This is a genomic window from Variovorax atrisoli (assembly GCF_014195185.1).
Lineage (GTDB): Bacteria > Pseudomonadota > Gammaproteobacteria > Burkholderiales > Burkholderiaceae_C > Variovorax > Variovorax atrisoli.
The window spans coordinates 166,658-222,889 of record NZ_JACIBG010000002.1 but is presented as its reverse complement, the minus strand read 5'-3'; the positions used below and the strand labels follow the sequence as shown (position 1 = coordinate 222,889).

Below are 56,232 nucleotides of genomic sequence, written 5' to 3'. Positions count from 1 at the left end.
TCCTTGGGCATGGCGCTGGCGCGCACCGGGCGCAGGTAGGCCTTGGCCCAGATCGCCTGGCCTTCGTCGGACAGGGTGAAGTCGAGCACCTTCTTCGCGTCGGCCGCGTGCGGGGCCTTGGCGACCAGGCTCATGACGTAGGGAACGGCCAGGGTGCCTTCGCTCGGGATCACGAAGGCGACGTTGGCCTTGTCCTTGTACTTGGCGCGGTAGGCGTTGAAATCGTAGTCGAGCAGGATCGCGATCTCGCCCGAGAGCACGCGCGCATAGGAGGTCTGCTTCGGCACGATGGGCTCGTTCTTCTGCAGCGCCTTGAAGTAGTCGATGGCCGGCTTGAAGTTGTCGAGCGTGCCGCCGCGCGCCTCGTTCACCGCGACCGCGCCGACGTAGCCGACGAAGGCCGAGGCCGGGTCGAGGTAGCCGATCAGGCCCTTGTACTCGGGCTTGAGCAGGTCGGCCCACGACTTCGGCACCGGCTTGCCCTTGAGCGCGTCGACGTTGACCATGAAGCCCAGCGTGCCCGAGTGGATGGTGAACCAGTTGCCGGCCGGGTCCTTCAGGCCGTCGGGGATGTCTTTCCAGGCGGCCGGCTTGTAGGGCTCGACCAGCCCGTCCTTGGCGGCCTGCACCGCGAAGGTCACGCCGAGGTAGGTGACGTCGGCGACGGGGCTGGCCTTCTCGGCGGCCAGCTGCGCGAGCGACTGGCCGGAGTTCTTGTTGTCCGGCGGCACGGTGATGCCCGTCTTGGCCTTGATGGCCTTGAGCTGGGTGCCCCAGTCGGCCCATTCGGTCGGGCAGTTGTAGCAGATGGCGGTCTGGGCCATGGCGCTGCCGGCTGCGAGCGTGGCGGCGAGCAGGCCGAGGCGGGCCAGGCGGTGGAAGCGAAGAGACATGATCGAAAGGCTCCTTGGATGGATGTAGGCAGGTAACGGGGGGTCTTGAGGGTCAGGGAATTGCGGCGTTGTTGTCCTGGCTGTCGTTTTCGTTCTCGTGCGCCGAGGCGCACGACTCGCCGTCTCGAAATGAATGCGCAAGCAGCAGGCTCGCGTCGGCCTGCAGCGCGGCGCCGCTGGCCATGGCCTGGATCAGCAGTTCCACGCTGTGGCGGCCGATGTCGCTGTTGGGCTGGGCGATGGTGGTGAGCGCGGGCGTGAGGTCTTCGCCGAGCGCGATGCCGTCGAAGCCGACCACGCTGAGGTCGCCCGGCACGGAAAGCCCGCTGAGGTGCGCGGCCCGGATGCTGCGGATGGCCAGCAGGTCGTTCGAGCAGATCAGTGCCGTGGGGCGGTTGCGCGCCTCCAGCTGCTTCGAGAGCGCATCCACCGCGGTTTCGACGAAAGGCACCTCGATCAGCGCAGGCGGCGGCAGGCCCGCTTCGGCCATGCCCTTGCGAAAGCCGCGATAGCGCTGCTGCGCGCGGTCGGAGGCGGCGAGCGTGCCGCTGACCATCGCGATGCGCCGGTGGCCCAGCAGCACCAGCCGCGCGACCGCATCGGCCACCGCGCTTTCGCTGTCGACCGACACGCAGGGGTGCGCGGGGTGCCGGTTGTAGGCCAGCACGTAGGGCACGCCGGCCGCCTGCAGGCGGGGCAGGGCGGCCGAGGTCGAGGGGTTCGACACCACGAGGATCAGGCCGTCGACGCTGCCCGCGAGCAGCAGATGCACTGCGCGCTCCTCTTCTTCGATCCGGTAGCCGGTGGTGACGGGGATGATCGCGTAGCCCCCGGCGATGGCCGCGCGCGCGATGCCCTGCAGGCATTCGGCGAAGGTCGGGTTCAGCAATGTGGGCAGCACCACGCCGAGCACGCGGCTGCGCTGGGTGCGCAGGGTGCGGGCGCTGGCGTTCGGCACGTAGTTGAGCTCGCGCGCCACGCGTTCCACCAGCTCGCGCGTGGCGGGCGTCACCTTGTCCGGAAAATTGAAGGCGCGCGAGACGGTGGCCACCGAGACCCCGGCTTTGGCTGCAACGGCTTGGATGCTCATCGTGCGGTGCTCATGTAATCGTTTACATTGAACCGCGGCAGTATGACTTTGTTATGACATGGCGAGAAAGCGGGAGAAACCCTCGGCTTTCGCAGGCAGTGCGGGCCAAAAGAAAAGGGGCCCCGCGGGCCCCTTGTTCTGGATTTCGGTGAGCGTTACTTGCCCCGGCGGACCCGCCGGATCTCGTCGACGATCAGGCAGATCGCCCCGAGCGTGATGGCGCTGTCGGCCGCGTTGAAGGCCGGGAAGTACCAGTTGCCCGCGTGGAAGCTCAGGAAGTCGACCACGTAGCCGTGCATCATCCGGTCGACCACGTTGCCGATGGCGCCGCCCAGGATGCAGGCCATGGAGAACGAAAACAGCTTCTGCCCCGCGTGCGACTTCAGCATCCACACGATGAACACCGCCGCGCCCACGCCGATGGCGGTGAACAGCCAGCGCTGCCAGCCCGAGTGGTCGGCGAGGAACGAGAAGGCGGCGCCCGTGTTGTGGGCGCGCACCACGTTGAAGAAGCTCGTGACGTAGGTCGCGTCGCCCAGCTTGTAGTAGCCCAGGATCAGCGTCTTGGTGAACTGGTCGATGATCACGATGATCACCGCCAGCCCGAGCCAGGGCCAGATGCTGCCGCCGCGCGAACGCGAGGCGGACGACATGGAACGGGCGGCGGCCATCAGGCAACGCTCCGCGATTCGCCTGCGCCGAACAGGTTGCTGGTGCAGCGCCCGCAGATCGTCGGATGGGCCGGGTCATGGCCCACGTCGTCGCGGTAGTGCCAGCAGCGCTCGCATTTCTGCGCGGCGCTCGGCGTGACTACCGTCGAGAGCGTCTCGCCCGCGGCCAGCGCGATGGCGGAGGTGATGAAGACGAACTTCAGGTCCTCGCCCAGCGAGCCCAGCAGTGCGAAGTCGTCGGCCGGGGCCGTCAGCTGCAGGTTGGCCTGCAGCGACGAGCCGACCTTGCCTTCGGCGCGCACGGCCTCGATTTCCTTGTTGACCACGTCGCGGATCTCGCGGATGCGGTTCCACTTGGCCAGCAGCGCCTCGTCGAGCGCGGCGAACTGGCTGTAGGTCTGCGTGAAGATCGAGTCGCCCGGCTTGCCGGTGCCCACGATCTTCCAGGCCTCCTCGGCGGTGAAGCTCAGGAAGGGCGCCATCCAGCGCAGCATCGCCTGCGCGATGTGCCACAGGGCCGTCTGCGCACTGCGGCGCGCCAGCGAACCCGGGGCCGTGGTGTAGAGGCGGTCCTTCAGGATGTCGAGGTAGAAGCCGCCCAGGTCTTCCGAGCAGTAGATCTGCAGCTTGGCCACCACCGGGTGGAACTCGTACACCTTGTAGTGCGCGAGGATCTCGGCCTGGAACTGCGCGGCGCGCGACAGCGCGTAGCGGTCGATCTCGAACAGCTGGTCGAGCGGCACGCCGTCCTTCTCGATGTCGAAGTCGCTGGTGTTCGCGAGCAGGAAGCGCAGCGTGTTTCGGATGCGGCGGTAGGCGTCGACCACGCGCGCCAGGATCTTGTCGTCGCCCGCGATGTCGCCCGAGTAGTCGCTCGCGGCCACCCACAGGCGGATGATCTCCGCGCCCAGCTTGCTGCTGATTTCCTGCGGGTCGATGCCGTTCTTGAGCGACTTGCTCATCTTGATGCCCTTGGCATCGACCGTGAAGCCGTGCGTCAGCAGGCCCTTGTACGGCGCGCGGTCTTCCAGCGCGCAGGCGATGAGCAGCGACGAATGGAACCATCCGCGGTGCTGGTCGTGGCCTTCGAGGTACAGGTCGGCCTCGGGCCCCGTCTCGTGGTGCACGGTGGGGTGCGTGCCGCGCAGCACGTGCGAGAAGGTCGAGCCCGAGTCGAACCACACCTCGAGGATGTCGGTGCTCTTGGTGTAGTGCGGCGCGTCCTCCGCCCCGAGGATTTCCTCGACGGTGACGCGGCTCCAGGCCTCGATGCCGCCCTTCTCGACGATGTCGGCGGCCTGGTCGAGGATCTCCATGGTGCGCGGATGCAGCTCGCCCGAGTCCTTGTGCAGGAAGAACGGGATCGGCACGCCCCAGCTGCGCTGGCGCGAGATGCACCAGTCGGGCCGTCCGGCGATCATGTCGTGCAGGCGCGCCTTGCCGTTCTCGGGGTAGAAGCTGGTCTGCTCGATGGCGTCGAGCGCGGTCTGGCGCAGCGTCTTGGGCGCCTTGTCCTTGGTGAACACGCCCTCGCCCTCGTCCATGCGGATGAACCACTGCGCGGCCGCGCGGTAGATCACCGGCGTCTTGTGGCGCCAGCAGTGCGGGTAGCTGTGGGTGATGGTCTCGGTGGTCAGCAGGCGGTTGGCATCGCGCAGCGCAGCGATGATCTCCGGCACGGCCTTCCAGATGTTCTGGCCGCCGAAGAGGGGGAAGTCGGGCGCGTAGCTGCCGTTGCCCTGCACCGGGTTCAGGATGTCGTCGTAGGCCACGCCGTGGGCGACGCAGGAGTTGAAGTCGTCCAGGCCGTACGCGGGCGAGGAGTGGACCAGGCCCGTGCCGTCGGTGGCGGTGGCGTAGTCGGCCAGGTACACCGGCGACAGGCGCCTGTAGCCGGCGTCCGCGTCGTACAGCGGATGCTCGAACTCGAGGCCGCCGAGCTTCTCGCCCTTGACCGTGGCCAGCACCTTGCCGTCGAGCGCGTAGCGCGTCATGCACATCTCGACCAGCGAGTTGGCCAGGATCAGCAGGCCGCGCTCGGTGTCGACCAGCGAGTACTCGAGCTCGGGGTTCAGGTTGATCGCCTGGTTGGCGGGGATGGTCCAGGCGGTGGTGGTCCAGATCACGGCGAAGATGTCGCCCAGGATCGTGTGGTCGGTGCCGAAGGCCTTGAGCACCTTCTCGCGGTCGTGCGCCTTGAAGGCGACGTCGACGGTCTGGCTCTTCTTGTCGGCGTACTCGATCTCGAACTCCGCCAGCGACGAGCCGCAGTCGAAGCACCAGTACACCGGCTTGAGGCCGCGGTAGACGAAGCCGCGCTCGATCACGCGCTTGAAGGCGCGCAGCTCGCCGGCCTCGTTGGCGAAGTCCATCGTCTTGTAGGGATGGTCCCATTCGCCCAGCACGCCCAGGCGCTGGAAGTCGGCCATCTGCTGGGCGATCTGCCCGGTGGCGAAGGCGCGGCTCTTGGCCTGCATCTCGTCGCGGCTGAGGTTGCGGCCGTACTGCTTTTCGATGGCGTTCTCGATCGGCAGGCCGTGGCAGTCCCAGCCGGGCACGTAGAGCGCGTCGTAGCCTTCGAGCTGGCGCGCCTTGGTGATCATGTCCTTCAGGATCTTGTTCACCGCGTGGCCCATGTGGATCTGGCCGTTGGCGTAGGGCGGGCCGTCGTGCAGGATGAACTTGGGCGCGCCGTGGCGGGCGTCGCGCAGGCGGTGGTAGACACCTTCGTCATTCCATTCCTTCACCCAGCCCGGCTCGCGCTTGGGCAGGTCGCCGCGCATCGGGAAGGGGGTGTCGGGCAGGTTCAGCGTGGAACGGTAGTCTTTGGGGGAAGCGGCGTCAGACATGTTGGGTGCGAAACAGAGGGGGCTTGGACAGGCTCAGCCCGAACTGCATGAAGCGTGTCGGTGCGGAAGGTGAAGCCGTTCGCCCTGAGCTTGTCGAAGGGCGGCAGCACGGTGCGTGCAGGGCTAAATTCGGTCCCGCGTGGTCTGGCGGTGGGTTTCGGCGTGGGTCGATGCGAAGAACGCGCGAGCGTCGCGGCCATCCTTCGCGATGCCCGCGGTGAGGGCCTCGAGGCTGGTGTAGCGCAATTCGTCGTGCAGTTTGTGCAGGAGTTCCACGCGGACGATTTTACCGTAGGCCCCTTCGGCTCCCAGATGGGAGGGCCACTCCAGGCAATGGGTTTCGAGCAGCACTCGCCCGCCGTTGACGTCGTTGGCGTCCAGCGAAGGGCGCACGCCCAGGTTGGCCACGCCCGGCAGCGGCCGCTCGGACAGGCCGTGCACCAGCACCGCGAAGATGCCGCTGGCGGCCGGCTTCCAATGCTTGAAGCGCAGGTTGAGGGTGCGAAAGCCATCGTCCTTGCCCGGCGCCGAGGCGCCCAGCGCGCGGCCCAGCTTGCGGCCGTGGACCACGTGGCCCGAGATGGCGTAGGGACGGCCCAGCAGGGTGTGGGCGTCGGCCATGCGGCCTTCGGCCAGCGCCTCGCGCACGGCGGAGCTGGACACCCGCAGGCCGTGCACCTCGTAGCTGTTCATGCGCGCCACGTCGAAGCCGTGGGTATCGCCGGCCGCGTCGAGCATGGCGTAGTCACCGGCCCGCCTGGCGCCGAAGCGGAAGTCGTCGCCCACCAGCACGTAGCGCGCGCCCAGGCCGTCGATCAGCACCTTCTGGATGAATTCCTCCGGCGACTGGGAGGCCAGCCGGGCGTCGAAGGGCAGCACGACGGTCTGCGTCACGCCGCAGGCGGCCAGTTCGCTGAGCTTGTCGCGCAGCGTGCCGATGCGCGCGGGCGCGAGGTCGGGCTTCTTGGTGACGGCGGCGAAATAGTCCCGCGGATGGGGCTCGAATGTGAGCACGCAGCTCGGCAGCCCGCGCTGGCGGGCCTCGGTCTGCAAGAGCGCGAGCATGGCCTGGTGGCCGCGGTGCACGCCGTCGAAATTGCCAATGGTGAGGGCGCAGGCGGGGGCAACGCCAGGGTGCCGGAAGCCACGAAAAACCTGCATCGGTGAGTATCTTTTTGATAGCGCCTTCCGCCCGTCGATTGGGCGGATCAGGCCGATTTGTCACAAAGCCGGTATATTGTGACGCAGTGCGTTGATCGGCGTGGGTCTCCAACGCGCTCCGTGTCCCTGGTCTTTCCGTGTTCTCTCCCTTTTCGAGGAGGCGTGTGTGAAGGTCTTGAAGCTGTCGGCCCAAGGGCTGCCCCAGTCATGGATTTCGCTGGAACAGGCGGTGATCCACTACGCCGCGGACGAAGTCCGCTGGGAAGTGGGTGCGCAGGTGGCGGTGTTCCGTGGCGGCCACAACGCGATCACCGGCGAGCAGTCGCAGATCGCGATCAACAGCATCATCGGCACCAAGGGCGTGCCCCGCATCAACCCCTTCGCGCTGCGCCCCGGCCTCACCAACAGCAAGCTCTTCGCGCGAGACCGCAACATCTGCGCCTACTGCGGCGGCCACTTCCACGAAGACGAACTCACGCGCGAGCACATCATCCCGTTCGCCCAGCGGGGCATCGACACCTGGATGAACGTGGTCACGGCCTGCAGGCCCTGCAACCACCGCAAGAGCAGCCGCACGCCAGAGCAGGCCGGCATGCCGCTGCTGTATGCGCCCTACGTGCCCAGCCTCTGGGAAGACTTCATCCTGCGAAACAGGCGCATCCTCGCGGACCAGATGGAGTTTTTGATGGCGCACCTGCCGCAGAGCTCGCGGCTGCACGATTCCTAGCAGGCCGGCCGCCTGATCAGCGCTTCCAGGCCGGCGGGCGCTTCTCGATGAAGGCCTGCACGCCTTCCAGCGCGCTCTCGTCCATCATGTTGCAGGCCATGGTCTGGCTGGCATCGGCCAGCGCTGCCTCGATGCCGGTTTCGAGCTGGCGGTAGAAGAGGGCCTTGCCCAGCGCGAGCGCAGTGCGGGGCTTGGCGACGATGCTGGCGACCAGCGATTCGACCGTCGCATCCAGTTCCCCGGGCGGAGCCACGCGGTTGACCAGGCCCTTCTCGCGCGCCTCCTGCGCGCTGATGAATTCGCCCGTCACCAGCATCTCGAAGGCTTGCTTGCGCCCGAGGTTGCGCGAAAGCGTGACGCTCGGCGTGGCGCAGAAGAGGCCGACGTTCACCCCGCTGACAGCGAAGCGCGCGTCGCTCGAAGCCACCGCCAGGTCGCAGACCGCGACCAGCTGGCAGCCCGCCGCCGTCGCGATGCCGTGCACGCGCGCGATCACCGGTACGGGCAGCTTCTGTATCGACAGCATCATCGCGCCGCAGCGCTCGAACAGCTGCTCGTAGTAGTCGAGCGAGGGCGCGGCGCGCATCTCCTTCAGGTCATGGCCGGCGCAGAAGGCCTTGCCGGCCCCGGCGATGACCACCGCGCGCACGCCGCCGTCGGCCGTGACTTCGCCCAGCGCCTGCTCGAGCGCGCCGAGCATGCCTTCGGAGAGCGCGTTGAACGCGGCCGGCCGGTTCAGCGTCAGTGTGACCACGCCGCGCGTGTCGCGCGACTGCAGGACGAAGGGAGCGTCGGTGCCGTCTGTCATGGCCTGCCTTGCCTTGTTCAGTAGGTCAGTTCGAGCACCGTCACGTGCTCCCTCGCTGCCGGCCAGGTCAGGCCGGTGATGCGCTCGCCGTTGAATTCGCCCGTCACCGCGCGCTGCAGCTCGGCGGCGGCGGTACGCAGCCGCGAGCTCGACACGCCCGAGCCCTTGGGCGGCACGCCCGCCGGCGGGCTCTGGCCGTCGAAGCGCATGGTGTCGCGCTGGGCGTCGAAGTAGCCGCGCGGCCGGGTGAAGACGACGACCGCACCAGCGCTGCCGTCGGCCGGCGTGACGCGCTCCGGCTTCAGGTTCACCACGCCGCTGCTGCGCGGGAAGGGGCTGCGGTAGATGTGGGTGGTGCCGTAGCTGGGCGTGGCCAGCACGAATTCGTAGGCCGCGTCTCCCCGCGCCTTGAAGGGCCCCCAGCGGCCGTCGGCGCCGATGGACTTGGTGAAGACCGCTTCGCCGAGCCGGGCGCCGGTGGCTGGATCGACCGCGTAGACGGTGACCGTGGCACCGTTGAGCGGGAGGTTCTCGGCACCGAGCGCGCGGCCGTTGAGCACGACGGTCGCCTCGGGCGCGACCTCGGTGGTGCGGGGCGCCTGCCCGGTCAGGAACTGCCAGGTCGCGGCGAAGGCGGCGGGCGAGAACGAGGTCTCGCGGTGGTCGACGCGCGGCAGCACGATGTTGGTCGCGCCCTTGAGCGCCGGCCCGTCGAAGCCGATGTTGGTCGGCTTGCCGGGGGAGCCGATCCACACGCCGTCGGGCTGCGCGTACTTGTCGTTGTTGTCGGAGCGCAGCGTCAGCCATTTCACGCCGGGCGTGACTTCCTCGCCGTTCGGTCCCTTCGGCGCGTTGAGCTGCTGCATGAAGCCCGAGAGCCCCGAGAACTCGTTGTTCTCGCGCAGGCCCTTCACCGCCCAGATTCCGTGAGCCGGGTTGCCGCCCAGCACCACGTGACTCACGACCGCCGCGCCGCCGCCGTTCTGCACGTAGTTGCGGATGGTGTTGCCGCCGCGCGAGTTGCCGATCAGCACGACCTTGCTCGCGCCGGTGGCCTTCAGCACCTTGTCGACTTCGGCCTTGAGGAACACGGCCGATTCGCCGGTCGAACTGCGCCCGGGTTGCGCCACGGCGTCATCGTCGCGAGCCACCGGGTTGGGCTGGTCCACCGCGAAAAGCCGTTCGCGCGGCCAGCCGTTCGATTCGAAGCGCCAGATCGTCGTCTGCCAGAGCGCGGCCGAGTCGCCGTTGCCGTGCATGAACACGATCGGCGGGCGCTCGGTGTAGGAAGGCGTGGGAGAGGTGGCGCAGGCGGTCAGCATGGCGGCAGTGGTTCCGGTGGCGGCCATGGCGACCAGAAGAGAGCGGCGAGTCTGCATGTTTCGTTCCTGGGGTCCGGGTGTGAGGGGCCAAGTGAAAACGCCCGCCAGCGCGAAGCGGGCGGGCGTTGGATGCTAGCGGAACACCGCGGAGCCGGCTTCGCCGGGCCGCAGCGACACGAAGTGCGCGCAGCCCGGGGGCGAGCCTTGTCCTAGGCGAAGACGCCGGCGGTGTCCTGCATGCGGGCGGAGACTTCGCCCAGGTGGTGCAGCGTGTCGCCGAAGGTCATTTCCATCTGCGTGAGCTTGCGGAAGTAGTGGCTGCCGATGTATTCGTCGGTCACGCCGATGCCGCCGTGCAGCTGCACCGAATTCGCGGCGATGTAGCGCATCGACACGCCGAGCTGGTACTTGGCGCGGGCCAGCGCCTGGCGGCGCTCGTCGGCCGGGGCGTTGAGCTTGAGCGTGGCGTAGTAGCTCATCGAGCGGGCGAGCTCCAGCTGCATCTTCATGTCGGCCACGCGGTGGCGCAGCGCCTGGAAGCTGGAGATGACCACGCCGAACTGCTTGCGCTGGTTCAGGTACTCGACGGTGAGGTCCACGGTCTTGTCCATCACGCCCACGCCTTCGGCGCAGAGGGCGGCGATGCCGACGTCCACCGCGTATTCGAGCGCGGCGAGGCCGTCGAGCGTCAGCAGCGTGGCGTCGGCCTGGTCGAACACGACCTCGGCGGCGCGGGAGCCGTCCTGCGTGCCGTAGCCGCGCGCTTCCACGCCGCTGGCGCTGCGCTCGACCAGGAAGAGGGCGATCTTGCCGTCGACCTTGGCCGGCACCAGGAAGGCATCGGCTTCATCGCCCACGGGCACCACGCTCTTGGCGCCGGTCAGCGACCAGCCGTCGCCAGCCTTGGCGGCGTGCGCCTCGCACACGTCGAGGCGCCACCGCGCCTTTCGCTCCTGGTAGGCCAGCACCACGATGGCCTGGCCGCCCGCGATGCGCGGCAGCCAGCTTTCCTTGGTGTCGGCGCCCGCGTAGCCGCTGAGCACCGCGCCGGCGATCAGCGTCTGCGAGAAGGGCTCCAGCACGATGCCGCGGCCCAGTTCTTCCATGACGACCATGCCCGCGACCGGACCCATGCCCAGGCCGCCGTCGTCCTCGCTGATGTAGAGGCCGCCCAGGCCGAGCTCGGCCAGTTCGTCCCACGCTTCGCGCGAGAAGCCGCCCTTGGCCTCGATGCCGCGGCGGCGCTCGAAGTCGTAGCCCTTGTCGACCCACTTGCGGACCGCGTCGCGCAGCTGTTCCTGGTCGTCGGTGAAATTGAAGTCCATGCTCGTTGTCTCCTCAGCCCAGAACCGTCTGCGCGACGATGTTGCGTTGCACTTCGTTCGAGCCACCGTAGATGGTGGTCTTGCGCATGTTGAAGAAGGTCGACGTCAGCGGCGCGAGCGCCGGGTTGCCGCCGGGGAAGTTGCCCTGCCAGCCGGCTTCCATCGCCTCGCGGATCAGCGGCAGCGAGTAGGCGCCGCCGGCCAGCATCATCAGTTCGCTGTAGCGCTGCTGGATCTCGCTGCCGCGGATCTTGAGCAGGCCCGCCACGTCCAGCGAGTTCTTGCCCGAGGTGGCGGCCGAGAGCACGCGCAGCACCATCATCTCGAGCGCGACGATGTCGACTTCGAGCTTGGCGATCTCGTCGCGGAAGCGCTGGTCGTCATAGGCGCCTTCGGCCTTGGCGATGCGCTTGAGCCGCTCGAGCTCGCGCTTGGCGCGGTTCACGTCGGCGATGTTGGTGCGCTCGTGCGAGAGCAGGTGCTTGGCGTAGGTCCAGCCCTTGTTCTCCTCGCCGATCAGGTTCTCGGCGGGCACCTCGACGTTGTCGAAGAACACCTCGTTGACCTCGTGGCTGCCGTCGAGCAGCTTGATCGGGCGCACGGTGACGCCGGGCGACTTCATGTCGAGCAGCAGGAAGCTGATGCCGGTCTGGGGCTTGCCTTCGCTGCTGGTGCGCACGAGGTTGAACATCCAGTCGCCGTACTGGCCGAGCGTGGTCCAGGTCTTCTGGCCGTTGACGATGTATTTGTCGCCCTTGCGCTCGGCCTTGGTCTTCAGCGAGGCCAGGTCGGAGCCCGAGCCCGGTTCGCTGTAGCCCTGGCTCCACCAGACTTCGCCGCTGGCGATGCCGGGCAGGAAGCGCTTCTGCTGCTCCGCGTTGCCGAAGGCCATGATCACCGGCGCGACCATCACGGGGCCGAAGGGCACGATGCGCGGCGCGCCGGCCAGGGCGGTTTCTTCCTCGAACAGGTGGCGCTGGATGGCGGTCCAGCCCGGGCCGCCGAATTCCTTCGGCCAGGCATAGCCGAGCCAGCCCTTCTTGCCGAGGATCTTGGCCCAGCCTTGCAGATCGTCGCGCGTCAGTTCGAGCGCGTTGTGTACCTTGTGAGAAATCTCCTTGGGAAGGTTGTCCTTGACCCAGGCGCGAACTTCTTCGCGGAACTTCTGTTCTTCGGGTGTGAAGCTCAAATCCATGCGTGCCTCGCTGTGTTGATCGGTCCACCGCAGACGCGGTCGGTGTGTCTCCGGAATCGCGAGTTTTAGCACGGTCGTGCTGTGATGCGGTGTCCGCGCCGCGACAAGCGCGGCTTGCCGGACGAGGTGGCGGATGCCGGGCACGGATAATCCCGCCTCCCATGAAGAACATCGTGATCCTGATCTCCGGTGGCGGCTCCAACATGGAGGCCATCGTGCGCGCCGCCGGGCGCGACCGCTGGGCCGAGCGCTTCGGCGCCCGCATCGCCGCCGTCGTGAGCAACAAGGCCGAGGCCGGCGGTTTGGCCATCGCCAGAGCCCAGGGCATCGACACCGCGGTGGTGCCGCACAAGGATTTCGCCACCCGCGAGGACTTCGACGAGGCGCTGGCGAAGGTGGTCGACGGCTACGCACCGGCGCTGGTGGTGCTGGCGGGGTTCATGCGCATCCTGACACCGGGCTTCGTCAACCGCTATGCCGGCCGGCTGGTCAACATCCATCCCTCGCTGCTGCCGGCATTTCCGGGGCTGAACACGCACCAGCGCGCCATCGAGGCGGGCTGCAAGGTGGCTGGCGTGACGGTGCACCAGGTAACAACTGAGCTCGACCACGGACCGATCCTCGCGCAGGCGGTGGTGCCCGTGCTGCCTGGTGACACGGCGGCTGCGCTGGCAGCCCGGGTGCTCTCGCAGGAGCATCTGTTGTATCCGCGAGCCATCGCCGGTTGGCTCGCGGATACATCGAGTCACAATGAGTAAAGTTGTTTATATTGGTGGGTTTTCGGGAGTCAGAAAAGTGAAGAACCAATCGTTGCTGCTGGCGCTTGCAGGCGCTGCCCTGATGGCGGGCTGCGCCGCTCCGGCGCCTGCGCCCGCACCCGCGGCACCTCCTCCGCCGCCGCCGGAGCCGGTGTATCAGTGCAATGCGGACGGCGCCCGCTTCGCCGTCGGCCAGCCGCTGTCGCCGCAGCTCGAAGCAGCCGCCCGTGTGCGGGCCGGGGCCGGCACGGTGCGCGTCCTCAAGCCGGGCGAAGCGACCACGATGGAACTCAATGGCGGGCGGCTCAACCTCGACGTCGACGCCCGCAACCGCGTGACGGACGTCCGCTGCGGCTGACCCTCTCCGGATTGCTGCGAAAAAGGTAGCAACCAGACCAGGCAGGATGAACTTTGGCAGCCTGTCTGGTCAGATCGGTGTGAATCTTCTGCGGGCGACGCCGTCTATCTCCACGGTTTCGCCGAACATGGCGGCCGGCCGGACCCAGAGGCCGTGCGCGCCGTACAGGGCGCGGTACAGCGTCATCGGCTCCAGCGTCTCGCTGTGGCGCACGGTGCCGAGCACTTCGTATTCGCCGCCCTTGTAGTGGCGATAGCGGCCGGGAGGCGTTTCGATCAGGGGAGGGAGGTCTTCGTCGTTCAACGGCGGCTTGCCTTTCTTCAAAAAACTGGCGGGCTTGATTTGACTGGAGTCGGATGGATCGCGCTGATTTTGTTCACCTGGTTCGACTGAGCGAGCATGCCAGTGCGGACGACGGCGCGCGCTATCGACGCAGCGTCGCGGCCTTTGCCGCGCTCGGCTACCTGTGGGTGCTGGGCTGCCTGGGGCTGTCGGTGGGCATCATCGCCTGGGTCCTTTCCACGATCGGCGAACAGCGCTTCAACTTCACGCGCGGCTGGCTGCTGCTGTTCGCCCTGGGACTGCTGTGGGCGACGCTTCGCGCGCTGTGGGTGCGCTTCGACGATCCCGAGGGCATCGAGCTGCGCCGGGAAGACGCGCCCGCTCTTTTCGAGGCGCTGGATCGCATCCGCGCCCGCATCAAGGGGCCGCCGGTCCACCACGTCTACCTCGATGACGACTTCAACGCCAGCATCCGGCAGGTGCCGCGCTTCGGCCTGTTTGGCGGCGCCGTCAATTCGCTGAGCATCGGCTTGCCGCTCCTGATGATGCTCGACCGCCGGCGGCTGCTGTCGGTGCTGGCCCATGAATACGGCCACCTGCGGGGCAATCACGGCCAGCTCAGCGCGTGGATCTACCGCACCCGGCTGTCCTGGCTCAAGCTCGATGCCAGCCTGCAGCGCAACGAAGGCGTGATGGCGCTGTTCTCGCAAGCCTTCTTCCGCTGGTACTTTCCGCGCTTCGCCGCCAAGACCTTCGCGCTGGCGCGGCAGGACGAATACGAGGCCGACCGCATCGCGGGCCGGCTGCTGGGAACGTCGGTGGCGTCGGCCGCGCTGACCGAGATCGCGATCAAGGCCAGCTGGTACGCCAACGAGTTCTGGCCCTGGCACTGGGCCCGCGCCGAGCACGAACCGCTGCCGCCGGGGCCGTTCGAGGCGCTGCGCAAGCGCGTGCGCACGCCCCCCGACGACAACTTCGCCCGCCAGGCGCTGCGCGAGGCAATGCGCCGTGTGAGCGACCTGGAAGACACCCACCCGGTGCTGCGCGACCGGCTGGAGGCGCTGGGCCAGACTGCGGCCATGCCCGAGTGGTCGATGCGCCCTGCGCTCGAGATGCTGGCCGACCGCAAGAAATGGATCGCGCATTTCGACAGCCAGTGGCGCCGCGCCCATGCCGCCGATTGGAAGCAGCACCATGCGCACCGCTCGCGCATCCGCGAGCGCATCGCCGTGCTGGCCGCCCGCGGCGACCGCAACACGCCCGACGAGATGGTCGAATGGGCCGATTCCGAGCGGCGGCTCGACCCGTCCGCCCCCGTGCGCGTGCGCTACGAGAGCGCGCTCCAGATCGCTCCCGAGCACCCCGGCGCGCTGCGCGGACTGGCCCAGATGCTGCCGGCGAGCGATCGCGAGGCGCGCCTCGCGGTGCTCGAGCGACTGCACGGTTCGGGCGCGGCCAGCCGGTGGTGGGCCGCCAAGAGCGCAGTGGCCTCGCTGGAGGACCCGGACTCGGGCCCGCACGACGAAGAGGCGCTGAAGCTGTGGCGCGGCCGCCTCAAGGAGGCGGAGGAGGCGGAGGCGCGCGCCTGGGAGGAGATCACCGGCACGCCCTTCTTCAGCCAGATTTCGCGGCACGACCTGAACGACTTCGAACTGGGCGAGCTGCGGGCTGACCTCGTGCGCTGCCTGCCGGCCTCCCGGGCCTGGCTGGTGCGCAAGAACCTGCGCGAATTCCCATGGCGCCGCGCCTACATCGTCTTCGTCGAACTGCCGGGGCTCGACGACGAGGACCGCTGGAACCTCTGCCGCCAGCTGGAACAGACGCTCACGCTGCCGGGTGCCGCGCTGGTGCTGTGGGCCGGGCATTCGCCGAAGCTCGAAGACGTCGAGCGCGAGGCTTTCGGGGCGGTCTGGGTTCGCGACGCCTAGGACTCCGGCCGGGTTTCCCGCGGCTGAGACAATCGGGGGATGCATCCCAAAGCCCTGTTGGAGGCCGCCGCCGATCTGGTTGGCCTCGTCCTGAAGTTCGATCACCCTGCCGACCAGGTCGTATCGCGGTTCTTCCGCGACCACCGCGAGTTCGGCCCGCGCGAGCGCGCGACGCTCGCCGAAACCGTCTACACCGTGCTTCGCAAGAAGCTGCTGTTCGATCACCTCTCGCCCTCGGGCAGCGGCTCCAAGGAGCGCCGGATGGCGATCCTGGGTTTCCATGGCCCGCGCGACTTCCTGAAGAGCGCGCTCAACGACACCGAGAAGCGCTGGCTCGACAACTGCGACGCGGTCAAGGCTGACGACCTGCTGGAGCGCCATCGCCACAACCTGCCCGAGTGGCTCGTGACGCCGCTGAAGGCGCAGCTCGGCGAGGGCTTCTGGCCGCTGGTGGCGGCCCTGCAGGAGCCCGCGCCGCTCGACCTGCGCGTTAATGCGCTGACCGACAAGCGTGCGGATGTGAAGGCTGAGCTTGCGCTGGCTGCTATCAAATCGGAAGCAACGCCGTTCTCGCCCTGGGGCCTGCGCATCGAAGGCAAGCCGGCGCTGACCAAGCTCGATGCCTTCGCCCGCGGAGCCATCGAGGTGCAGGACGAGGGCTCGCAACTGCTGGCGCTGCTTCTGGATGCCAAGCGCGGCGAGATGGTGGTCGATTTCTGCGCGGGCGCGGGCGGCAAGACGCTGGCCATCGGCGCCACGATGCGCAACACCGGCCGCCTCTACGCCTTCGACGTCTCGGCACACCGGCTGGACGCGCTCAAGCCGCGTCTGGCGCGCAGCAAGCTGTCGAACGTGCACCCGGCCGCCATCGCCCACGAGCGCGACGACCGGATCAAGCGCCTCGCGGGCAAGATCGACCGCGTGCTGGTCGACGCGCCCTGCTCGGGGCTGGGGACGCTCAGGCGCAATCCGGACCTGAAATGGCGGCAGTCGCCGAAGTCGGTGGAGGAACTGACCGCCAAGCAGACGGCCATCCTGCAGAGTGCCGCGCGGCTGGTGAAGTCGGGCGGGCGTCTCGTCTACGCCACGTGCAGCGTGCTGCCGGAGGAGAACGAGGCCATCGCGGAGGCCTTCAGCGCGGCCAATCCCGACTTCGTGCCGGTGGATGTGGCGGATTTGCTGCAGGGGCTCAAGGTCGAGGGTTTCGAGGCGCTGTGTGCCGGCGGGGAGGGCGGCAGGCGCTATCTGCGGCTCTGGCCGCACCTGCATTCGACCGACGGTTTCTTTGCCGCAGCCTGGAACCGCAAATAGAGGACGGACTCCAAACTAGGGTTAATCTGCGCTTTTCGTGAAGGTTTAAAGGGCTTGTTTTAGGCCCTCGCGCCTTAAAATCGCGGGTTATCTGAAGGCTGCACATTCGTGTGGCCATGATGGAGTACCTGACTCAATGTTGCTTCCTGACTCCGCCGTCCTCAATGCGGCCATCGATTGGCTCGGACACGGCCTTTGGGATCTCACCTGGTGGCAGATCGTGCTTTACACGCTCGCCACCACGCACATCACGATTGCCGCGGTCACGATCTTCCTGCACCGCACGCAGACGCACCGGGCCATGGATCTGGGCCCGATCCCGTCGCATTTCTTCCGCTTCTGGCTCTGGATCGGCACCGGCATGGTGACGAAGGAGTGGGTCGCGATCCACCGCAAGCACCACGCCAAGTGCGAAACGCAGGACGACCCGCACAGCCCGCAGGTCAAGGGCATCGAGGAGGTGCTCTGGCGCGGCGCCGAGCTGTACCGCGCCGAGTCGAAGAACAAGGAAACGATGGAGCGCTACGGTCACGGCACGCCCGACGACTGGATCGAGCGCAACCTGTATTCGCGCTACAGCTGGCAGGGCGTCGGCCTGATGCTGGTCCTGAACCTGGCGCTGTTCGGCACGCTCGGCATGGCCGTGTGGGCTGTGCAGATGCTCTGGATCCCGATCACCGCTGCCGGCGTGATCAACGGCATCGGCCACTACTGGGGTTATCGCAACTTCGAGGCGCCCGACGCAAGCCGCAACATCATGCCCTGGGGCCTGATCATCGGCGGCGAAGAGCTGCACAACAACCACCACACGTACCCCACCTCGGCCAAGTTCTCGGTCAAGAAGTACGAGTTCGACATCGGCTGGATCTACATCCAGGCGCTGCAGAAGCTGGGTTGGGCCAAGGTCAAGAAGGTGCCGCCGAAGATGCTGATGGGCGATATCCAGCCCGTGGCCAACGAGAAGACGCTCGAGGCCGTCATCGCCAACCGCTACGAAGTCATGGCCGGCTATGCGCGTGAAATGCGCCGCGCCACCAGCCAGGAGCTGGCTGCCCTGAAGAACAAGGGCGCCGACCTGTCGGTGCTCAAGGCTGCCAAGCGCTGGCTGCACCGCGACGACGACAAGGTGCCTGCATCGGCCCGCTCGCACGTTGTGCAGGCTCGTGCCGCGCATCCGGTGCTCGACAAGATGGTCACGATGCGCGAAGAGCTGCGCCAGCTGTGGCTGAACACCTCGCAGTCGCGCGAGCAGCTGGCGGCCGATCTGGCGGCCTGGTGCCATCGTGCGGAAGCCAGCGGCATCGCAGGCCTGCGCGACTTCTCGACCCGCCTGCGCGCCGCTCGCGCCTGACGCGAAGCGGGGCTCTCCCCCGAAAAAAAGCCGGCCCTCAGGCCGGCTTTTTTATGTCCGTCGAATTCTCGCGGGTGCCAGATCCCCAATGAAAGAGGGCAGAGCGAAAATGCGAAACGTGTAGAGACAGGCAATAAAAAACCCGCTGTGTTTGCAGCGGGTTTTTTATTTGGAGACCTGAGCCGAATTACTTCAGCTTGATTTCCTTGTATTCGACGTGCTTGCGCGCCTTGGGGTCGAACTTCATGATCGACATCTTTTCAGGCATCGTCTTCTTGTTCTTGCTGGTCGTGTAGAAGTGGCCGGTACCCGCGGTGGATTCCAGCTTGATCTTTTCGCGTCCGCCTTTGCTCGTTGCCATGATTCAGCTCCTTAGGCTTGGCCGCGTGCACGCAGGTCTGCGAGCACGGAGTCGATACCGTTCTTGTCGATCAGGCGCAGCGCGGCGCTCGAAACACGCAGGCGAACCCAACGGTTTTCACTTTCGACCCAGAAACGGCGGTATTGCAGGTTCGGCAGGAACCGGCGCTTGGTTTTGTTGTTGGCGTGGGAAACGTTGTTTCCGACCATCGGGCCCTTGCCCGTTACGTCGCATACGCGTGCCATGAGGACACTCTTTCTTGAACAGCTGGCACCGGGGCAATCAGGGCGATTGCAGGTGTTTTGCAGCTTGACCTCGCCAGAAAACGGGTGGCGGTACCCCGGCTTTGCCGTAGCCCGTGAGAGAGCCCTGTTTCGGCAAAGCCTCGGATTATAGCCCTTTTGTGGGCCCTGCAGGTTACAGGGTGCCGTCCTGCTCCAGGAATCGCTGGGCGTCGAGAGCGGCCATGCAGCCGGTGCCGGCGCTGGTGATGGCCTGGCGGTAGACGTTGTCCTGCACGTCGCCGGCGGCGAAAACGCCCGGAATGCTGGTCATCGTGGCGAAGCCCTGCAGGCCGGAGCGGGTCAGGATGTAGTTGTCCTTCATCTCCAGCTGGCCCTGGAAGATGTCGGTGTTCGGGTGGTGGCCGATCGCGATGAAGCAGCCCTTCAGGTCGATCTGCTCCGTGGCGCCGGTCTGTGTGTTCTTGATGCGGATGCCCGTCACGCCCGAATCGTCGCCCAGCACCTGGTCGAGCTCGTTGTGCAGCTTCAGCTCGATCTTGCCCTCGGCGACCTTCTCCATGACCTTGTCGATCAGGATCGGCTCGGCGCGGAACTTGTCGCGGCGGTGCACCAGGGTGACCTTGTTCGCGATGTTGGCGAGGTAGAGCGCTTCCTCGACGGCCGTATTGCCGCCGCCGATCACGCACACTTCCTGCTCACGGTAGAAGAAGCCGTCGCAGGTCGCGCAGGCGGAGACGCCGCGGCCCATGAACTTCTGTTCGGAGTCGAGGCCCAGGTACTTCGCCGAAGCGCCGGTGGCGATGATCAGCGCGTCGCAGGTATAGGTGCCGCTGTCGCCGGTGAGGGTGAAGGGGCGCTTGCTCAGGTCAACCTTGTTGATGTGGTCGAAGACGATCTGCGTCTTGAAGCGTTCCGCATGCTCCAGGAAGCGCTGCATTAGGTCGGGCCCTTGCACGCCATGCACATCGGCCGGCCAGTTGTCGACCTCGGTGGTGGTCATCAACTGCCCGCCCTGGGCGATGCCGGTGATGAGCAGGGGCTGCAGATTTGCGCGTGCTGCATAGACGGCGGCCGTATAGCCGGCAGGGCCGGAGCCCAGAATCAAAACCTTGGCGTGTTGGGGAGCGGACATGAGTAGAAAACCTAGGATGGACGCTGCGTCAGCGTGTACATTTTCAGGGTGGTAGCGATATATATGGAGTATCACTGCCCGGTTCAACACCGGGTAAACGGTGTTTTCAATGCGCGCGATTGTAGTAATCCATCGGCTTGCTGCTTTCTGGATTGCTCCGCCCGCTATCTCAGGGATTGATAAATGTCGATGCTGTCCAACCTCGAATTGCTTCGGCGCGTTCCATTGTTCGCGTCGTTGACAGCCACGCAGTCCGCTAGCATCGCGGACGCGATCATCAAGAAGCGCTTCAAGCGCGCGGAGGTCGTCGTGGAGCAGGGCAAGAAGTCCGATGCGCTCTACATCATCCTGACCGGCCGCGCTCGCGTCACCAGCGCCGACAGCCGCGGACGAGAGGTCATCCTGGCAACGCTGCATCCCGGCGACTACCTCGGCGAGATGAGCCTGATCGACGACGAGCCCCATTCGGCCACCGTGCGCACCGAGATCCAGTGCGACGTGCTCATGCTGGGCCGCGACGCCTTCGCGCGCTGCCTGCCCGAGAACTCCTCCATGGCCTACAACATCATGCGCGGCCTGGTGCAGCGCCTGCGCCATGCCGACCGCAAGATCGAGTCGCTGGCGCTGATGGACGTCTACGGGCGCGTGGCCCGTTCGCTGCTCGAGTTCGCCATCGAGGACGGCGCCGGCAATCTCAAGGTGCGCGAGAAGATCTCCCGCCAGGATCTGGCCAAGATGGTCGGCGCCTCGCGCGAGATGGTGAGCCGGGTGATGAAGGATCTCGAGGAGCGCGGTTTCGTCCAGACGCAGGAAGACGGTTCGATGATCGTCAAGGAACGGCTCCTTTCGCTCGCCTGAGCCTCCAGGGCCGGGGCCGCCTGTAACGGCGGCCCCGGCCTTTTGTTGTAGTGTTCGTGCATCCGGCCCCAGTTTCCCGAGGCCGGGCGCCGTGTTTTTCATGACCTATTCGCTGAATACGCTTCAATCTTCTTCTGCCGCCGAGGCGCAACCCGTGCGCGTGCGCGCCATGCGCTTCGCGCACGAGATCACGCTGATCGCAGGATTCGCAGCGCTGCTGTTCTGGCTGCTCTCGATGCTGAGCTTCACGCCCTCCGACGCCGCCTGGTCCACTTCGGGCACCGGGGGCGAAATCAAGAACTGGGGCGGCCGCATCGGCGCCTGGCTGGCCGACGGCAGCTACTACGCCGCCGGCTATTCCGTCTGGTGGTGCCTTTTCGCCGGGCTGCGCGCCTGGCTGTCTTCGCTGGCCAACTGGCTGCGCGGCGGCGAACCCTCGGCCGCCGAACAGGCTGCGCCACGCGGGCGCTTCAACCGCAGCCGCCTTGCCTTCTGGCTCGGCCTCGTCCTGCTGCTCTGCGCGAGCACGGTGCTCGAATGGTCGCGCCTTTACCGGCTCGAAGCCCACCTTCCGGGCTCCGGCGGCGGTGCGCTGGGCTATCTGGTCGGTCCCGCCAGCGTGCGCTGGATGGGCTTCACCGGCTCGGCGCTGGTGGCCATCGCCGGGGGCGTGATCGGCTCCGCGCTGGTGTTCCGCTTCTCCTGGAGTCTGATCGCCGAGCGCATCGGCGCACGCTTCTATTCGCTGTTCGAGTCGCGCCGTGAAAAGCGCGAGATGGCTGCAGACATCGCCATGGGCAAGCAGGCTGCCCGCGAGCGTGCGGAAGCCGACGAGTCCGCCTACGCGCGCGACGACATCGATTCCGGCCGCTCCGAGCCCTCGCTGTCGCCATCGTCCGGTGCCTTTGCCGGCGGTGGCGGAGGCGACGACGAGATCCTCATCGAGCCGCGTCCCAAGCGCCGCCCGCCATCGCCACCGGTGCAGATCGAACCCGCGATGACCGAGGTGCCTCGCAGCGACCGCGTCGTCAAGGAGCGCCAGAAGCCTCTCTTCAAGGAACTGCCCGACAGCAAGCTGCCGCAGGTCGACCTGCTCGACCCCGCCCAGGCGCGCCAGGAGACGGTCTCGGCCGACACGCTCGAGATGACCTCGCGCATGATCGAGAAGAAGCTCAAGGACTTCGGCGTCGAGGTGCGCGTGGTGCTCGCTTCGCCGGGCCCCGTCATCACGCGATACGAGATCGAGCCGGCCACCGGCGTCAAGGGCTCGCAGATCGTCAACCTCGCGAAGGACCTGGCGCGTTCGCTCTCGCTGGTGTCGATCCGCGTGGTCGAGACCATTCCGGGCAAGAACTACATGGCGCTGGAGCTGCCGAACGCCAAGCGCCAGTCGATCAAGCTCAGCGAGATCCTGGGCTCGCAGGTCTACAACGAAGGCAAGTCGATGCTCACCATGGGCCTCGGCAAGGACATCATCGGCAACCCGGTGGTGGCCGACCTCGCGAAGATGCCGCACGTGCTGGTGGCCGGTACCACCGGCTCGGGCAAGTCGGTGGGCATCAACGCGATGATCCTTTCGCTGCTCTACAAGGCCGAGGCGCGCGACGTGCGCCTGCTCATGATCGACCCGAAGATGCTCGAAATGTCGGTCTACGAAGGCATCCCGCACCTGCTGGCGCCCGTGGTCACCGACATGCGCCAGGCCGCGCACGGCCTGAACTGGTGCGTGGCCGAGATGGAGCGCCGCTACAAGCTCATGAGCAAGCTGGGCGTGCGCAACCTGGCCGGCTACAACACCAAGATCGACGAAGCCAAGGCGCGCGAGGAGTTCATCTACAACCCCTTCAGCCTCACGCCCGACGATCCCGAGCCGCTCAAGCGCGAGCCGCACATCGTCGTGGTGATCGACGAGCTGGCCGACCTGATGATGGTGGTCGGCAAGAAGATCGAAGAGCTGATCGCCCGCCTCGCGCAGAAGGCGCGCGCCGCCGGCATCCATCTCATCCTTGCCACCCAGCGCCCCAGCGTGGACGTGATCACCGGCCTGATCAAGGCCAACATCCCGACCCGCATCGCCTTCCAGGTGTCGAGCAAGATCGACAGCCGCACCATCCTCGACCAGATGGGCGCCGAGGCGCTGCTGGGCATGGGCGACATGCTCTACATGCCCAGCGGCACCGGCCTGCCGATCCGCGTGCACGGCGCCTTCGTCAGCGACGACGAAGTGCATCGCGTGGTGGCCTACCTCAAGAGCCAGGGCGAGCCCGACTACATCGAGGGCGTGCTCGAAGGCGGCACGGTCGATGGCGACGGTGACGGCGACCTGCTCGGCGGCGGTGGCGACGGCGAGAAGGACCCGATGTACGACCAGGCGGTCGAAGTGGTGCTCAAGAACCGCAAGGCCAGCATCTCGCTGGTGCAGCGCCACCTGAAGATCGGCTACAACCGCGCCGCGCGGCTCGTCGAGGACATGGAGAAGGCCGGCCTCGTGAGCGCCATGAGCGGCAGCGGCCAGCGCGAGATCCTGGTGCCCGCGCGTGCGGCCGAATGACGGGCCGCGAAACCCGGATCGCTCAGGTTACTTGCTGAAAGGCAATTTGCAAAAGCGCCTTTCGGCATTGCAAATCTTCATCAAGGCCTACACCTGCCGCAATTCGCGGCGGGTAGGGTCGAAAGCCTGGTGCCATAGCCATTCAGAGGAATCCAAATTGAAACTGCGTCACTGGCTGCTGATAGGCCTGCTGAGTTCCGTCAACGCCTGGGCAGGCGGGCTCGACAGCCTCGAAACCTTCGTGAAGACGGTGAAGTCCGGCCGCGCCGACTTCACCCAGACCGTCACCGCGCCCGCGCGTGAAGGCCAGCCGGGCCGTACCAAGACCTCGGCCGGCACCTTCGAATTCCAGCGCCCGGGCAAGTTCAAGTTCGACTACCAGAAGCCCTTCGCGCAAAGCATCGTGGCCGACGGCAGGACGCTGTGGCTCTACGACGCCGACCTGAACCAGGTCACGCAGCGTGCGCAGGCGCAGGCATTGGGCTCCACGCCCGCGGCGCTGATCGCGGCGGCGCCCGACCTCAAGGCCCTGCAGGCCGATTTCACGCTGGAGTCCGCGCCCGACCGCGACGGCCTGCAGTGGGTCAAGGCCACGCCGAAGAACAAGGATGGCCAGTTGCAGAGCGTGCAGGTCGGTTTCCAGGGCGATGCATTGGCGGCGCTCGAAATCCTCGACAGCTTCGGTCAGCGCTCGGTGCTCAAGTTCAGCAAGGTCGAGGTGAACCCGTCCCTGCCCGCCAGCGTGTTCGACTTCAAGCCGCCGGCCGGCGCGGACGTCGTCAAGCAGTAAGTAACCGCGCAAGCAAGCCCACCGGATTGGCCACCACCGCTCATCAACCCCTCGCTGAACGCCTGCGTCCCAAGACGCTGGGCGAGGTGATCGGCCAGCAGCACCTGCTCGGCCCCGGGATGCCGCTGCGCATCGCCTTCGAATCGGGCCAGCCGCATTCCTGCATCCTGTGGGGCCCGCCGGGCACGGGCAAGACCACCATCGCACGATTGATGGCCGACGCCTTCGACGCGCAGTTCCTGAGCATCAGCGCGGTGCTCGGCGGCGTGAAGGACATCCGCGAAGCGGTGGAGCGCGCCACCGCCGCGCGCGACGGGCTCACGCAGCAGCGCACCATCGTCTTCGTCGACGAGGTGCACCGCTTCAACAAGAGCCAGCAGGACGCCTTCCTGCCGCACGTGGAGTCGGGCCTGTTCACCTTCATCGGCGCGACCACCGAGAACCCCTCGTTCGAGGTCAATTCGGCGTTGCTGTCGCGTGCCGCTGTCTACGTGCTGCAGTCGCTCGACGAGAGCAATCTCAAGCAGATCGTGGCGCGGGCTCAGGCCATACAGGCCGTGCCCGCCATCGACGACGCCGCGGTCGATCGTCTCGTGGCCTATGCGGACGGCGATGCGCGCCGGCTGCTCAACACGCTCGAGACGCTCGCGGTCGCAGCGCGCGCCGAGAAGCTCGACCAGATCACCGACGAGTGGCTGCTGCGCGTGCTCGGCGAGCGCATGCGGCGCTACGACAAGGGCGGCGAGCAGTTCTACGACACCATCAGCGCGCTGCACAAGTCGGTACGTGGCAGCGACCCCGATGCCGCGCTCTACTGGTTCGTGCGCATGCTCGATGGCGGCGCCGATCCGCGCTACATGGCGCGCCGGCTGGTGCGCATGGCCAGCGAAGACATCGGCCTGGCCGACCCGCGCGCGCTGCGCCTCGCGCTCGACGCTGCCGAGGTGTATGAGCGGCTGGGTACCCCCGAGGGCGAACTCGCGCTGGCCGAGTGCGTGGTCTACCTCGCGATCGCGCCCAAGTCGAATGCGGTCTACAAGGCCTACAACGCGGTACGCGCCCTCGTGAAGACCGACACCACGCGCCCGGTGCCCATGCACCTGCGCAATGCGCCGACCAAGCTCATGAAGCAGCTCGACTACGGCAAGGGCTACCGCTATGCGCACGACGAGGAGGGCGGTTTCGCCGCCGGCGAGCGCTACCTTCCCGACGGCCTGGAGGGCCAGGTCTTCTACGAACCGGTGGAGCGTGGACTCGAGATCCGCATCGCGGAAAAGCTGCGCGACCTGCGCCGGCGCAACGACGAAGCCAAGGGCTGATACGGCCGTCGATACCCTCTTGCAGCACGCGCGCAAAGCGTGCATGACCCCACGCGCATACAGCATGACGTGAGCGGGTAAACCCCGGTCCGCGCGCACCGAATCGGCGCTGGCGCGTGACTACAATCCCGCCCACAAATCCGCCGGCGACACATGTTGGCTGGTTTTTTGCTTGTCAAGCCAGGGGCGCCAAACCGGTGTCCCGGTGGGTGAATGGCACCCCAACGGTGCAACACATAGGAAATCGCGTTATGGACATTTTGCTGCAGCAGATCATCAACGGTCTGGTTCTCGGCAGCATGTATGCCTTGATAGCCCTGGGCTATACCATGGTGTACGGCATCATCAATCTGATCAACTTTGCGCACGGCGAGGTGCTGATGGTGGGGGCTCTCACGAGCTGGACCATCATCGGGCTCATGAAGGACGGCATGCCCAACACCCCGGGCTGGCTGATCCTCTTCATCGCGCTGATCATCGCCTGCGTCGTCGCGGCAACCCTCAACTTCGTGATCGAGAAGGTGGCCTACCGGCCGCTGCGCAACAGCCCCAAGCTCGCGCCGCTCATCACCGCCATCGGCATGTCGATCCTGCTGCAGACGCTGGCGATGATCATCTGGAAGCCGACCAACAAGGCCTATCCCACCCTCCTGCCTTCCGACCCCATCCACCTCGGCGGTGCGGTCATCTCCCCGACCCAGGTCATGATCCTCAGCGTCACGGCGTTCTCGCTCGTGGTGCTCATGTGGCTGGTCAACTACACCAAGCTCGGCCGCGCGATGCGCGCCACCGCCGAGAACCCGCGCGTCGCGGCGCTCATGGGCATCCGACCCGACATGGTCATCTCGGCCACCTTCATCATCGGTGCCGTGCTCGCGGCCATCGCCGGCGTCATGTACGCCTCCAACTACGGCATCGCGCAGCACGCGATGGGCTTCCTGCCCGGCCTCAAGGCCTTCACCGCGGCCGTGTTCGGCGGCATCGGCAACCTGGCAGGCGCGGTCGTCGGCGGCATCCTGCTGGGCCTCATCGAAGCGATCGGCTCGGGCTACATCGGAACGCTGACCGGCGGCGTGCTCGGCAGCAACTACAGCGACATCTTCGCGTTCATCGTGCTGATCGCCATGCTCACGCTGCGTCCTTCGGGCCTGCTGGGCGAACGCGTGGCCGACCGCGCCTGAGGAGCTTGCCATCATGAAGAACAGCAAGAACCTCGCCCTGTACGTCATCGGCGCCATCGCCGTGCTCGCGCTGCCGCTGCTGCTGCAGATGCAGGGCAACGCCTGGGTGCGCATCGCCGACATCGCACTGCTCTACGTGCTGCTGGCCCTGGGCCTGAACATCGTGGTCGGCTACGCCGGCCTGCTCGACCTGGGCTACGTGGCCTTCTTCGCGGTGGGGGCGTACCTCTTCGCGCTGATGGGCTCGTCGCACCTGTCCGAGACCTTCGAGTGGTTCAAGATCACCTTCCCGAACGGCATGCACACCTCGCTGCTGATCGTGATACCGCTGGCCTTCGTGCTCGCGGCGGTGCTCGGCGTGCTGCTGGGCGCGCCAACGCTCAAGCTGCGCGGCGACTACCTCGCCATCGTCACGCTCGGCTTCGGCGAAATCATCCGCGTGTTCCTGAACAACCTCGACCAGCCGGTGAACATCACCAACGGTCCGAAGGGCATCACCTCGATCGACTCGATCAAGTTCTGGGGGCTCGACCTCGGCAAGGCGCTGAAGTTCGACGGCTTCACCATCTCGTCGGTCACGCTCTACTACTACCTGTTCCTGGCGCTGGTGCTGGTCACCATCCTCATCTCGCACCGCCTGCAGCTCTCGCGCATCGGCCGCGCCTGGATGGCCATCCGCGAGGACGAGATCGCCGCCAAGGCCATGGGCATCAACACCCGCAACATGAAGCTGCTGGCCTTCGGCATGGGCGCGAGCTTCGGCGGCGTCTCCGGCGCGATGTTCGCGGCCTTCCAGGGCTTCGTGTCGCCCGAGTCCTTCAGCCTGATGGAGTCGGTGATGATCGTTGCGATGGTCGTGCTCGGCGGCATCGGCCACCTGCCCGGCGTGATCCTGGGCGCCATCCTGCTGGCCGCGCTGCCCGAGGTGCTGCGTTACGTGGCGGGCCCGCTGCAGTCGATGACCGACGGCCGCCTCGACGCTTCCATCCTGCGCCAGCTGTTCATCGCGCTGGCCATGATCGTCATCATGCTGGTGCGCCCGCGCGGCCTGTGGCCCTCGCCGGAGCATGGCAAGTCGCTGACCAGGAAGGGCGGAGCGCCTGTCGACCCAACCCATGCCGCAGTGGCCCCCGGCTCGCTGCAGACGCACGCACCGGGCATCGATACGCCCGCCGACGAGCTGCCTGGCGCCGCTTCCCGTCCCATGTCGATCAATCCCTGAACGCACGAGGAAGAATCAACATGACGACCGACACCATCCTCGACGTCCGGGGCATCTCCAAGCGCTTCGGCGGGCTGCAGGCCCTGTCCGACGTGGGCATCACCATCAAGCGCGGCCAGGTCTACGGCCTGATCGGCCCCAACGGCGCCGGCAAGACCACGTTCTTCAACGTGATCACCGGCCTGTACACGCCCGACAGCGGCACTTTCGAGCTCGCGGGCAAGCCCTACCAGCCGACGGCGGTGCACGAAGTGGCCAAGGCCGGCATCGCGCGCACCTTCCAGAACATCCGCCTCTTCGCCGAAATGACGGCGCTCGAGAACGTGATGGTCGGGCGCCACATCCGCACCCATTCGGGCGTGCTCGGCGCGATGTTCCGCACCGGTGGCTTCAAGGCCGAGGAGAAGGCCATCGCCGAGCGGGCGCACGAACTGCTCGACTACGTGGGCATCGGCAAGTTCGCCGACTACAAGGCGCGCACGCTGTCGTACGGCGACCAGCGCCGCCTCGAGATCGCACGCGCGCTGGCCACCGACCCGCAGCTCATCGCGCTGGACGAGCCCGCGGCCGGCATGAACTCCACCGAGAAGGTGGCGCTGCGCGAGCTGATCGACCGCATCCGCCGCGACAACCGCACCATCCTGATCATCGAGCACGACGTCAAGCTCATCATGGGCCTGTGCGACCGCGTCACCGTGCTGGACTACGGCAAGCAGATCGCCGAAGGCACCCCGGTGGACGTGCAGAAGAACGAGAAGGTGATCGAGGCCTACCTCGGCACCGGAGGACATTGAGATGAGCGCAGCAACGATGACGAGCGAACAAGACACCGCGACGAAGACGGCGGGCAAGGTGCTGCTGAAGGTCAACGGCCTGAAGGTGGGCTATGGCGGCATCCAGGCCGTCAAGGGCGTGGACTTCGAGGTGCGCGAGGGCGAGCTGGTCTCGCTGATCGGCTCCAACGGCGCCGGCAAGACCACCACCATGAAGGCCATCACCGGCACGCTGCCGGCAGGGGCTGGCAACATCGAGTTCCTGGGCCGCAGCATCAAGGGCCGCGGCGCCTGGGACCTGGTGGAAGAGGGCCTGGTGATGGTGCCGGAAGGCCGCGGCGTGTTCACGCGCATGACCATCACCGAGAACCTGCAGATCGGCGCCTACATCCGCAAGGACAAGGCCGGCATCGCGAGCGACATGGAGCGCGTGTTCGTCACCTTCCCGCGCCTGCGCGAACGCAAGGACCAGCTGGCCGGCACCATGTCGGGCGGCGAGCAGCAGATGCTGGCCATGGGCCGAGCGCTCATGGCACGCCCCAAGGTGCTGCTGCTGGACGAGCCCACCATGGGCCTGTCGCCCATCATGTGCGACAAGATCTTCGAGGTGGTGCAGACCGTGGCCTCGCAGGGCGTGACCATCCTGCTGGTCGAGCAGAACGCCAATCGCGCGCTGCAGCTGGCCGACCGCGGCTATGTGATGGAGTCGGGCCTCATCACCATGAGCGGCGATGCCAAGGGCCTGCTGAGCGACCCGCGCGTGCGGGCCGCGTACCTCGGCGAATAGGCGGGCGTTCCGTTCGCCACAGGCGGTGCGGGCCGCGCCCGGATGGCGCGGCGGCGCGCACCGCCTTTTTCTTTTTTCCTGCCGGCTACATCATCGCCGCGGCGGCCTTGATCGCCTCGCGGATGCGCCCGTAGGTGCCGCAGCGGCACACGTTCTCGATGGCGTCGATGTCGGCATCCGTCGGGTTGCGCGTGCGGCGCAGCAGGTCCACCGCCGCCATGATCTGCCCCGGCTGGCAGAAGCCGCATTGCGGCACGTCGAGGTTCAGCCAGGCCTGCTGCACCGGATGCAGCGTGTTGCCATTGGCCAGCCCCTCGATGGTCGTCACCTGGCGGCCGCGCACGTCGGACACGCGCACCGAGCACACCGTCACCGCCTTGCCGTCGACGTGGCAGGTGCAGGCCTTGCACACGTTGATGCCGCAGCCGTACTTCGGCCCGGTGATGCCGAGCTTGTCGCGCAGCACCCAGAGCAGGGCCATGTCGTCGGGCGCCTCGACGTCGACGTTCTGGCCGTTCACCTTGAAAGATTGCACGGGCATGGGGAGTCTCCTCAGGTCGGGATCTGGACGTTGACGGGCGTGGGCAGCTTGCCCGGCGGGATCGGCGTGAAGTCGACCGGGAAGTTCAGCGGGAAGCTGCGCGGCCTGGTGCCGGTGGCGCGCGCGTAGGCGTTGGCGATGGCGCCGGAGCTGGCCGAGAGGCCGACCTCGCCCAGACCGCCGATGGCCTCGGCGCTGGGCGGCATGATGATGATCTTCACGTCCTTCGGGTAGTTCTTCATGCGCGAGAAGTGGTACTGCGAATAGCTGCCTTCCAGCGGCAGGCCGTTCTGGATGTGCAGCCCCGCACTGAGCACCAGCGCGATCGACTCGCACAGGCCGCCCTGCAGCTGCGCCTCGATGCCCGAGGGGTTGATCGGCGTGCCCACGTCGATCGCGATGGTGGCGCGAACCACCTGCGCGGCAGACGGCACCCGCGCGTCGATCTCGACGATGCAGGCCGTGAACGACTTCGTCTCCTGGTGCACGCCCACGCCCTGCGCGAAGCCCGCGGGCATCGCCTTGCCCCATTGCGCCGCCTCGGCCACGGCCTTGAGCACCGCGCGGGCGCGCGGCAGCCGCAGGTACTCGAGCCGGAAGGCGACCGGGTCCTTGCCCGCCGCCTTGGCCATCTCGTCGACCAGGATCTCCTCCACCAGCCGCGAGGGCTGGATGTGCACTGAGCGGTACGAGCAGGTGTTCATGTCGATCGGCACCGGCGTCAGCAGCTTGGTCGTGACGCCGAAGTTGTAGGGCGAGGAGACCATGGTCTTGAACATGGTCTGCTCGATCGCGAAGTTGCCCACCGTCTGCGGAAAGGCGTTGGGCAGCGCGATGGCTGCGGCCTCCAGCATGTTGCCGAAGCCGTGGCGCGTGTCGAGCCGCACGCCGGCGACGCGCTGCTCGAAGGCGATCACCTGGCCCAGCAGCATGGTGGCGCGCGCCTTGTGGAACATCGGCGGGCGCATGCGCGTGTGGCGCATGTCGTCGGTGCGGTGGTACATCAGGCGGCAGGGGCGCCCGAGCGCCTTCGATACCTGGATCGCCTGCAGCACCGGGTCCCAGAAGAGCCGCCGGCCGAAGGAGCCGCCCGAGGGCACCACGTGCACGGTCACTCTGTTCAAGGGCAGGCCGAGTTCGGCCGCGACCGCCTGCTGGGTGACGATGGGGCTTTGCAGGCCGGCCCAGATCTCGGCCCGGTCGGGACGCACGTCGGCGATCGCGCATTCCACCTCCATCGGACAGTGCGAGACCGGCGCGAACTCGAACTCGCCCTCCACGGTCAGCGCGCCCAGCGGCGGCAGCGCGAAGGGCAGCAGCGCCGACTTCAGCTTGCGCATGATGGTGGCGTTCGACTCGCCGTCGATCGGCCCGGCGGCCCAGGTCACGTCGAGCGCGTTGACCGCGGCCCATGCCTGCCCGAAGGTCTCGGCCATCACGGCCACGCCGGGCGGCGTCGGCGTGATGCCGTTGGTCGATGGAATCGGCACCACGCCGATCACGCCCGGCATGGCCATCACCGTGTTCATGTTGTTGATGCTCACGAACTTGCCGTTGATGGTCGGCGGGCGCCGCACCATGGTCGGCATCGCGCCGGGCACAGCCTGGTCGAGCGTGAACTTCTTGCGCCCGGTGACGATGTCCAGCGCATCGAGCCGCGTGATGCGCTGCCCGACCACCGAGGGCGTGGAGCCCGAGAGCACGCCGCCCAGGCCGCCCAGAAGCGGCATCCCGGCATGCAGCGAGCGCACGCTCGACGAGCCGCCGGTGAGCTGGTTCCAGATCAGCTCTGGGCTGGCGTCGGCCGAGGTCACCTCGATGGCGCTCAGCGGCAGGCGCAGCTTGTCGGCCAGCATCATCGCGGTGGCCGTGGCGATGCCCTGGCCCACCTCCAGGCGCGGCAGCGCGAGCCGCACGCGTCCGTTCTCGCCGTTGGTCACTTTCACGAGGGGCATGGTCGGCAGCGCGGTCAGCGTCACCGCATCGCCGATGTCGAACAGGTCGGTGGTGTCCGGAGGCGTCATCGGCAGCAGCGCGGCGGCTGCCGTGGAGGGCGCCGCGAGGCCTGCAAGTCCGGCGACCCCGGCCGTGGCCGAGACCAGCGGCGCGGCCGTCGCGTAGCCCAGGACCTCGCGCCGGCGCAGGCCCGGCGCGTCACCGCCGTCCGGCCCGCGCGAGGGACGCGGGCTCTCGTTCGAACGCTTCATCGTTGTCTCCTTGTTGTGGTGGCGAACGCGAGCGACTGTGGCATCATCGCCGCGCCCGGGATGTCGTTGGAACGACATTCCTTACGGCCCGCGATGGACCGGCTCTTGCGACGAGCCGGCCGTGTCCTGGGAGGAGACCCGACGATGTCGACGAGCGCGCTGGAGAACATGCTCCGCGAGAGCCTGTGGGCACGAGCCCTCACGAGCGAGGAGCTCGATCGCGTCGTGCAGGAGTCCCACGAGCGCACCATTCCTGCTGGCGGTTTCGTCGTGCGGCGCGGCGAGCCCGCCGATCACTGGGTCGGCGTGATGGACGGCCTGCTGAAGATGTCCGTGTCGCTGCCCGACGGCCGCGTTTCCACCTTCACCGGCGTCACCGCCGGCGGCTGGAGCGGCGAGGGCTCTTTGCTCACCCCCGGACCCTGGCGCTACGACGGCGTGGCGCTGAGACCCACCCGCGTCGCATGCATCCCGAAGCACAGCTTCGAGCGCCTCCTGGCCTCGAACATCGAATTCAATCGGTTTCTGTTGTTACACATCAATGCGCGACTGAGCCTGTTCATCGGGCTCATGGAGTTCGATCGCCTGCTGGGGCCCGACGCGCGTGTGGCGCGCTGCCTCGCCAGCCTGTTCGATCCGATCCTCTATCCGCGCGCCGACCGTTTCGTGCGGTTGAGTCAGGACGAGATCGGCCTGCTGTCGGCGGTGTCGCGCCAGCGCGCGAACCGGGCGCTGCACGCCCTGCAGCGCGACGGCCTGCTGCGCGTGGAGCACGGCGGTGTCGAGGTGCTCGACCTCGCGGGGCTGCGCAGCTATTCGGGCGATGCCTCCTCGGTGGCGCTGCGCCGCGAGGAGGCCCTGCCCGAGGACCTCGTCAGTCCACCTTCGCGCCGGTGGCCTTGACGACCTTCTCGTACTTGGCGAGCTCGCTCTTCATGAAGGCGCCGAACTGCTCGGGCGAGCTGCCCACCGGCTCGGCCAGCAGCGAGGCGAAGCGGGTCTTCGTCTCCGGCGCGTTCAGCGCCGCCACGAAGGCCTGGTTGAGCTTCACGACCACGTCGTGCGGCGTGCCCGCCGGCGCGACCAGGCCCCACCAGGTGTCGATCGAGAAGCCCTTGAGCGTGTCGGCCACGGGCGGCACCTCGGGCAGCGAACTGCTGCGCTGCAGCGTCGTCACCGCCAGCGCCTTGAGCTTGCCCGAGCGGATGTTCGGCGCGGCGGTGGCGAGGTTGTCGAAGTTGAAGTCGACCTGGCCCGAGATCAGCGCCAGCTGCGCCGGATTGCCGCCGTTGTACGGAATGTGCAGCGCGAAGATGCCCGCTTCCTTCTTGAACAGCTCGCCCGCGAGGTGCCCCGCGCTGCCGTTGCCGCCGCTGCCGTAGTTGAGCTTGGCGGGGTTGGCCTTGGCGTAGCGGATCAGGTCGGCCACGCTGTTGATGTTCAGGCGCCTGGCCGTGTCGGCGTTCATCACCAGCACGTTGGGCACGCGGACCATCTGCGTGATCGGCGCGAAGTCGGTTGCGGCGTTGAACGGCATCTTGCTGTAGAGCCACGGGTTCACCGCGTTTGTGGCGGTGGCCGCGATGCCGATCGTCAGACCGTCGGCAGGCGCCTTCGCCACCGCGTCGGCGCCGATGTTGCCGCCCGCGCCGGGCTTGTTGTCGATGATGACCGTGCCCAGCGAGTCCTTCACGCGCTCTGCCAGGATGCGCGCGGTGTTGTCGATGGGGCCGCCCGCCGCGTAGGGAACGATCAGGCGGATGGGCCGCTGCGACTGCTGCGCCATGGCCTGTCCGGTGCCCAGCAGGGCGGCGGCGCTTGCGATGAGGGTGAGGAGGAAGTGTCTCGTCTTCATTTGTTCTTGGGTCTGTCGTTCTCGGGGAACCGGTGGAACCGGGGAGTCTCAGGGCAGGGCCTTGTCCGCCTCCGTGGTGAATGCGTCGGCGAAGAATTCTTCCTCGGGCAGGCCGGCCAGTGCCACGTAGTCGCGCTTGGCCGAGTCGACCACGATGGGCGCGCCGCAGGCATACACCTGGTGGCCCGACAGGTCGGCGAAGTCCTCGAGCACGGCCTTGTGGACGAAGCCGGTGCGGCCGGTCCAGTTGTCCTCGGGCGTTGCGTTGGAGACCACCGGCACGTAGCGCAGGTTCGGCATCCGAGCCATCTGCTCGCGCAGCCAGCCGTCCATGTACAGGTCTTCGGGCCGGCGGCCGCCCCAGTACAGCGTGGCGGGGCGGTCGATGCCCTTGAACTGCATGTGCTCCAGCAGCGCCTTGATGGGCGCGAAGCCGGTGCCGGAGGCCAGCAGGATCATCGGCTTGTCGGAATCCTCGCGCAGGAAGAAGCTGCCGAAGGGGCCTTCGATGCGCAGGATCTCCTTTTCCTTCATCGTGCCGAAGACGTGGTCGGTGAACTTGCCGCCGGGCAGGTGCCGCAGGTGCAGTTCGATGCCGGTGCCGGGCTGCGCCAGTGTGTGCGGCGCGTTGGCCATCGAGTAGCTGCGGCGCGAGCCGTCGCGCAGGATGAACTCGACGTACTGGCCAGCGTAGAACTGCAGTGGCTCGCCGGCCGGCAGCTGCAGGCGCACCAGCATCACGTCGTGCGACTGGCGCGTGAGGGCCATCACGCGCACCGGCATCTTGCGGATCGGCAGCGCGCCGGCCTCGGTGACCTGGCGCGATTCGAGCACCACGTCGCTCGTGGGATGGGCGCAGCAGGTGAGCACGTAACCGGCCAGCTGCTCCTCGGCGCTCAGGGCCTTGCTCTGGTGCGGGCCGAGGGTGACTTCGCCCGAGAGCTTCTTGCACTTGCACGAGCCGCAGGCGCCGTCCTTGCAGCCGTAGGGCAGGCCGATGCCCTGGCGGATGCCTGCGGCCAGGATGGTTTCGTCGCCCTGGACCACGAAATTGCGCCCGCTGGGCTCGACGGTGATGGAAAAGCCCGCTTCGTGCGGCGCTGTGGCAGTCATCGGTATTCTTCGAGGGGTAACGCTCCCTCCGGGCCGCTGGCGGCCAGGGGAGCTGGAACTGAATTGGGAAGACGGGAACAGGATTTTGCCTTCAATCAATAGCCCCTCCGGCGCGCTGCCAGCGCGGTTCCGGCGAGAACGCCTGCTGATCGTCGGTTGCGGCGACGTGGGCCAGCGCGTGGCGCGCGACCTGCGCGGGCGCTTGCAGCTGGTGGCGCTCACTTCGTCGATAGGGCGGGTGGACGCCCTGCGCACTTCCGGAATACGCCCGCTGGTGGGCAATCTCGACGATCCGCGCACCCTGCGCCGGCTCGCCGGCATCGCCACCCGGGTGCTGCACCTGGCCCCCCCTGCGCGCGACGGCGGCCCCGCCTGGTGGCGCGACCAGCGCACCACCACGCTGGCGCGAGCCCTGCGACTGCGTTCGATGCCCTCGGCCTTCGTCTACGGCTCGACCAGCGGCGTCTACGGCGACTGCGGCGGCGCGCGCATCGACGAAACCCGCGCCCTGCGCCCCGACACCCCGCGCTCGCATCGCCGCGTCGACGCCGAACGCGCCGTGCGCTGGCTCGGCCGCAGCGCAGGCGTGCGCGCCAGCATCCTGCGCATCCCCGGCATCTATGCTCCCGACCGCGAGAACGGCACCCCCCGCGCCCGCCTCCAGCGCGGCACGCCCGTGCTGCGGCGCGAGGACGACGTCTACACCAGCCACATCCACGCCGACGACCTCGCCCGCGCCTGCATCGCCGCGCTCTTCCGCGGCAAGCCGCAGCGCGTCGTGCACGCCGCGGACGACACCGAACTTCGCATGGGCGACTACATCGACCTGGCCGCCGACCTCTACGGCATGCCCCGCCCGCCCCGCGTGGCCCGAGGCGAGGCCGAGCGGCAGCTTCCACTGCAGCTGCTGAGCTTCATGGGGGAATCGCGCCGGCTGGACAACACGCGGCTGAAGCGCGAGCTGCGGGTGCGTCTGGCGCATCCGACGGTACACACCGGCCTGCGCGAAACGGCGTAAGAAGAAAGGGAAGGAGAAGGCCCAATTCCAGGGACACCGTGGAACCGGCTTCGCCGGGCCACCGGTGTCGCCCCCGGGAAGGGGTTGGCGTAGCGACACGAAGTGCGCGAAGACTGGGGCGAGCCAGAACCTGTGGTGCCCGGGGCCGGAATCGAACCGGCACGCCTTGCGGCGGGGGATTTTGAGTCCCCTGCGTCTACCAATTTCACCACCCGGGCAGGGTTCTGAACGAAGCCCAAAATTATGGCACAGTGGCTGGCATGAACTATCCGACGATCGAAGACGCCATCGGCAAGACCCCTCTGGTCGCACTGCAACGCATCAATGCCGCAGAAAATGCCCGGCGCGGCAACGTGATTCTCGGCAAGCTCGAAGGCAACAATCCCGCCGGCTCCGTGAAGGACCGGCCCGCTCTCTCGATGATCCGGCGCGCCGAGGAGCGCGGCGAGATCAAGCCCGGCGACACCCTGATCGAAGCCACCTCCGGCAACACCGGCATCGCGCTCGCGATGGCCGCCGCCATCAAGGGCTACCGCATGCTGCTCATCATGCCGGAGGACCTCTCCGTGGAGCGTGCGCAGACCATGAAGGCCTTCGGCGCCGAGCTCGTGCTCACGCCCAAGAGCGGCGGCATGGAGTACGCCCGCGACCTCGCCGAGCAGATGGTGGCCCAGGGCAAGGGCCGTGTGCTCGACCAGTTCGCCAACCCCGACAACCCGCGCATCCACTACGAGACCACCGGCCCCGAGATCTGGGCCGACACCAAGGGCAAGGTCACGCACTTCGTGAGCGCGATGGGCACGACCGGCACCATCACCGGCGTGTCGCGCTTCCTCAAGGAGAAGAACCCCGCGGTGCGCATCATCGGCGCGCAGCCGGCAGAGGGCTCGCGCATCCCAGGCATCCGCAAGTGGCCGGCCGAGTACCTGCCGAAGATCTTCGATCCGAGCCGCGTCGACGAGGAGATCAGCGTGAGCCAGAGTGATGCCGAAGAGATGTGCCGCCGCCTCGCGCGCGAGGAGGGCATCTTCGGCGGCATTTCGGCCGCAGGCGCGCTGTGGGCTGCGCTCGAAGTGTCGAAGACGGTCGAGAACGCCACCATCGTCTTCGTGGTCTGCGACCGCGGCGACCGCTACCTCTCCACCGGCGTCTTCCCCGCCTGACAAGGCCCGCTTCCAGGCCATGCGAACTTCGTGTCGCTTCGCCAACCCCCTCCGGGGGCAACACCTGCAGCGCGGCAAAGCCGGTTCTGCGGTGTTCCCGGAAGGGGCCACGACTCAACAACAAGAAGGCTGAGAACCCCATGCCCCATCCCAAGTTCTGCCAGGTCTGCGCCACGCCGCTAGAGTGGATCGCATTGATGGAAGACGGCGGCCCCAAGGAGCGGCTGCGCTGCCCCAACTGCGGCCACACGCACTGGAACAACCCGACGCCCGTGCTCGCGGCCATCGTCGAGTACCGCGGCCAGGTGCTGCTGGCGCGCAATGCCGCGTGGCCGGGCAAGATGTTCGCGCTCATCACCGGCTTCATGGAGGCCGGCGAGACGCCCGAGGAGGGCATCGCACGCGAGGTGAAGGAAGAGACCAACCTCGACGTGAGCGCCACGAAGATCGTCGGCGCCTACGACTTCCAGCGAATGAACCAGGTCATCATCGCCTACCACGTGGTGGCCGACGGCGAGGTGAAGCTCTCGCCCGAGCTGGTCGACTACCGCCTCTACGACCTGCCCGATCTCAAGTGCTGGCCCGCCGGCACCGGCTATGCGCTGGCCGACTGGCTGCGCACGCGCGGGCACGAGCCCGTGTTCTTCACCGCCGCGGAAAACGAGGAGCGCCGCCGCGGCCTGAACCTGCCGCCGGAGCCGGGCAATGCAAGTTGATCGCGAACTCGACACGCGCGGGCTGAACTGCCCGCTGCCCATCCTCAAGGCGAAGAAGTCGCTCAACGACATGGCGAGCGGCCAGCTGCTGAAGGTGGTGTCGACCGACCCCGGATCGATCCGCGACTTCCAGGCCTTCGCGCGCCAGACCGGCAACGAGCTGATGGAGCAGGAAACCGTCGGTACCGACTTCATCCACGTGCTGAAGCGCCGTTGACGAAACGGCAGGCATTACAAAAAGAAAAGGGCCGCTGTTGCGGCCCTTTCTGCATGTGCTCGAAGCGAAGGATTACAGCTTCAGGCTCTTGAGGTACTCGCGGAAATCCGCGCCCACCTCGGGGTGCGCCAGCGCCAGTTCCACCGACGCCTGCAGGAAGCCTTCCTTGCTGCCGCAGTCGTAGCGGGTGCCCTTGTACGAGTACGCGTAGACCGATTCCTTCTTCATCAGCGCCGCGATGCCGTCGGTCAGCTGGATCTCGCCGCCCGCGCCCTTGGGCTGGTTGCGGATCTCGGCGAACACGCCCGGCGTGAGGATGTAGCGGCCGGCCACGCCCAGGCGCGAGGGCGCTTCTTCGGGCTTCGGCTTCTCGATCATGCGGCTGACCTTCACCAGGCCTTCCTCGACCGTGTCGCCGGCCACGATGCCGTAGCGCTTGACGTGCTCGAGCGGCACTTCCTGCACTGCGAGCAGCGAGCCGCCGAGACGGCCGAAGGCTTCGGTCATCTGAGCCAGCACCGGCTGGCCGCCGTCGGGGCCGACCATCAGGTCGTCCGCCAACAGCACGGCGAAGGGCTCGTTGCCGACCAGGTGCTCGGCGCACAGCACCGCGTGACCCAGGCCCAGCATGCGCGGCTGACGCACGTAGGAGCAGGTCATGTCGTCGGGCATGACCGAGCGGGCGATGTTCAGCAGGGCGGTCTTGCCGCTGGCTTCGAGCTGGCTCTCGAGCTCGTAGGCGGTGTCGTAGTGGTCTTCGATGGCGCGCTTGTTGCGGCCGGTCACGAAGATCATGTCGCGGATGCCGGCTGCGTACGCCTCTTCGACGGCGTACTGGATCAGCGGCTTGTCGACCACGGGCAGCATTTCCTTGGGTTGCGCCTTCGTGGCCGGCAGGAAACGGGTGCCGAAGCCTGCAACGGGGAATACGGCCTTGCGGATGCGGGTCGCGGTAGTGGACATGGGCGGTTCAGCGTCTTTCGTCAAAGAGGGGATGGCAGGATGCGAAACGGCGCGCAGCCGCTCCTGGCATCCTATACGTCTTCGAAGCCCCCGGTCTGTCAGCCGAGGCGTACAAGCTGGTCGCGCAGGCGCTCCAGCATGGCGGTGAAGTCAGTCAGACGTTTACGTTCCTGCTCGATCACGGCCGGCGGAGCCTTCGCGACGAAGGCTTCGTTGCCCAGCTTGGAGTGCACCTTGGCGATCTCGCCTTCGACGCGGGCGACTTCCTTGCCGATGCGGACCTTCTCCGCGGCCTTGTCGATCTCCATGTGCAGGCACAGTCGTGCGGCACCCACCACGGCCACGGGCGCAGCCTCGGCGGCAGCCGACCAGGAGGCCTCGTCGTCGAAGACCTTCACTTCCTTGAGCTTGGCCAGCGCCTGCAGCACTGGCGCCGATTCGCGCAGGAAGGCCGCGCCTTCTGCGTCGTCGGCCACGGCGTAGAGCGGCAGGCGCGTGGCGGGCGACACGTTCATCTCGCCGCGCAGCGTCCGGCACGCATCCACCAGCGCCTTCAGGCGCGCGACGTATGCTTCGGCCGCCTCGTCGATCTTCTCGGGCTGGCTCTTCGGATAGGCGGCGATCATGATCGACTCGCCCTCACGTCCTGCAACCTTCGACACCTTCTGCCACAGCTCTTCGGTGATGAACGGAATCACCGGGTGCGCGAGGCGCAGCAGGGTCTCGAGCACGCGGATGAGCGTGCGGCGCGTGGCGCGCTTCTGCGCGTCGTCGCCGGTCTGGATCTGCACCTTGGCGATCTCGAGGTACCAGTCGCAGAACTCGTCCCAGGCGAACTGGTAGATCGCGGTGGCCACGTTGTCGAGGCGGTATTCCTCGAAGCCCTGGGCCACCTCGGCTTCCACGCGCTGGAGCTTGGACACGATCCAGTAGTCGGCGCGGCTGAACTTCAGATAGCCATGGGCCTTGCCGCCGACCTGGCATTCTTCCTTGGTGTGCTCCAGCAGGCCGCAGTCCTGGCCCTCGCAGTTCATCAGCACGAAGCGCGTGGCGTTCCACAGCTTGTTGCAGAAGTTGCGGTAGCCCTCGCAGCGCTTGGAGTCGAAGTTGATGCTGCGGCCGAGCGACGCGAGCGAGGCGAAGGTGAAGCGCAGCGCGTCGGCGCCGAAGGCGGGGATGCCCTCCGGAAATTCCTTCTGGGTGTTCTTGCGAACGGCGGGCGCCGTCTCGGGCTTGCGCAGGCCCTGCGTGCGCTTGTCGAGCAGCGCGGGCAGCTCGATGCCGTCGATCAGGTCCACCGGGTCGAGCACGTTGCCTTCCGACTTGCTCATCTTCTTGCCCTGCGCGTCGCGCACCAGGCCGTGGATGTACACGTGCTTGAAGGGCACCTTGCCGATGAAGTGCTTGGTCATCATGATCATCCGGGCGACCCAGAAGAAGATGATGTCGTAGCCGGTCACCAGCACGGTGGAGGGCAGGTACAGGTCGAGGTCCTGCGTCTTCTCGGGCCAGCCGAGCGACGAGAAGGGCACCAGCGCCGACGAATACCAGGTGTCGAGCACATCCTCGTCGCGCGTCAGTTTCTTGCCGGGCGCCTTGGCCTGGGCCGCGGCTTCGTCCTCCGCCACGTACACGTTGCCTTCCTCGTCGTACCAGGCCGGAATCTGGTGGCCCCACCAGAGCTGGCGCGAGATGGTCCAGTCCTGGATGTTCTCCATCCAGTGGTTGTAGGTGTTGACCCAGTTCTCGGGCACGAAGCGCACCTCGCCCGACTTCACCACGTCGATGGCCTTCTGCGCGATCGACTGGCCGTCGGCGCCGGGGCGCGTCATGGCCACGTACCACTGGTCGGTGAGCATCGGCTCGACGATGGCGCCCGAGCGCGCGCAGCGCGGCACCATCAGCCTGTGCTTCTTCACCTCGACCAGCAGGCCCAGCGCGTCGAGGTCGGCCACGATGGCCTTGCGCGCCACGAAGCGGTCGAGGCCGCGGTACTTCTCGGGGGCGTTGTCGTTGATGGTGGCGTCGAGCGTGAGCACGCCGATCATCTCGAGCTTGTGGCGCTGGCCGACCGCATAGTCGTTGTAGTCGTGCGCGGGCGTGACCTTCACGACGCCGGTGCCGAATTCCTTGTCGACGTAGTCGTCGGCAATGATCGGGATCAGACGGTCCACCAGCGGCAGCTTCACGCGCTTGCCGACGAGGTGCCTGTAGCGCTCGTCCTCGGGGTGGACCATCACGGCCGTGTCGCCGAGCATGGTCTCGGGTCGGGTGGTGGCCACGGTCAGCGTGCCGCTGCCGTCTTCGAGCGGGTAGGCGATGTGCCAGAGCGAGCCGTCTTCCTCCTCGCTCTCGACCTCTAGGTCGCTCACCGAGGTCTTGAGCACCGGGTCCCAGTTGCCCAGGCGCTTGCCGCGGTAGATCAGGCCTTCTTCGTACAGCTTCACGAAGGTGTGGGTGACGACCTTGGAGAGGTCGTCGTCCATGGTGAAGTACTCGCGGCTCCAGTCCACCGTGTCGCCCAGGCGGCGCATCTGCTGGGTGATGGTGTTGCCCGACTTCTCCTTCCATTCCCACACGCGCGCCACGAAGTTCTTGCGGCCCAGGTCGTGGCGGCTGACCTTCTGCTCCTGCAGCTGGCGCTCCACCACGATCTGCGTGGCGATGCCGGCGTGGTCGGTGCCGGGCACCCACAGCGTGTTGTCGCCCTTCATGCGGTGGTAGCGCGTGAGGCTGTCCATGATCGTCTGGTTGAACGCATGGCCCATGTGCAGCGTGCCCGTGACGTTGGGCGGCGGCAGCTGGATCGCGAACGACTCGGCGCCTTCCTTGGGTTGCTGCGTGCCTCGGAAGCCGGCCTTGGCATAGCCGCGCTTCTCCCATTCGGGGCCCCAGTGCGCCTCGATGGCGGCGGGCTCGAACGATTTGGAAAGGCTGTCCAGACCAGGCTGGGCGGGAGGGGTGGTGGGTTCGCTCATGGGAAATGCAGAACGGAAATGCAGAACGGCCTCTCGGGCGCCGTCTGGGGGGACACAGGTGGGTAGCCGGCGATTTTACCGGGGCGGCTCCCTGCCACGGCCGCCACTGATAATTCCGGGATGCTGTTCCTGCTTTCCCCCGCCAAGTCGCTCGACTACGAAACCCCCGTCCCCGCCGAAATCCTCGCCACCCAGCCCCATTTCGAATCGCCCCGCGGCCCCTCGGTCGAGCTCATCAAGCTGCTGCGCGAGAAGTCGCCCCAGCAGATCTCCGAGCTCATGAGCCTGTCGGACAAGCTCTCGGCCCTGAACGTGGCCCGCTACGAGGCCTGGTCCAGCAAGAGCACGCCGAAGAACGCCCGCCAGGCGGCCTTCGCCTTCGACGGCGACGTCTACGGCGGCCTCGATGCCCGCAGCCTCACGAAGGCCCAGCTGGCCTGGGCGCAGGAGCACGTGTGCATCCTCAGCGGCCTCTACGGCCTGCTGCGCCCGCTCGACCTGCTGCAGCCCTACCGCCTGGAGATGGGCACCCAGCTGGCCAACCGCCACGGCAAGGACCTCTACGCCTTCTGGGGCCCGCGCATCGCCGAGCACCTGAACGAGCGCCTCGCGGCCGACCGCACTCCCGTGGTGGTCAATGTGGCGTCGCAGGAATACTTCAAGTCGGTCGACCTGAAGGTGCTCAAGGCCCGCGTGGTCGAGTGCGTCTTCGAGGAGTGGAAGGGCGACCGGTACAAGATCGTGAGCTTCTTCGCCAAGCGCGCCCGCGGCCTGCTGGCGCGCTGGGCCGTGCAGCACAAGGCGGCCACGCCCAAGGCACTGGAAAAGTTCGACCTCGAAGGTTATGGTTTCGATGCATCCGTATCCAGGCCCGACAGGCTGGTGTTCAGGAGAAGGCTGAGCTGACCTCCAGTCTTCGCGTACTTCGTGTCGCTTCGCCAACCCCCTTGCAAGGGGCAACACCGGCGGCCCGGCAAAGCCGGTTCCGCGGTGTTCCTGGAATGGGGCGTGGCTGTTTTTTCATGCGTTGCGGGGCTTGCCGCAGCGTGGAGGAGTAATTGATATGTCGCAAGCGATCAGTCCGGAACTGCGCGAGTGGCTGGTAGCCCAGCTCGCCGCCGGGCATTCGGTGCCGGCGCTGCGCGCTTCCATGCGCGCGGCCGGCTGGCACGACGCCGCCGCCGACACGGCGCTGGCGCAGCTCGAAGCCGGATTTCCCAACGTGGAAGTCGCGCTGCCGGCCGTGCAGGCGAAGATGCCCGGGCCCGACCTCGACGGCGCGCCGCTGTACATCGACGCGGGCGACCGCCGCGTGCAGGTGCTGCAGACCATGCGGCATCCGCGCGTGGTGGTCTTCGGCAACCTGCTGTCGGCGGAGGAATGCGAAGGACTGATCGCCGCCGCGCGCGTGCGGCTCGCGCGTTCGCTCACGGTGGAGACGCGAACCGGCGGCGAGGTGCTCAACGTCGACCGCACCAGCGACGGCATGTTCTTCGAACGCGGCGAGAACGAGATCGTCGCCCGCGTCGAGCAGCGCATCGCCGAGCTGCTGCGCTGGCCGCTCGAGTTCGGCGAGGGCCTGCAGATCCTGCGCTACGCACCCGGCGCGCAGTACCGCCCGCACTACGACTACTTCGACCCCAACGAGCCCGGCACGCCCACCATCCTCAAGCGCGGCGGCCAGCGCGTCGCCACGCTGGTGATGTACCTGCAGGAGCCCGAGGGCGGCGGCGCCACCACCTTCCCCGACGTGGGCCTCGAAGTGGCCCCGGCGCGCGGCTGCGGCGTGTTCTTCAGCTACGACCGACCCGACCCGGTCACCCGCACCCTGCACGGCGGCGCGCCGGTGCTCGCGGGTGAGAAGTGGGTCGCCACCAAGTGGCTGCGCGAGCGCGAGTTCAAGTAAGAAGCGCCAGCACGACGAAGCAATCGATGAAAGTCACCGCCAACGGGCTGCAGATCGAGGTCGACGACACGGGGGGCGAGGGTCGCCCCGTCATCCTGCTCATCATGGGCCTGGGCATGCAGCTCGTTGCATGGCCGACGGCCTTCGTGCAGCAGCTGGTGGACGCGGGCTTCCGCGTGGTGCGCCACGACAACCGCGACATCGGCCTGAGCCAGGGCTTCGACCACGCGGGCGTGGGCAACATCGTGTGGGAGACCATCCGCCACCGCCTCGGCCTGAAGGTGCGCTCGCCCTACACGCTGCAGGACATGGCCCTCGATTCGCTCGGCGTGCTCGACGCGCTTAGCATCGAAAGGGCCCACATCGTCGGAGCCTCCATGGGCGGCATGATCGCCCAGCGCATCGCTGCCGCCGCGCCGCAGCGCACGGCCAGCCTCGTGAGCATCATGAGCTCCAGCGGGGCGCGCGGCCTGCCCGGTCCGCGCCGCGAGGTCGCCGCCATGCTCATGCGCCGACCGATGGGCCGCGACGAGGCCGCGCTGGTCGCGCACAGCATCCGGCTGCTGCGGCTCATCCAGAGCCCGGCCTATCCGCAGACCGACGAGGAGCTCTCCGAGCGGCTCGTCTTCAGCATGCGCCGCTCCTACCACCCGGCCGGCCTGATGCGGCAGATGCTCGCCATCGGCGCCGACGACGAGCGCCCCGCGCTGCTGCCGCGCATCCAGTCGCCCACGCTGGTGCTGCACGGCGAGGCCGACGCGCTCGTGCCCATCGCCTGCGGCGAAGACACGGCCCGGCGCATCCCGGGCTCGAAGTTCGTTTCCGTTCCCGGCATGGGCCACGACCTGCCGCCCGAGGTGTGCGACATCCTCGCCAACCACATCGCGCCTTTCGCGCACGCGGCGGATGCCGCCCAGACAAGACCATCATGAGCCAAGACCCGAACCCCAACACCCCCGAGCAATCCCAGCTGGGCCGCGCGTCCGCCTACGCCGACCACTATGACCCGACGCTGCTCTTTCCCATTCCGCGCGCCACGCAGCGCGAGGCCATGGGCATCAGGACAGGCGCGCTGCCCTTCTTCGGCGCCGACCTCTGGACCGCCTTCGAGGTGAGCTGGCTCAACCTGCGCGGCAAGCCGCAGCTGGCCATCGCGCACTTCACCATCCCCTGCGAGACGCCCAACATCATCGAGAGCAAGAGCTTCAAGCTCTACCTCAACAGCTTCAACAACAGCCAGTTCGCGAGCGTGGACGCGGTGCGCGAGCGCCTGCGCACCGACCTGTCGGAGGCGGCATGGCGCGGCAGCGACCAGCAGGCCACCATCGGCGTGACCCTGCTGGCGCCCGATATGTTCGACCGCGAGCCGGTGCACGAACTCGACGGCCTCGACCTCGACCGCCTCGACATCGAGTGCAGCCACTACCAGCCCACGCCCGAGCTGCTGAGCAGCGACGTCACGCAGGCGCCCGTCAACGAAACCCTCACCAGCCGGCTGCTCAAGAGCAACTGCCTCGTCACCGGCCAGCCCGACTGGGGCAGCGTGCAGATCCGCTACAGCGGCCCGCCCATCGACCAGGCCGGCCTGCTCGCGTACATCGTCAGTTTCCGCAACCACAACGAGTTCCACGAGCCCTGCGCCGAGCGCATGTTCACGGACATCTGGACGCGCTGCAAGCCGAACAAGCTCGCGGTGTACGCGCGCTACACGCGCCGCGGCGGTCTCGACATCAACCCCTTCCGCACGAGCTGGCCGCAGGCGCTGCCGCCGAACATCCGCACGGCGAGGCAGTAGTCGGGGGCGTTGCCGAAGCCCCTCTTCGGAAACCCGAAACCCGCTTCACCCCTCCCTGTGGCATTCTGGATTTCGCCCGCGACCCCGCGGGCGAACGAACATCTGGAGCGCAGACAAGCATGGTTGAAGGAAAAGTGGTCGTCGTCACCGGCGCGGGTGGCGGCATCGGGCGCGACATCGCGCTGGCGATGGCGGCGCATGGGGCGAAGGTGGTGGTCAACGACATCGGCGCGGCGCTCGACGGAGCAGGGGGCAGCGCCGGCCCCGCGCAGCAGGTGGTCGACGAGATCCGCGCGGCCGGCGGGCAGGCAGTGCCCAGCACCGACAGCGTGGCCGATGCGGCGAGCGCGGCGCGCATCGTGCAGTGCGCCATCGACAGCTTCGGGCGCATCGACGCAGTGGTCAACAACGCGGGCATCCTGCGCGACCGCTTCTTCCACAAGATGTCGGTCGACGAATGGGACTCGGTGCTCAAGGTGCACCTGTACGGCGCCTACTACGTGAGCCGCGCCGCCGCCACGCACTTCAAGGAGCAGGAGTCGGGCGCGCTGGTGCACATGACCTCCACGTCGGGCCTGATCGGCAACTTCGGCCAGGCCAACTATGCGGCGGCCAAGCTGGGCATCGTGGCGCTGTCGAAGTCGATCGCGCTGGACATGCAGAAATTCAACGTGCGCTCCAATTGCATCGCACCCTTCGCCTGGAGCCGCATGATCGGCGCCATTCCCACCGATACCGACGAGCAGCGCGCCCGCGTCGACAAGATCAAGCAGATGACGCCCGCCAAGGTCGCTCCGCTGGCCGTCTACCTTGCGAGCGATGCCGCCGCGGCGGTCAACGGCCAGATCTTCTCGGTGCGCAACAACGAGATCTCGCTCATCAGCCAGCCGCGCCCGGTGCGCTCCATCCACCGCTCGGAGGGCTGGACGCCGCAGAGCATCGCCGAGCACGCCATGCCCGCGATGCGCGCCAGCTTCTTCGAGCTCGACCGCTCGGCGGACGTGTTCAGCTGGGACCCGGTCTGAGGACAAACCCGCATCAGGCCGTTCGGGAGGCCATTCGCCGGACAATGCGCGTTCCCTTCCTCCCTCTTCGTGCCCGCGCCCGGTGAACCTGCACTTCGACCTGTTCGACCTGAAACTGTTCGTCTACGTGGCGGACGCGCACAGCCTCACGCGCGGCGCGGAGAAGGCCTGCATCTCGCTGGCCGCCGCCTCCACGCGCATCAAGCAGATGGAGGAGGCCGTGGGCGGCAAGCTGCTGCACCGCAGTGCGCAGGGCGTGAGCCTCACGGCGGCGGGCCAGGCGGTGCTCTACCACGCCAAGCGCGTGATGCAGCAGATGGAGCACCTGCGCTGCGACATGCAGGACTTCGGCAAGGGCATCAAGGGCCATGTGCGGGTGTTCGCCAACACCACCTCCATCACCGAATACCTGCCGCAGAAGCTGGCGGGCTTCCTCACGCAGCATCCGGCCGTGCAGGTCGACCTGCGCGAATACCTCAGCGAGGAGATCGTGCGCGCGGTGGCCGACGGCGAGGCCGACATCGGCATCCTCGCCGGCGACGTGCACACGGGCGACTTCGACTCGCGGCCCTTCGGCAGCAACCAGCTCGTGCTGGTGGTGCCGGTCACGCATCGCCTTGCCGGAGCGCCCTCGGTGGCCTTTGCCGACACGCTCGACGAACAGCACGTGGGCCTGCACCACGGCAGCGCCATCCACCGCTTCCTGCAGCGCCGCGCAGAGCTTGCGGGGCGCGGCTTCAATCCGCGCATCCAGGTCAGCAGCTTCGAGGCCATCTGCCTGATGATCGAGGCGGGCGTGGGCATCGGCGTGCTGCCGGCGTCGTCGGCGCAGCGGCTGTCGATGGCGATGCGCATCTCGACGGTGGCGCTCAGCGACACCTGGGCCGAGCGCGAGCTGAAGCTGATCGCGCGCAGCCGCGAGCAGCTGCCCGCCCTGGCGCGCGAGTTGTTCGACCACCTCGCGACGCGCTGAGGAGGCCGCAGCCATGTCGGCCGACCTGAAGTCGCTGCGCCTGTTCGTCGCCGTTGCCGACAACGGCAGCATCAGCGAAGGCGCCAAGCGCTGCCACATCGCGCTGGCCGCAGCCAGCAAGCGCATCTCCGACCTCGAGGCCCGCGCGCGGCTGCCGCTGCTGGTGCGGCATGCGCGCGGCGTCACGCTCACCTCGGCGGGCCACGGCCTGCTGCTGCATGCGCGCGCCGTGCTGTCTGCCATGGACCGTCTCGGCGCGGAACTCGACGACTTCCAGAACGGCGTGGCGGGCGTGGTGAGCATCACGGCCAACGCATCGACCATCGCGCAGTTCCTTCCGTCGCAGATCGGCTCCTTCCTGCGCCTGCATCCGGTGCTGAAGATCGACCTGCAGGAACGTGCCAGCACCGAGGTGGTGAAGGCGGTGCAGGCCGGCCTGGCCGACATCGGCGTGATCGAGGGCAACACGCCCGCCGAGGGGCTCGAATGCCTGCCGTACCGCAACGACGAGCTGGCGGTGGTGGTGGCGCGCGACCATCCGCTCGCGCGGCGCCGGCGCATCGGCGTCGACGAGGTGCTGAGCCACGACCACATCGTGGTGCGCGAAGGCACGGCGCTGCACCGCGTGCTGCTGTCCGCGGCGCTGGAGGCCGGCGTGCCGCTGAAGGTGCGCATGCAGGTGGGCAGCTTCGACATGGTCTGCCGCATGGTGGAGCAGGGCGCGGGCATCGGCGTGCTGCCCTATGCGGCCATCCTGCCGCAGCTGCAGATACTGAAGCTGCGCTGCCTGAAGCTCGATGCGCCCTGGGCCCACAGGCGCCACCTGCTGTGCGTGCGCAGGCAGCAGGAGCTCACGGTGGCCGCGCGCTCGGTGCTGGAGCACCTGGGCCGGCCCGACTGAGCCTGCCCGCAGGCCAGCCTTCGTGGCGCGCGAAGGCTCGGACTCGCCAAAAACGAATTGTTCTCCCGCGGTTCGCACGCAAAGATGCGTGCATCAACGAAGGAGACACACTTGAAGATCGTTCGCGTCAGCGCCACGCCGCTGAACATTCCCGTCACCATCGACGTGGTCGGCATGAACAAGCAGACCTCGCTGTCGTTGTGCCTCACCGAGATCGAGACCGACACCGGCCTGGTCGGCCACGGCATGACGGCCATCACGGAAGAAGAAATCATCGCCGCCGCCGTGCGCGAGGTGGCGGGCCCCGCGCTGATCGGCGAGGACCCGATGGCCACCGAGCGCCTGTGGGAGAAGCTCTACTGGCTGCTCTCGCCGCGCGGCCAGACCGGCTACGCCAGCCACGCCATCGCCGCGCTCGACATCGCGCTGTGGGACATCAAGGCCCGCGCGCTGGGCCAGCCGCTGTGGCGCCTGCTCGGCGGCGCGCGCGCGAAGGTGCCGGTGTACGCCACCTTCGGCTTCGGCTTCTTCGAGCGCGACCAGCTCGCCGCCGCCGCCAAACTGTGGGTGTCGCAGGGCTTCCAGCGGCTGAAGATGACGGTCGGCAACCATGCGCTCGCGCGCCGCGACGAGCCGCGCCCGCTCGACGAAGTCATTGCGGAAGACGTGCGCCGCGTCGCCGCCGTGCGCGAGGCCGTGGGCCCCGACGTGAAGCTCTACGTCGACGCCAACTGCGGCCTCGACCTGTTCCACGCCACCGAGCTCGCGCACCGCATCGAGCCCTACGGCATCAGCTTCTTCGAGGAGCCGCTCACGCAGAACGACGTGCGCCAGATGGCCCAGCTGCGCGCGCGCACCCGCATCCCGCTGGCCTGCGGGCAGAACGAGGGCCTGGCCTTCCGCTTCCGCGACCTGCTGGTGAACCAGGCGGCCGACGTGCTGCAGCCCAACGTGACCATCTCGGGCGGCTACTCGCAGGTGCTGAAGATCGCCGGCATGGCGCAGGCCTTCAACGTGCCCATCGACAACGGCGGCGCCTGGCCCTTCCACAACATGCACCTGCATGCGGGCGTGTCGAATGGCGGGCTGGTCGAGTACCACTACGTGGCGGTGCAGATGCTCAAGCAGATCTTCGACGGCCTGCCGGTGCCCGAGCAGGGCTGGCTCACGCTGCCGGAGACGCCGGGCCTGGGCTTTGCGCCGAACGCCGAGCGCGTGCGCGAGCTGGCGAAGCTGCCGACCTCGCACGGCAAGGGCAAGGCCTGAGCGGCCGGCGCCACCCCTCGCGACACTTTCTTCCTTCACGACCAGGCCGCGACAGACGGCCGGCGTCCGATCAAAGACAACGGAGACATGATGAAAGCCACACAAGCGATTCGACCACCCGCGCGCCGCCATGCGTTGCGCGCGATGGCCGCCCTGGGCCTCGCTGCAGCCCTCTCGGCGCCCGCGGCCTGGGCCCAGGCCCAGAAGTACCCCGACAAGCCCATCCGGCTCATCGTCGGCTACTCCGCCGGCGGCGGCGTCGATGCGGTGGCGCGGCTGCTCGGCACGCGCCTGTCGAACGTGCTGGGCCAGCAGGTGCTGGTGGAGAACCGCACCGGCGCGACCGGGCTCATCGCGGCCGACTTCGTCGCCAAGGCGCCGCCCGACGGCTACACGCTGATGATGGGCGACAGCGCCTTGCTCGCCGCCAAGCTGCTGCAGCCGAAGATCGCGATCGACCCGCTCACCAGCTTCAAGCCGGTGGCGGGGGCTTTCATCTCGCCGCTGATGATCGTCGTCGGCAACGACTTCCCCGCGAAGACTCCGGCGGAGCTGGTGAAGGAGCTCAAGGCCAACGCCTCGCGCTACTCGTACGCGACCTCGGGCGTGGGCACGGTGCAGCACCTGGGCTTCGAGATGCTCAAGCAGGCCACCGGCAGCCCGGTGGTGCACGTGCCCTATCGCGGCGCGGCGCAGATCGTGCCCGACGTGATCGGCGGCCAGATTCCGATCGGCGTGGTGAGCGCCACCGCCGGCATGGCGCAGGCCAAGGCGGGCAAGCTGCGCGCGCTCGCGATGATGAACACCGCCAAGCTCGAAGGCGCCGAGAGCGTGCCGCCGCTGGCCGATGCCCTGCCGGGCTTCGACGTGGCGCCGCGCATCTTCGTGCTGGCGCCGGCCGGCACCCCCAATGAGATCGTCGACAAGCTCTCGGCCGCCGTGAAGGCTGTGCTCGACACGCCCGAGGCCGGCACCGCCGCGGCGGCGCAGGGCACGCTGCGCGCGTACGCCACACCGGCCCAGCTCGGCAAGGACATGGCCGCCGAGACCGCGCGATGGAAGAAGATCATCGCGGAGCAGCACATCGTGGCCGAGGGGAGCTGAGCATGACGCAGCCTCACCTGGGACTGATCGTGCCGCCCGCCGCGGGCGCGGTGCCGGTGGACGGCCCGCTGCTGTACGGCGAGCGCATCCACTTCAGCGCGCGCGGCCTGGGCCTGGGGGAAATCTCCACGCGCGGCTATCTCGACGTGATCGACTCGGTGGTCGAGAAGGCGGTGGCACTGAAGAAGGAAGAGGGCGTTTCCGCTATCTCGCTCATGGGCACCTCCCTGAGCTTCTTCCGCGGCGCGGCCTTCAACCGCCAGCTCGAGGTCGAGATGGCGCGTGCCACCGGCCTGCCCTGCACGACCATGAGCAACGCCATCGTCAACGGGCTGCGCCACCTGAAGGTGCGGCGCGTGGCGGTGGCCACGGCCTACATCGACGAGGTCAACGAGCAGCTGCGTGGCTACCTGGAGCAGAGCGACTTCGAGCCATTGGCGCTTGAAGGCCTGTCGATCTCCGACGTGCAGGCCGTCGGCAAGGTGCCGACCCAGGCGCTGGTGGACCTGTGTGTGAAGGTGTTCGAGGCGCAGCCGGGAGCCGACGGCATCCTGATCTCCTGCGGCGGGCTGGTCACGCTCGACGCGGTGCGCGAAGTGGAGGAGCGCCTGCAGGTGCCCGTGGTGTCCAGCTCGCCCGCCGGCTTCTGGGACCTGGTGCGCACCGCGGGGCTCGATGCGCGCTCGCCGGGCTGCGGCCGGCTCTTCGCCTGGACCGCGCCGGCCTGAACGGGCTCAAGCCAGCCAGCGTCCCACGCGCGGCGTGTCGGCCAGTTGCCAGACGCGCCGGCACAGCGCCTTCGCCTCCTCGGCCGTGGCGCCTTCGCCGTAGTGCGCGAGGCGCTGCATCTTGTCCTCGATCTCGGCGCGGCTCAGGCTGTTGCCGGGGTCGCCCTTGGGCTCGTCCACGCGGCCCTGCAGCGTGCGGCCGTCGGCGGTCTGCACGCTGACCTTGCCGATCCAGCGTGCCGGGTAGGCCGTGTCGACTTCCTCGTCGAGCTGCATCGTCACCTTCTCGCGGAAGGCCGAGACCTCGGGCGCGAGGAAGTCGCGGTCGAACTCGCCCAGGCCCGCGCGGCCGTGCAGGGCGATCAGGCCCAGCACCGTGCCCATCGAGAACTTGCCCTGGTGCACCGTGGCTGGAACGTCGACGCGGCCCAGCACGTCGATGGCGCCCTGGTGCACATGCGTGGTCACGCGCGACACGTCGGCCGGCTTCAGCCTGTTCTGCTGCATCACCTGCAGCAGCGCGTCGGCGGCGGGGTGGGTGTGGCGGCAGGAGGCGTGGTACTTGAAGGAGGTCTCGGCCAGCGTCCAGCGCGTGCCGAGGCCATCGGTGAGCTTCGCGGGGTCGGCATCGCTCGACATGCCCACGCCCAGGCCCTGCGCGCCTTCGAGGATCTTCGCGGCCCCGGTGAAGCCGTCCTGCGCGAGGTAGGCCGACATCAGCCCGCTGGCGGCGGCGTGCGCACAGTGCAGCTGCTTGGAATCCGCCGCGTCGCGCAGGAACTCCCACACGCCGGCCGACTGCGTGCCTGCCGAGCCGAAGGCATGCAGCATCTGCTGCGGCGAGAGCTCCAGCAGCCGGCCCACCGCCGCGGCCGACGCGAGGGTGCCCGCCGTCGCGGTCGTGTGGAAGGTCTTGTAGTGCGAGCGGCCGAGGAATTCACCCACGCGGATGCCGACCTCGTAGCCTGCGACGACGGCCGTGAGCAGCTGCGCACCGCTCGCGCCGATGCTCTGCGCCACGGCCAGGGCAGGCGCGATGACGACAGCGGCCGGGTGGAACACCGAGCCGTTGTGCACGTCGTCCTGCTCCACGAAATGCGAGGCCGCCGCGTTGACCAGCGCGGCGAACACCGGCGAAGTGGTGCGCCGGGAGGTCAGCAGTTCGCTGGGGCCTTCGGCGGGCCCCATCATCTGCGCGAAGCGCTCGATGCTGCGCACCGGACGCGCCGTGCGCGCGGCGAGCACGGAGCCCAGCCAGTCGAGCATCAGGTCCTCGGTGCGGCGAAGCACGGGGGCGGGGATGGCGTCGAACTTCAGGTCGGCGGCGAACGTGGCGAGTACCTTGCTCGGATGGTCGACAGCGGCGGACGTCATGAATGATCCTTTCGTGGAATGCCGCGGAACCGGCCTTGCCGGGCCGCAGGCGTTGCCCCCAGCAAGGGGGTTAGTCAAAACGAACGGGGGAGGCCGAGCATGTGTTCGGCGACGTAGCTCAGGATGAGGTTGGTCGAGATCGGCGCCACCTGGTACAGCCGCGTCTCCCTGAACTTGCGCTCGATGTCGTATTCGCAGGCGAAGCCGAAGCCGCCATGGAACTGCAGGCAGGCATTGGCCGCCTCCCAGCTCGCCTTGGCAGCGAGGTACTTCGCCATGTTGGCCTGCGCGCCGCAGGGCTGGTGGGCGTCGAAGAGGCGGCAGGCCTCGTAGCGCATGAGGTTGGCAGCCTCCACCTCGATGAACGACTCGGCAATGGGGAACTGCACGCCCTGGTTCTGGCCGATGGGCCTGCCGAACACCACGCGCTCCTTCGTGTACTTCGTGACCCGGTCGATGAACCAGTAGCCGTCGCCGATGCACTCGGCCGCGATCAGCGTGCGCTCTGCGTTGAGCCCGTCGAGGATGTACTTGAAGCCCTGGCCTTCCTGGCCGATGAGGTTCTCGGCCGGGATCTCCAGGTTCTCGAAGAAGAGTTCGTTGGTCTCGTGGTTCACCATGTTGAGGATGGGCCGCACTTCCAGCCCCTTGCCGATGGCCTCGCGCAGGTCGACGATGAAGATCGACATGCCTTCCGACTTCTTCTTCACCTCCGAAAGCGGCGTGGTGCGCGCCAGCAGGATCATCAGGTCGGAGTGCTGGATGCGCGAGATCCACACCTTCTGGCCGTTGACGACGTAGCGGTCGCCCTTCCTCACGGCGGTCGTCTTGATCTTGGTCGTGTCGGTGCCGGTGGTGGGCTCGGTCACGCCCATGGACTGCAGGCGCAGTTCGCCGTTGGCGATCTTCGGCAGGTAGGCGCGCTTCTGCGCCTCGCTGCCGTGGCGCAGCAGCGTGCCCATGTTGTACATCTGGCCGTGGCAGGCGCCCGAGTTGCCGCCGCAGCGGTTGATCTCTTCCATGATGACCGAAGCCTCGGTCAGGCCCAGGCCCGAGCCGCCGTACTCCTGCGGGATCAGCGCGGCCATCCAGCCGGCCCTGGTGAGCGCGTCGACGAATTCGGCGGGGTAGCCGCGCGCCTCGTCGATCCTGCGGAAGTAGGCGTCGGGAAACTGCGCGCACAGGTCGCGCACGGCATCGCGGATGTCGGGAAAGTTCTTGTCGTTGGCGTTGTTCATCGGTTCTTGCTGCTGCTGTTCAGTCCTGGCGTGGTTCGCCCGCTTCCTTCTCCACGCGCTGCCAGATCTCGACGGCCATCGGGTCGTCGATCTCCTCCAGGATGTGGCCCACCAGGCCGATGGCGCGCGCCATCACGCCGAAGCCGCGGATGATCTTCCAGGGAAAACCGAACTCGGCCGCGATCGCGCCGATGGCGCCGGTCGCGTTGATCGGCAGCGACTTGCCCGAGACGCGCTCGGCTTCCTCCTGCACCGCCTGCATCAGCGCGACGTAGTGCGTGGAAAGCCCGTTCTCCGCCGCGATCTGGAAGAGCCGCGGCGTGCGCGGGTCGATGGGCTTGTGCAGCGGATGGCCCAGCCCCGGCACGATCAGCTTGCGCGCGCGGTGGTCGGCCACGATGTCCTTGGCCATGTCTGCCAGCGGGCGGGAGGGTGTCTCGCCGAAGGGGATCGCCTCGTAGAGCATCTTCGCGGCGCCCTCGGTGCTGCCGACGAACACCGTGCCCAGCCCGCACAGGCCCGCCGCCACGGCCGCCTGCAGCGCCTCGGGTGCGCCTGCATAGGTGAGGCGCGCCGCCAGCGCGCTGGGCGTGACGCCGTGCTCCACCAGCGTGACGACGATGGCGTTGAAGGTCACCGACTCCTGCGGCGTGGGAATGCGCCCGGTCAGCTCCAGGAAGGCCATGTCGCCCAGGTTGAGGTGGCCGAGGATCTCCGAAGGCAGGTCGCGCCCGCGCACGGTGATCCGGTCGGGCGTGCTGCGGCCCAGTTCCGTGTGCAGGGATTTCTTGATCTTGGTGGTCATGGGCCGAATCTAGCCCGCACGCGCGCGCAGCGGCTCTCTGATTGCGAAACCCTCCCTTCGGCAAATGCAAATGCCGCTTTGCGAGGCCTTCTGTCACGCTGCGGCGATGGACCTCGAATCACTTGCTGCAGTGCGCGAATCGGCACTGGACTACTTCGAACGCAGCCGTGCCCTGCAGCGCCGGCGCGAGCGCATGGAGCGCCCCGGCGGCGACGAGGCCGAGGGCTGGCAGGACATCGCCGCACTCGGCTGGACCGGCATGCTGGCACCCGAGTCGGCCGCAGGGCTGGCGCTGGGGCTCGACGGAGCTGCCGAGATCTTCCGCGCGGCCGGCGAGCATGCGGCACCCGAGCCGCTCTTGGCCGTGGCCGGCCTCGGCGCGCTGCTGCTGGCGCGGCTGGGCACGCCCGGCGCGAACGCGCTGCTCGCCGAGCTCGTCGCAGGTCGCAGCCTGCCCGCGCTCGCATGGCAGGAGAGCGCGGGCGACCTGAGCGCGGTGCCGCTGGCCTGCGGCTGCGAGGCCCGACCCGGAGGCGGCGTGCTGCTTCAGGGCGAGAAGCTGATGGTGCTGCCCGGCGCGGCCGCCAGCGGCTGGCTGGTGTCGGCGCGCGGTGACGACGACGCCGTGCTGCTGTGGGTGCCGCGCGGCACCGCAGGCGTGATCGAAACGCCGGTACCGTTGGTCGATGGCAGCCAGGCTTCGAGCCTGCGCTTCGAGCAGGTCGTGCTGCCGGCCGGTGCGGTGCTCGCCGATGGCCCGGCCGCGCAGGATGCGCTGCGCCATGCGCTCGCGGCCGGCCAGATCCTGCAGTCGGCGGAACTGCTGGGCGCGGGGCAGGCGATGCTGGCGCAGACGCTGGCCTACCTGCGCACCCGCTCGCAGTTCGGCAAGCCCATCGGCAGCTTCCAGGCGCTGCAGCACCGATGCGTCGACATGTTCATCCACCTCGAAGTGGCGAAGGCCACGCTGGACGAAGTGCTGGCGCTCTCGGCGCAGGGCCTGCCGGCGCAGCGGCTCGAGGCCGAGGCCAGCCGCGTCAACGCGCGCTGCACCGCCGCCGCGCTGCAGGCCTCGCGAGCGTCCGTGCAGCTGCACGG

52 protein-coding genes and 1 tRNA gene (2 of these 53 only partly in view) are annotated in these 56,232 nt (G+C 67.8%); 30 read left to right on the top strand and 23 right to left on the bottom strand.

Annotated features, from left to right (window positions below):
- The 5 genes from FHY06_RS07985 to FHY06_RS07965 all read right to left on the bottom strand — a co-directional run.
- Positions 1-893, bottom strand: the 5' portion of a protein-coding gene (locus FHY06_RS07985) for an ABC transporter substrate-binding protein (protein WP_132752407.1). Its footprint begins 118 nt before the window's first position; the window shows 893 of its 1,011 coding nt (coding positions 1-893); its start codon is at positions 891-893; the stop codon falls past the left edge of the window.
- Between the two features lie 52 nt (positions 894-945).
- Positions 946-1,983 carry a LacI family DNA-binding transcriptional regulator gene (locus FHY06_RS07980; RefSeq protein WP_184604369.1) on the bottom strand — a complete coding sequence of 346 codons (1,038 nt, stop codon included), beginning with the start codon at positions 1,981-1,983 and terminating at the stop codon, positions 946-948.
- A 155-nt stretch (positions 1,984-2,138) separates the two neighbouring features.
- Positions 2,139-2,654, bottom strand: a complete 516-nt coding sequence (gene lspA / locus FHY06_RS07975) for a signal peptidase II (RefSeq protein ID WP_019654284.1) — start codon at positions 2,652-2,654, stop codon at positions 2,139-2,141.
- Positions 2,654-5,503 carry an isoleucine--tRNA ligase gene (ileS, locus tag FHY06_RS07970; protein WP_184604367.1) on the bottom strand — a complete coding sequence of 950 codons (2,850 nt, stop codon included), beginning with the start codon at positions 5,501-5,503 and terminating at the stop codon, positions 2,654-2,656. Before ileS ends, lspA begins: the two co-directional genes overlap by 1 nt.
- 123 nt (positions 5,504-5,626) lie before the next feature.
- Entirely contained in the window at positions 5,627-6,664 is a 1,038-nt protein-coding gene (locus tag FHY06_RS07965; RefSeq protein ID WP_145760520.1) for a bifunctional riboflavin kinase/FAD synthetase, read from the bottom strand.
- A gap of 166 nt (positions 6,665-6,830) precedes the next feature.
- On the opposite strand from FHY06_RS07965, the gene FHY06_RS07960 reads away from it, so the two are divergent.
- On the top strand, positions 6,831-7,391 hold the full coding sequence (locus FHY06_RS07960) for an HNH endonuclease (protein ID WP_019654281.1): 561 nt from the start codon (positions 6,831-6,833) through the stop codon (positions 7,389-7,391).
- Positions 7,392-7,407: 16 nt separating this feature from the next.
- Here the strand turns inward: FHY06_RS07960 and FHY06_RS07955 are convergent, their stop codons facing one another.
- The 4 genes from FHY06_RS07955 to FHY06_RS07940 form a co-directional block, all read right to left on the bottom strand.
- The gene (locus FHY06_RS07955; RefSeq protein WP_184604365.1) at positions 7,408-8,199 is read right to left on the bottom strand and encodes an enoyl-CoA hydratase; all 792 of its coding nucleotides are present in this window, start codon (positions 8,197-8,199) and stop codon (positions 7,408-7,410) included.
- A 17-nt stretch (positions 8,200-8,216) separates the two neighbouring features.
- Complete coding sequence (locus FHY06_RS07950; protein ID WP_184604363.1) at positions 8,217-9,578, bottom strand: alpha/beta fold hydrolase; 1,362 nt, start codon at positions 9,576-9,578, stop codon at positions 8,217-8,219.
- Positions 9,579-9,730: 152 nt separating this feature from the next.
- On the bottom strand, positions 9,731-10,846 hold the full coding sequence (locus FHY06_RS07945; RefSeq protein WP_184604346.1) for an acyl-CoA dehydrogenase family protein: 1,116 nt from the start codon (positions 10,844-10,846) through the stop codon (positions 9,731-9,733).
- A gap of 13 nt (positions 10,847-10,859) precedes the next feature.
- Positions 10,860-12,041 carry an acyl-CoA dehydrogenase family protein gene (locus tag FHY06_RS07940; protein ID WP_184604344.1) on the bottom strand — a complete coding sequence of 394 codons (1,182 nt, stop codon included), beginning with the start codon at positions 12,039-12,041 and terminating at the stop codon, positions 10,860-10,862.
- Positions 12,042-12,202: 161 nt separating this feature from the next.
- Here FHY06_RS07940 and purN point away from each other — a divergent pair, with 161 nt between their 5' ends.
- Positions 12,203-12,799 (top strand): phosphoribosylglycinamide formyltransferase, encoded by a 597-nt coding sequence (gene purN, locus FHY06_RS07935; protein WP_126182751.1) that lies wholly within the window; start codon positions 12,203-12,205, stop codon positions 12,797-12,799.
- Between the two features lie 37 nt (positions 12,800-12,836).
- Positions 12,837-13,157 carry an I78 family peptidase inhibitor gene (locus FHY06_RS07930; protein ID WP_184604342.1) on the top strand — a complete coding sequence of 107 codons (321 nt, stop codon included), beginning with the start codon at positions 12,837-12,839 and terminating at the stop codon, positions 13,155-13,157.
- A gap of 69 nt (positions 13,158-13,226) precedes the next feature.
- On the opposite strand, the gene FHY06_RS07925 is transcribed toward FHY06_RS07930, so the two are convergent.
- Positions 13,227-13,460 carry a DUF1653 domain-containing protein gene (locus tag FHY06_RS07925; protein ID WP_019654274.1) on the bottom strand — a complete coding sequence of 78 codons (234 nt, stop codon included), beginning with the start codon at positions 13,458-13,460 and terminating at the stop codon, positions 13,227-13,229.
- A 53-nt stretch (positions 13,461-13,513) separates the two neighbouring features.
- Here FHY06_RS07925 and FHY06_RS07920 point away from each other — a divergent pair, with 53 nt between their 5' ends.
- From FHY06_RS07920 to FHY06_RS07910, 3 genes are all read left to right on the top strand, one after another.
- Positions 13,514-15,367 carry a M48 family metallopeptidase gene (locus FHY06_RS07920; RefSeq protein ID WP_184604340.1) on the top strand — a complete coding sequence of 618 codons (1,854 nt, stop codon included), beginning with the start codon at positions 13,514-13,516 and terminating at the stop codon, positions 15,365-15,367.
- A 39-nt stretch (positions 15,368-15,406) separates the two neighbouring features.
- On the top strand, positions 15,407-16,678 hold the full coding sequence (locus FHY06_RS07915; protein WP_184604338.1) for an RsmB/NOP family class I SAM-dependent RNA methyltransferase: 1,272 nt from the start codon (positions 15,407-15,409) through the stop codon (positions 16,676-16,678).
- 136 nt (positions 16,679-16,814) lie between these two features.
- The gene (locus FHY06_RS07910; protein WP_019654271.1) at positions 16,815-18,029 is read left to right on the top strand and encodes a DesA family fatty acid desaturase; all 1,215 of its coding nucleotides are present in this window, start codon (positions 16,815-16,817) and stop codon (positions 18,027-18,029) included.
- Between the two features lie 187 nt (positions 18,030-18,216).
- Here FHY06_RS07910 and rpmG read toward each other — a convergent pair whose 3' ends face one another.
- The 3 genes from rpmG to trxB form a co-directional block, all read right to left on the bottom strand.
- Positions 18,217-18,390, bottom strand: coding sequence for a 50S ribosomal protein L33 (gene rpmG, locus FHY06_RS07905; protein WP_007830291.1), 174 nt, complete (start codon positions 18,388-18,390; stop codon positions 18,217-18,219).
- An 11-nt stretch (positions 18,391-18,401) separates the two neighbouring features.
- Entirely contained in the window at positions 18,402-18,635 is a 234-nt protein-coding gene (rpmB, locus tag FHY06_RS07900; protein ID WP_019654270.1) for a 50S ribosomal protein L28, read from the bottom strand.
- 172 nt (positions 18,636-18,807) lie between these two features.
- Positions 18,808-19,767 carry a thioredoxin-disulfide reductase gene (trxB, locus tag FHY06_RS07895; protein WP_019654269.1) on the bottom strand — a complete coding sequence of 320 codons (960 nt, stop codon included), beginning with the start codon at positions 19,765-19,767 and terminating at the stop codon, positions 18,808-18,810.
- Positions 19,768-19,950: 183 nt separating this feature from the next.
- Here trxB and FHY06_RS07890 point away from each other — a divergent pair, with 183 nt between their 5' ends.
- From FHY06_RS07890 to FHY06_RS07855, 8 genes are all read left to right on the top strand, one after another.
- Positions 19,951-20,625 (top strand): Crp/Fnr family transcriptional regulator, encoded by a 675-nt coding sequence (locus tag FHY06_RS07890; protein ID WP_019654268.1) that lies wholly within the window; start codon positions 19,951-19,953, stop codon positions 20,623-20,625.
- A 100-nt stretch (positions 20,626-20,725) separates the two neighbouring features.
- Positions 20,726-23,176, top strand: coding sequence for a DNA translocase FtsK (locus FHY06_RS07885; RefSeq protein WP_184604335.1), 2,451 nt, complete (start codon positions 20,726-20,728; stop codon positions 23,174-23,176).
- Positions 23,177-23,333: 157 nt separating this feature from the next.
- Positions 23,334-23,966, top strand: coding sequence for an outer membrane lipoprotein periplasmic chaperone LolA (gene lolA, locus FHY06_RS07880; protein WP_019654266.1), 633 nt, complete (start codon positions 23,334-23,336; stop codon positions 23,964-23,966).
- A gap of 26 nt (positions 23,967-23,992) precedes the next feature.
- Complete coding sequence (locus tag FHY06_RS07875; protein WP_126182755.1) at positions 23,993-25,285, top strand: replication-associated recombination protein A; 1,293 nt, start codon at positions 23,993-23,995, stop codon at positions 25,283-25,285.
- Positions 25,286-25,536: 251 nt separating this feature from the next.
- Positions 25,537-26,466: a branched-chain amino acid ABC transporter permease gene (locus FHY06_RS07870; protein ID WP_019654264.1), complete on the top strand. Its 930-nt coding sequence runs from the start codon at positions 25,537-25,539 to the stop codon at positions 26,464-26,466.
- A 13-nt stretch (positions 26,467-26,479) separates the two neighbouring features.
- The gene (locus FHY06_RS07865) at positions 26,480-27,688 is read left to right on the top strand and encodes a branched-chain amino acid ABC transporter permease (RefSeq protein WP_019654263.1); all 1,209 of its coding nucleotides are present in this window, start codon (positions 26,480-26,482) and stop codon (positions 27,686-27,688) included.
- A gap of 20 nt (positions 27,689-27,708) precedes the next feature.
- Entirely contained in the window at positions 27,709-28,482 is a 774-nt protein-coding gene (locus FHY06_RS07860; RefSeq protein ID WP_019654262.1) for an ABC transporter ATP-binding protein, read from the top strand.
- Position 28,483: 1 nt separating this feature from the next.
- Positions 28,484-29,248 (top strand): ABC transporter ATP-binding protein, encoded by a 765-nt coding sequence (locus FHY06_RS07855; protein WP_240649914.1) that lies wholly within the window; start codon positions 28,484-28,486, stop codon positions 29,246-29,248.
- Positions 29,249-29,333: 85 nt separating this feature from the next.
- On the opposite strand, the gene FHY06_RS07850 is transcribed toward FHY06_RS07855, so the two are convergent.
- Both FHY06_RS07850 and FHY06_RS07845 read right to left on the bottom strand, forming a co-directional pair.
- On the bottom strand, positions 29,334-29,789 hold the full coding sequence (locus FHY06_RS07850) for a (2Fe-2S)-binding protein (RefSeq protein WP_019654260.1): 456 nt from the start codon (positions 29,787-29,789) through the stop codon (positions 29,334-29,336).
- A gap of 11 nt (positions 29,790-29,800) precedes the next feature.
- On the bottom strand, positions 29,801-31,996 hold the full coding sequence (locus tag FHY06_RS07845; protein ID WP_184604333.1) for a xanthine dehydrogenase family protein molybdopterin-binding subunit: 2,196 nt from the start codon (positions 31,994-31,996) through the stop codon (positions 29,801-29,803).
- 144 nt (positions 31,997-32,140) lie between these two features.
- On the opposite strand from FHY06_RS07845, the gene FHY06_RS07840 reads away from it, so the two are divergent.
- Positions 32,141-32,899 (top strand): Crp/Fnr family transcriptional regulator, encoded by a 759-nt coding sequence (locus FHY06_RS07840; protein WP_019654258.1) that lies wholly within the window; start codon positions 32,141-32,143, stop codon positions 32,897-32,899.
- Here FHY06_RS07840 and FHY06_RS07835 read toward each other — a convergent pair.
- The gene (locus tag FHY06_RS07835) at positions 32,871-33,851 is read right to left on the bottom strand and encodes a Bug family tripartite tricarboxylate transporter substrate binding protein (RefSeq protein ID WP_019654257.1); all 981 of its coding nucleotides are present in this window, start codon (positions 33,849-33,851) and stop codon (positions 32,871-32,873) included. The two genes, FHY06_RS07840 and FHY06_RS07835, sit on opposite strands and share 29 nt — an antisense overlap.
- Before the next feature lie 48 nt (positions 33,852-33,899).
- Complete coding sequence (locus FHY06_RS07830; RefSeq protein WP_184604331.1) at positions 33,900-34,964, bottom strand: CDP-6-deoxy-delta-3,4-glucoseen reductase; 1,065 nt, start codon at positions 34,962-34,964, stop codon at positions 33,900-33,902.
- Positions 34,965-35,049: 85 nt separating this feature from the next.
- On the opposite strand from FHY06_RS07830, the gene FHY06_RS07825 reads away from it, so the two are divergent.
- On the top strand, positions 35,050-35,982 hold the full coding sequence (locus tag FHY06_RS07825; RefSeq protein WP_184604329.1) for an SDR family oxidoreductase: 933 nt from the start codon (positions 35,050-35,052) through the stop codon (positions 35,980-35,982).
- A 133-nt stretch (positions 35,983-36,115) separates the two neighbouring features.
- Here FHY06_RS07825 and FHY06_RS07820 read toward each other — a convergent pair.
- A tRNA-Leu gene (locus FHY06_RS07820) sits at positions 36,116-36,200 on the bottom strand.
- Between the two features lie 42 nt (positions 36,201-36,242).
- On the opposite strand from FHY06_RS07820, the gene cysM reads away from it, so the two are divergent.
- From cysM to FHY06_RS07805, 3 genes are all read left to right on the top strand, one after another.
- Positions 36,243-37,145 carry a cysteine synthase CysM gene (cysM, locus tag FHY06_RS07815; protein WP_019654254.1) on the top strand — a complete coding sequence of 301 codons (903 nt, stop codon included), beginning with the start codon at positions 36,243-36,245 and terminating at the stop codon, positions 37,143-37,145.
- Positions 37,146-37,285: 140 nt separating this feature from the next.
- Positions 37,286-37,861, top strand: a complete 576-nt coding sequence (locus FHY06_RS07810; protein ID WP_019654253.1) for an NUDIX domain-containing protein — start codon at positions 37,286-37,288, stop codon at positions 37,859-37,861.
- Entirely contained in the window at positions 37,851-38,078 is a 228-nt protein-coding gene (locus FHY06_RS07805) for a sulfurtransferase TusA family protein (protein WP_019654252.1), read from the top strand. The genes FHY06_RS07810 and FHY06_RS07805 overlap by 11 nt, the downstream gene beginning before the upstream one ends.
- 72 nt (positions 38,079-38,150) lie before the next feature.
- Here FHY06_RS07805 and galU read toward each other — a convergent pair whose 3' ends face one another.
- Entirely contained in the window at positions 38,151-39,041 is an 891-nt protein-coding gene (gene galU / locus FHY06_RS07800; RefSeq protein WP_019654251.1) for a UTP--glucose-1-phosphate uridylyltransferase GalU, read from the bottom strand.
- Between the two features lie 98 nt (positions 39,042-39,139).
- The gene (locus FHY06_RS07795; protein ID WP_019654250.1) at positions 39,140-42,019 is read right to left on the bottom strand and encodes a valine--tRNA ligase; all 2,880 of its coding nucleotides are present in this window, start codon (positions 42,017-42,019) and stop codon (positions 39,140-39,142) included.
- A 120-nt stretch (positions 42,020-42,139) separates the two neighbouring features.
- On the opposite strand from FHY06_RS07795, the gene yaaA reads away from it, so the two are divergent.
- From yaaA to FHY06_RS07745, 10 genes are all read left to right on the top strand, one after another.
- Complete coding sequence (gene yaaA / locus FHY06_RS07790) at positions 42,140-42,925, top strand: peroxide stress protein YaaA (protein ID WP_184604327.1); 786 nt, start codon at positions 42,140-42,142, stop codon at positions 42,923-42,925.
- A 157-nt stretch (positions 42,926-43,082) separates the two neighbouring features.
- Positions 43,083-43,925, top strand: coding sequence for a 2OG-Fe(II) oxygenase (locus FHY06_RS07785; protein ID WP_019654248.1), 843 nt, complete (start codon positions 43,083-43,085; stop codon positions 43,923-43,925).
- Positions 43,926-43,951: 26 nt separating this feature from the next.
- Entirely contained in the window at positions 43,952-44,857 is a 906-nt protein-coding gene (locus FHY06_RS07780) for an alpha/beta fold hydrolase (RefSeq protein WP_184604325.1), read from the top strand.
- A complete protein-coding gene (queF, locus tag FHY06_RS07775) occupies positions 44,854-45,720 on the top strand; it encodes an NADPH-dependent 7-cyano-7-deazaguanine reductase QueF (RefSeq protein WP_184604323.1) in 867 nt (288 codons plus the stop codon). Before FHY06_RS07780 ends, queF begins: the two co-directional genes overlap by 4 nt.
- Before the next feature lie 119 nt (positions 45,721-45,839).
- On the top strand, positions 45,840-46,745 hold the full coding sequence (locus tag FHY06_RS07770; protein ID WP_132752425.1) for an SDR family NAD(P)-dependent oxidoreductase: 906 nt from the start codon (positions 45,840-45,842) through the stop codon (positions 46,743-46,745).
- Positions 46,746-46,827: 82 nt separating this feature from the next.
- Positions 46,828-47,718: a LysR family transcriptional regulator gene (locus FHY06_RS07765; RefSeq protein WP_019654244.1), complete on the top strand. Its 891-nt coding sequence runs from the start codon at positions 46,828-46,830 to the stop codon at positions 47,716-47,718.
- Between the two features lie 13 nt (positions 47,719-47,731).
- Positions 47,732-48,619: a LysR family transcriptional regulator gene (locus tag FHY06_RS07760; RefSeq protein WP_019654243.1), complete on the top strand. Its 888-nt coding sequence runs from the start codon at positions 47,732-47,734 to the stop codon at positions 48,617-48,619.
- Positions 48,620-48,730: 111 nt separating this feature from the next.
- A complete protein-coding gene (locus tag FHY06_RS07755; protein WP_126182767.1) occupies positions 48,731-49,885 on the top strand; it encodes a mandelate racemase/muconate lactonizing enzyme family protein in 1,155 nt (384 codons plus the stop codon).
- Positions 49,886-49,975: 90 nt separating this feature from the next.
- Positions 49,976-50,989 (top strand): Bug family tripartite tricarboxylate transporter substrate binding protein, encoded by a 1,014-nt coding sequence (locus FHY06_RS07750; RefSeq protein ID WP_184604321.1) that lies wholly within the window; start codon positions 49,976-49,978, stop codon positions 50,987-50,989.
- A 2-nt stretch (positions 50,990-50,991) separates the two neighbouring features.
- Positions 50,992-51,717, top strand: a complete 726-nt coding sequence (locus FHY06_RS07745; protein WP_184604319.1) for an arylmalonate decarboxylase — start codon at positions 50,992-50,994, stop codon at positions 51,715-51,717.
- Positions 51,718-51,723: 6 nt separating this feature from the next.
- Here the strand turns inward: FHY06_RS07745 and FHY06_RS07740 are convergent, their stop codons facing one another.
- The 3 genes from FHY06_RS07740 to FHY06_RS07730 form a co-directional block, all read right to left on the bottom strand.
- On the bottom strand, positions 51,724-53,091 hold the full coding sequence (locus FHY06_RS07740) for an MmgE/PrpD family protein (protein WP_184604317.1): 1,368 nt from the start codon (positions 53,089-53,091) through the stop codon (positions 51,724-51,726).
- A 74-nt stretch (positions 53,092-53,165) separates the two neighbouring features.
- On the bottom strand, positions 53,166-54,329 hold the full coding sequence (locus FHY06_RS07735) for an acyl-CoA dehydrogenase family protein (RefSeq protein WP_184604315.1): 1,164 nt from the start codon (positions 54,327-54,329) through the stop codon (positions 53,166-53,168).
- A gap of 19 nt (positions 54,330-54,348) precedes the next feature.
- The gene (locus FHY06_RS07730) at positions 54,349-55,134 is read right to left on the bottom strand and encodes a citryl-CoA lyase (RefSeq protein ID WP_019654237.1); all 786 of its coding nucleotides are present in this window, start codon (positions 55,132-55,134) and stop codon (positions 54,349-54,351) included.
- A 106-nt stretch (positions 55,135-55,240) separates the two neighbouring features.
- On the opposite strand from FHY06_RS07730, the gene FHY06_RS07725 reads away from it, so the two are divergent.
- Positions 55,241-56,232, top strand: partial view of an acyl-CoA dehydrogenase family protein gene (locus tag FHY06_RS07725; protein WP_184604989.1) — the 5' end (the start) only. 1,330 nt of this gene lie beyond the right edge of the window; the window shows 992 of its 2,322 coding nt (coding positions 1-992); the start codon lies at positions 55,241-55,243; its stop codon lies beyond the right edge, outside the window.

Coding starts and splice junctions, on each gene's coding strand:
- FHY06_RS07850 (WP_019654260.1), bottom strand. CDS start 29,789: ATGCCCGTGCAATCTTTCAAGGTGAACGGCCAGAACGTCGACGTCGAG.
- FHY06_RS07855 (WP_240649914.1), top strand. CDS start 28,484: ATGAGCGCAGCAACGATGACGAGCGAACAAGACACCGCGACGAAGACG.
- FHY06_RS07955 (WP_184604365.1), bottom strand. CDS start 8,199: ATGACAGACGGCACCGACGCTCCCTTCGTCCTGCAGTCGCGCGACACG.
- FHY06_RS07940 (WP_184604344.1), bottom strand. CDS start 12,041: ATGGATTTGAGCTTCACACCCGAAGAACAGAAGTTCCGCGAAGAAGTT.
- FHY06_RS07795 (WP_019654250.1), bottom strand. CDS start 42,019: ATGAGCGAACCCACCACCCCTCCCGCCCAGCCTGGTCTGGACAGCCTT.
- FHY06_RS07830 (WP_184604331.1), bottom strand. CDS start 34,964: ATGACTGCCACAGCGCCGCACGAAGCGGGCTTTTCCATCACCGTCGAG.
- FHY06_RS07845 (WP_184604333.1), bottom strand. CDS start 31,996: ATGAAGCGTTCGAACGAGAGCCCGCGTCCCTCGCGCGGGCCGGACGGC.
- FHY06_RS07865 (WP_019654263.1), top strand. CDS start 26,480: ATGAAGAACAGCAAGAACCTCGCCCTGTACGTCATCGGCGCCATCGCC.
- cysM (WP_019654254.1), top strand. CDS start 36,243: ATGAACTATCCGACGATCGAAGACGCCATCGGCAAGACCCCTCTGGTC.
- FHY06_RS07950 (WP_184604363.1), bottom strand. CDS start 9,578: ATGCAGACTCGCCGCTCTCTTCTGGTCGCCATGGCCGCCACCGGAACC.
- FHY06_RS07730 (WP_019654237.1), bottom strand. CDS start 55,134: ATGACCACCAAGATCAAGAAATCCCTGCACACGGAACTGGGCCGCAGC.
- queF (WP_184604323.1), top strand. CDS start 44,854: ATGAGCCAAGACCCGAACCCCAACACCCCCGAGCAATCCCAGCTGGGC.
- FHY06_RS07965 (WP_145760520.1), bottom strand. CDS start 6,664: ATGCAGGTTTTTCGTGGCTTCCGGCACCCTGGCGTTGCCCCCGCCTGC.
- rpmB (WP_019654270.1), bottom strand. CDS start 18,635: ATGGCACGCGTATGCGACGTAACGGGCAAGGGCCCGATGGTCGGAAAC.
- FHY06_RS07870 (WP_019654264.1), top strand. CDS start 25,537: ATGGACATTTTGCTGCAGCAGATCATCAACGGTCTGGTTCTCGGCAGC.
- yaaA (WP_184604327.1), top strand. CDS start 42,140: ATGCTGTTCCTGCTTTCCCCCGCCAAGTCGCTCGACTACGAAACCCCC.
- FHY06_RS07735 (WP_184604315.1), bottom strand. CDS start 54,329: ATGAACAACGCCAACGACAAGAACTTTCCCGACATCCGCGATGCCGTG.
- FHY06_RS07920 (WP_184604340.1), top strand. CDS start 13,514: ATGGATCGCGCTGATTTTGTTCACCTGGTTCGACTGAGCGAGCATGCC.
- FHY06_RS07885 (WP_184604335.1), top strand. CDS start 20,726: ATGACCTATTCGCTGAATACGCTTCAATCTTCTTCTGCCGCCGAGGCG.
- trxB (WP_019654269.1), bottom strand. CDS start 19,767: ATGTCCGCTCCCCAACACGCCAAGGTTTTGATTCTGGGCTCCGGCCCT.
- FHY06_RS07785 (WP_019654248.1), top strand. CDS start 43,083: ATGTCGCAAGCGATCAGTCCGGAACTGCGCGAGTGGCTGGTAGCCCAG.
- FHY06_RS07945 (WP_184604346.1), bottom strand. CDS start 10,846: ATGGACTTCAATTTCACCGACGACCAGGAACAGCTGCGCGACGCGGTC.
- FHY06_RS07750 (WP_184604321.1), top strand. CDS start 49,976: ATGAAAGCCACACAAGCGATTCGACCACCCGCGCGCCGCCATGCGTTG.
- FHY06_RS07770 (WP_132752425.1), top strand. CDS start 45,840: ATGGTTGAAGGAAAAGTGGTCGTCGTCACCGGCGCGGGTGGCGGCATC.
- FHY06_RS07980 (WP_184604369.1), bottom strand. CDS start 1,983: ATGAGCATCCAAGCCGTTGCAGCCAAAGCCGGGGTCTCGGTGGCCACC.
- FHY06_RS07910 (WP_019654271.1), top strand. CDS start 16,815: ATGTTGCTTCCTGACTCCGCCGTCCTCAATGCGGCCATCGATTGGCTC.
- FHY06_RS07805 (WP_019654252.1), top strand. CDS start 37,851: ATGCAAGTTGATCGCGAACTCGACACGCGCGGGCTGAACTGCCCGCTG.
- FHY06_RS07890 (WP_019654268.1), top strand. CDS start 19,951: ATGTCGATGCTGTCCAACCTCGAATTGCTTCGGCGCGTTCCATTGTTC.
- purN (WP_126182751.1), top strand. CDS start 12,203: ATGAAGAACATCGTGATCCTGATCTCCGGTGGCGGCTCCAACATGGAG.
- rpmG (WP_007830291.1), bottom strand. CDS start 18,390: ATGGCAACGAGCAAAGGCGGACGCGAAAAGATCAAGCTGGAATCCACC.
- lspA (WP_019654284.1), bottom strand. CDS start 2,654: ATGGCCGCCGCCCGTTCCATGTCGTCCGCCTCGCGTTCGCGCGGCGGC.
- FHY06_RS07840 (WP_019654258.1), top strand. CDS start 32,141: ATGTCGACGAGCGCGCTGGAGAACATGCTCCGCGAGAGCCTGTGGGCA.
- FHY06_RS07780 (WP_184604325.1), top strand. CDS start 43,952: ATGAAAGTCACCGCCAACGGGCTGCAGATCGAGGTCGACGACACGGGG.
- FHY06_RS07915 (WP_184604338.1), top strand. CDS start 15,407: ATGCATCCCAAAGCCCTGTTGGAGGCCGCCGCCGATCTGGTTGGCCTC.
- FHY06_RS07810 (WP_019654253.1), top strand. CDS start 37,286: ATGCCCCATCCCAAGTTCTGCCAGGTCTGCGCCACGCCGCTAGAGTGG.
- FHY06_RS07860 (WP_019654262.1), top strand. CDS start 27,709: ATGACGACCGACACCATCCTCGACGTCCGGGGCATCTCCAAGCGCTTC.
- FHY06_RS07835 (WP_019654257.1), bottom strand. CDS start 33,851: ATGAAGACGAGACACTTCCTCCTCACCCTCATCGCAAGCGCCGCCGCC.
- FHY06_RS07760 (WP_019654243.1), top strand. CDS start 47,732: ATGTCGGCCGACCTGAAGTCGCTGCGCCTGTTCGTCGCCGTTGCCGAC.
- FHY06_RS07745 (WP_184604319.1), top strand. CDS start 50,992: ATGACGCAGCCTCACCTGGGACTGATCGTGCCGCCCGCCGCGGGCGCG.
- FHY06_RS07740 (WP_184604317.1), bottom strand. CDS start 53,091: ATGACGTCCGCCGCTGTCGACCATCCGAGCAAGGTACTCGCCACGTTC.
- galU (WP_019654251.1), bottom strand. CDS start 39,041: ATGTCCACTACCGCGACCCGCATCCGCAAGGCCGTATTCCCCGTTGCA.
- ileS (WP_184604367.1), bottom strand. CDS start 5,503: ATGTCTGACGCCGCTTCCCCCAAAGACTACCGTTCCACGCTGAACCTG.